The 57210-nt window shown below is 61.8% G+C and carries 53 protein-coding genes, 2 tRNA genes and 1 pseudogene (1 of these 56 only partly in view); 12 read left to right on the top strand and 44 right to left on the bottom strand.

Translation table 11 applies throughout. The features are described from left to right. The 3 genes from ACVWY0_RS17820 to ACVWY0_RS17810 all read right to left on the bottom strand — a co-directional run. Positions 1-8, bottom strand: the beginning of a protein-coding gene (locus ACVWY0_RS17820; protein ID WP_485837850.1) for an alpha/beta fold hydrolase. 787 nt of this gene lie to the left of the window's left edge; only the first 8 of its 795 coding nucleotides appear in the window; it begins with the start codon at positions 6-8; its stop codon lies off the left edge, out of view. 178 nt (positions 9-186) lie between these two features. Next, a complete protein-coding gene (locus ACVWY0_RS17815) occupies positions 187-996 on the bottom strand; it encodes an aminoglycoside 6-adenylyltransferase (RefSeq protein WP_485837849.1) in 810 nt (269 codons plus the stop codon). Positions 997-1331: 335 nt separating this feature from the next. After that, positions 1332-1871, bottom strand: coding sequence for a P-loop nucleotide/nucleoside kinase family protein (locus tag ACVWY0_RS17810; RefSeq protein ID WP_485837848.1), 540 nt, complete (start codon positions 1869-1871; stop codon positions 1332-1334). A gap of 823 nt (positions 1872-2694) precedes the next feature. On the opposite strand from ACVWY0_RS17810, the gene ACVWY0_RS17805 reads away from it, so the two are divergent. Continuing rightward, positions 2695-2850 (top strand): hypothetical protein, encoded by a 156-nt coding sequence (locus ACVWY0_RS17805; RefSeq protein ID WP_485837847.1) that lies wholly within the window; start codon positions 2695-2697, stop codon positions 2848-2850. A gap of 23 nt (positions 2851-2873) precedes the next feature. Here the strand turns inward: ACVWY0_RS17805 and ACVWY0_RS17800 are convergent, their stop codons facing one another. The 7 genes from ACVWY0_RS17800 to ACVWY0_RS17770 all read right to left on the bottom strand — a co-directional run bounded on the left by ACVWY0_RS17800 (position 2874) and on the right by ACVWY0_RS17770 (position 10647). Next, on the bottom strand, positions 2874-3137 hold the full coding sequence (locus ACVWY0_RS17800; RefSeq protein WP_485837846.1) for a hypothetical protein: 264 nt from the start codon (positions 3135-3137) through the stop codon (positions 2874-2876). Positions 3138-3292: 155 nt separating this feature from the next. After that, positions 3293-4036, bottom strand: coding sequence for a M48 family metallopeptidase (locus tag ACVWY0_RS17795; protein ID WP_485837862.1), 744 nt, complete (start codon positions 4034-4036; stop codon positions 3293-3295). Further along, complete coding sequence (locus ACVWY0_RS17790) at positions 4036-7179, bottom strand: type I restriction endonuclease subunit R (protein WP_485837845.1); 3144 nt, start codon at positions 7177-7179, stop codon at positions 4036-4038. Before ACVWY0_RS17790 ends, ACVWY0_RS17795 begins: the two co-directional genes overlap by 1 nt. Then, positions 7169-8374, bottom strand: coding sequence for a restriction endonuclease subunit S (locus ACVWY0_RS17785; RefSeq protein WP_485837844.1), 1206 nt, complete (start codon positions 8372-8374; stop codon positions 7169-7171). The genes ACVWY0_RS17790 and ACVWY0_RS17785 overlap by 11 nt, the downstream gene beginning before the upstream one ends. Next, on the bottom strand, positions 8371-8604 hold the full coding sequence (locus ACVWY0_RS17780; RefSeq protein ID WP_485837843.1) for a virulence RhuM family protein: 234 nt from the start codon (positions 8602-8604) through the stop codon (positions 8371-8373). The genes ACVWY0_RS17785 and ACVWY0_RS17780 overlap by 4 nt, the downstream gene beginning before the upstream one ends. Beyond that, entirely contained in the window at positions 8597-10150 is a 1554-nt protein-coding gene (locus tag ACVWY0_RS17775) for a type I restriction-modification system subunit M (protein ID WP_485837842.1), read from the bottom strand. The genes ACVWY0_RS17780 and ACVWY0_RS17775 overlap by 8 nt, the downstream gene beginning before the upstream one ends. Then, the gene (locus ACVWY0_RS17770; RefSeq protein ID WP_485837841.1) at positions 10147-10647 is read right to left on the bottom strand and encodes a restriction endonuclease subunit S domain-containing protein; all 501 of its coding nucleotides are present in this window, start codon (positions 10645-10647) and stop codon (positions 10147-10149) included. The genes ACVWY0_RS17775 and ACVWY0_RS17770 overlap by 4 nt, the downstream gene beginning before the upstream one ends. 1052 nt (positions 10648-11699) lie before the next feature. On the opposite strand from ACVWY0_RS17770, the gene ACVWY0_RS17765 reads away from it, so the two are divergent. Next, entirely contained in the window at positions 11700-11897 is a 198-nt protein-coding gene (locus tag ACVWY0_RS17765; RefSeq protein WP_485837840.1) for a hypothetical protein, read from the top strand. A 257-nt stretch (positions 11898-12154) separates the two neighbouring features. Here ACVWY0_RS17765 and ACVWY0_RS17760 read toward each other — a convergent pair whose 3' ends face one another. Next, on the bottom strand, positions 12155-12970 hold the full coding sequence (locus ACVWY0_RS17760) for a hypothetical protein (RefSeq protein ID WP_485837839.1): 816 nt from the start codon (positions 12968-12970) through the stop codon (positions 12155-12157). A 661-nt stretch (positions 12971-13631) separates the two neighbouring features. Between ACVWY0_RS17760 and ACVWY0_RS17755 the strand changes: the two genes are divergently transcribed. Next, positions 13632-14255: an SHOCT domain-containing protein gene (locus ACVWY0_RS17755; RefSeq protein WP_485837838.1), complete on the top strand. Its 624-nt coding sequence runs from the start codon at positions 13632-13634 to the stop codon at positions 14253-14255. Positions 14256-15384: 1129 nt separating this feature from the next. On the opposite strand, the pseudogene ACVWY0_RS17750 reads toward ACVWY0_RS17755, so the two are convergent. After that, positions 15385-16173: pseudogene (locus ACVWY0_RS17750) on the bottom strand (PDDEXK nuclease domain-containing protein); the annotation flags it as partial. 131 nt (positions 16174-16304) lie between these two features. Here ACVWY0_RS17750 and ACVWY0_RS17745 point away from each other — a divergent pair. Then, positions 16305-17168, top strand: a complete 864-nt coding sequence (locus tag ACVWY0_RS17745; protein ID WP_485837837.1) for a hypothetical protein — start codon at positions 16305-16307, stop codon at positions 17166-17168. A 413-nt stretch (positions 17169-17581) separates the two neighbouring features. On the opposite strand, the gene ACVWY0_RS17740 is transcribed toward ACVWY0_RS17745, so the two are convergent. The 3 genes from ACVWY0_RS17740 to ACVWY0_RS17730 all read right to left on the bottom strand — a co-directional run bounded on the left by ACVWY0_RS17740 (position 17582) and on the right by ACVWY0_RS17730 (position 19461). Next, entirely contained in the window at positions 17582-18163 is a 582-nt protein-coding gene (locus ACVWY0_RS17740) for a recombinase family protein (protein ID WP_485837836.1), read from the bottom strand. A gap of 226 nt (positions 18164-18389) precedes the next feature. Then, positions 18390-18809 (bottom strand): DUF2510 domain-containing protein, encoded by a 420-nt coding sequence (locus ACVWY0_RS17735; RefSeq protein WP_485837835.1) that lies wholly within the window; start codon positions 18807-18809, stop codon positions 18390-18392. Positions 18810-18879: 70 nt separating this feature from the next. After that, positions 18880-19461, bottom strand: coding sequence for a DUF6804 family protein (locus ACVWY0_RS17730; protein ID WP_485837834.1), 582 nt, complete (start codon positions 19459-19461; stop codon positions 18880-18882). A 188-nt stretch (positions 19462-19649) separates the two neighbouring features. On the opposite strand from ACVWY0_RS17730, the gene ACVWY0_RS17725 reads away from it, so the two are divergent. Continuing rightward, complete coding sequence (locus ACVWY0_RS17725; RefSeq protein ID WP_485837833.1) at positions 19650-20888, top strand: SIR2 family protein; 1239 nt, start codon at positions 19650-19652, stop codon at positions 20886-20888. 270 nt (positions 20889-21158) lie between these two features. Then, positions 21159-21812, top strand: a complete 654-nt coding sequence (locus ACVWY0_RS17720; RefSeq protein ID WP_485837832.1) for a hypothetical protein — start codon at positions 21159-21161, stop codon at positions 21810-21812. 126 nt (positions 21813-21938) lie between these two features. Here ACVWY0_RS17720 and ACVWY0_RS17715 read toward each other — a convergent pair whose 3' ends face one another. Further along, a complete protein-coding gene (locus ACVWY0_RS17715; protein WP_485837831.1) occupies positions 21939-22511 on the bottom strand; it encodes a hypothetical protein in 573 nt (190 codons plus the stop codon). Positions 22512-23402: 891 nt separating this feature from the next. On the opposite strand from ACVWY0_RS17715, the gene ACVWY0_RS17710 reads away from it, so the two are divergent. Both ACVWY0_RS17710 and ACVWY0_RS17705 read left to right on the top strand, forming a co-directional pair. Next, a complete protein-coding gene (locus tag ACVWY0_RS17710) occupies positions 23403-24038 on the top strand; it encodes a hypothetical protein (protein ID WP_485837830.1) in 636 nt (211 codons plus the stop codon). Further along, entirely contained in the window at positions 24039-24521 is a 483-nt protein-coding gene (locus ACVWY0_RS17705) for a recombinase family protein (RefSeq protein ID WP_485837829.1), read from the top strand. Between the two features lie 65 nt (positions 24522-24586). Here the strand turns inward: ACVWY0_RS17705 and ACVWY0_RS17700 are convergent, their stop codons facing one another. The 19 genes from ACVWY0_RS17700 to ACVWY0_RS17610 form a co-directional block, all read right to left on the bottom strand. Beyond that, a complete protein-coding gene (locus ACVWY0_RS17700; protein WP_485837828.1) occupies positions 24587-26539 on the bottom strand; it encodes a UvrD-helicase domain-containing protein in 1953 nt (650 codons plus the stop codon). Between the two features lie 41 nt (positions 26540-26580). Further along, positions 26581-28599, bottom strand: coding sequence for an ATP-dependent nuclease (locus ACVWY0_RS17695; protein WP_485837827.1), 2019 nt, complete (start codon positions 28597-28599; stop codon positions 26581-26583). 513 nt (positions 28600-29112) lie between these two features. Further along, complete coding sequence (locus ACVWY0_RS17690; protein ID WP_485837826.1) at positions 29113-29982, bottom strand: hypothetical protein; 870 nt, start codon at positions 29980-29982, stop codon at positions 29113-29115. Next, entirely contained in the window at positions 29979-30269 is a 291-nt protein-coding gene (locus ACVWY0_RS17685) for a hypothetical protein (protein WP_485837825.1), read from the bottom strand. Before ACVWY0_RS17685 ends, ACVWY0_RS17690 begins: the two co-directional genes overlap by 4 nt. After that, positions 30266-30664 carry a hypothetical protein gene (locus ACVWY0_RS17680; protein WP_485837824.1) on the bottom strand — a complete coding sequence of 133 codons (399 nt, stop codon included), beginning with the start codon at positions 30662-30664 and terminating at the stop codon, positions 30266-30268. Before ACVWY0_RS17680 ends, ACVWY0_RS17685 begins: the two co-directional genes overlap by 4 nt. A gap of 3 nt (positions 30665-30667) precedes the next feature. Beyond that, positions 30668-32500, bottom strand: coding sequence for a type IV secretory system conjugative DNA transfer family protein (locus ACVWY0_RS17675; RefSeq protein WP_485837823.1), 1833 nt, complete (start codon positions 32498-32500; stop codon positions 30668-30670). After that, positions 32497-34020: a conjugal transfer protein TraC gene (locus ACVWY0_RS17670; RefSeq protein WP_485837822.1), complete on the bottom strand. Its 1524-nt coding sequence runs from the start codon at positions 34018-34020 to the stop codon at positions 32497-32499. Before ACVWY0_RS17670 ends, ACVWY0_RS17675 begins: the two co-directional genes overlap by 4 nt. Further along, positions 34017-35666 (bottom strand): SCO6880 family protein, encoded by a 1650-nt coding sequence (locus ACVWY0_RS17665; protein ID WP_485837821.1) that lies wholly within the window; start codon positions 35664-35666, stop codon positions 34017-34019. Before ACVWY0_RS17665 ends, ACVWY0_RS17670 begins: the two co-directional genes overlap by 4 nt. A 40-nt stretch (positions 35667-35706) precedes the next feature. After that, complete coding sequence (locus tag ACVWY0_RS17660; RefSeq protein ID WP_160679651.1) at positions 35707-36774, bottom strand: hypothetical protein; 1068 nt, start codon at positions 36772-36774, stop codon at positions 35707-35709. Between the two features lie 4 nt (positions 36775-36778). Beyond that, positions 36779-37135 (bottom strand): hypothetical protein, encoded by a 357-nt coding sequence (locus ACVWY0_RS17655; protein WP_160669373.1) that lies wholly within the window; start codon positions 37133-37135, stop codon positions 36779-36781. Positions 37136-37153: 18 nt separating this feature from the next. Further along, positions 37154-37774 (bottom strand): hypothetical protein, encoded by a 621-nt coding sequence (locus ACVWY0_RS17650; protein ID WP_485837820.1) that lies wholly within the window; start codon positions 37772-37774, stop codon positions 37154-37156. Positions 37775-37943: 169 nt separating this feature from the next. Next, positions 37944-38609: a hypothetical protein gene (locus tag ACVWY0_RS17645; RefSeq protein WP_485837819.1), complete on the bottom strand. Its 666-nt coding sequence runs from the start codon at positions 38607-38609 to the stop codon at positions 37944-37946. A gap of 12 nt (positions 38610-38621) precedes the next feature. Beyond that, positions 38622-39773: a CHAP domain-containing protein gene (locus ACVWY0_RS17640; protein ID WP_485837818.1), complete on the bottom strand. Its 1152-nt coding sequence runs from the start codon at positions 39771-39773 to the stop codon at positions 38622-38624. Further along, complete coding sequence (locus ACVWY0_RS17635; RefSeq protein ID WP_485837817.1) at positions 39770-40141, bottom strand: hypothetical protein; 372 nt, start codon at positions 40139-40141, stop codon at positions 39770-39772. Before ACVWY0_RS17635 ends, ACVWY0_RS17640 begins: the two co-directional genes overlap by 4 nt. A 56-nt stretch (positions 40142-40197) precedes the next feature. Then, the gene (locus ACVWY0_RS17630; protein WP_485837816.1) at positions 40198-40995 is read right to left on the bottom strand and encodes an RNA polymerase sigma factor; all 798 of its coding nucleotides are present in this window, start codon (positions 40993-40995) and stop codon (positions 40198-40200) included. A gap of 32 nt (positions 40996-41027) precedes the next feature. Further along, entirely contained in the window at positions 41028-42242 is a 1215-nt protein-coding gene (locus ACVWY0_RS17625; protein ID WP_485837815.1) for a helix-turn-helix domain-containing protein, read from the bottom strand. Further along, entirely contained in the window at positions 42239-42607 is a 369-nt protein-coding gene (locus ACVWY0_RS17620; protein ID WP_485837814.1) for a hypothetical protein, read from the bottom strand. Before ACVWY0_RS17620 ends, ACVWY0_RS17625 begins: the two co-directional genes overlap by 4 nt. Next, a complete protein-coding gene (locus ACVWY0_RS17615) occupies positions 42604-43575 on the bottom strand; it encodes a DUF2637 domain-containing protein (protein WP_485837813.1) in 972 nt (323 codons plus the stop codon). Before ACVWY0_RS17615 ends, ACVWY0_RS17620 begins: the two co-directional genes overlap by 4 nt. 159 nt (positions 43576-43734) lie before the next feature. Further along, on the bottom strand, positions 43735-44622 hold the full coding sequence (locus ACVWY0_RS17610; protein WP_485837812.1) for a hypothetical protein: 888 nt from the start codon (positions 44620-44622) through the stop codon (positions 43735-43737). 153 nt (positions 44623-44775) lie between these two features. On the opposite strand from ACVWY0_RS17610, the gene ACVWY0_RS17605 reads away from it, so the two are divergent. Next, the gene (locus ACVWY0_RS17605) at positions 44776-45306 is read left to right on the top strand and encodes a helix-turn-helix domain-containing protein (RefSeq protein WP_485837861.1); all 531 of its coding nucleotides are present in this window, start codon (positions 44776-44778) and stop codon (positions 45304-45306) included. On the opposite strand, the gene ACVWY0_RS17600 is transcribed toward ACVWY0_RS17605, so the two are convergent. The 6 genes from ACVWY0_RS17600 to ACVWY0_RS17575 form a co-directional block, all read right to left on the bottom strand. Then, positions 45268-45340 (bottom strand) — tRNA-Asn (locus ACVWY0_RS17600). The two genes, ACVWY0_RS17605 and ACVWY0_RS17600, sit on opposite strands and share 39 nt — an antisense overlap. A 125-nt stretch (positions 45341-45465) precedes the next feature. Beyond that, positions 45466-45538 (bottom strand) — tRNA-Asn (locus tag ACVWY0_RS17595). 54 nt (positions 45539-45592) lie between these two features. Next, positions 45593-47533 (bottom strand): DNA primase, encoded by a 1941-nt coding sequence (dnaG, locus tag ACVWY0_RS17590; protein WP_485837811.1) that lies wholly within the window; start codon positions 47531-47533, stop codon positions 45593-45595. Positions 47534-47585: 52 nt separating this feature from the next. Further along, positions 47586-48884: a deoxyguanosinetriphosphate triphosphohydrolase gene (locus tag ACVWY0_RS17585; RefSeq protein WP_485837810.1), complete on the bottom strand. Its 1299-nt coding sequence runs from the start codon at positions 48882-48884 to the stop codon at positions 47586-47588. After that, positions 48868-50046, bottom strand: coding sequence for a tRNA dihydrouridine synthase DusB (dusB, locus tag ACVWY0_RS17580; protein ID WP_485837809.1), 1179 nt, complete (start codon positions 50044-50046; stop codon positions 48868-48870). Before dusB ends, ACVWY0_RS17585 begins: the two co-directional genes overlap by 17 nt. Before the next feature lie 75 nt (positions 50047-50121). Further along, the gene (locus tag ACVWY0_RS17575) at positions 50122-51585 is read right to left on the bottom strand and encodes a YibE/F family protein (protein WP_485837808.1); all 1464 of its coding nucleotides are present in this window, start codon (positions 51583-51585) and stop codon (positions 50122-50124) included. An 80-nt stretch (positions 51586-51665) separates the two neighbouring features. Here ACVWY0_RS17575 and ACVWY0_RS17570 point away from each other — a divergent pair, with 80 nt between their 5' ends. Together ACVWY0_RS17570 and ACVWY0_RS17565 are read left to right on the top strand one after the other, a co-directional pair. Further along, entirely contained in the window at positions 51666-52406 is a 741-nt protein-coding gene (locus ACVWY0_RS17570; protein WP_485837807.1) for an alpha/beta hydrolase, read from the top strand. Beyond that, a complete protein-coding gene (locus ACVWY0_RS17565) occupies positions 52403-53203 on the top strand; it encodes a DUF1295 domain-containing protein (protein ID WP_485837806.1) in 801 nt (266 codons plus the stop codon). Before ACVWY0_RS17570 ends, ACVWY0_RS17565 begins: the two co-directional genes overlap by 4 nt. Before the next feature lie 80 nt (positions 53204-53283). Here the strand turns inward: ACVWY0_RS17565 and ACVWY0_RS17560 are convergent, their stop codons facing one another. The 3 genes from ACVWY0_RS17560 to ACVWY0_RS17550 all read right to left on the bottom strand — a co-directional run bounded on the left by ACVWY0_RS17560 (position 53284) and on the right by ACVWY0_RS17550 (position 56842). Then, the gene (locus ACVWY0_RS17560; protein ID WP_485837805.1) at positions 53284-54312 is read right to left on the bottom strand and encodes a GNAT family N-acetyltransferase; all 1029 of its coding nucleotides are present in this window, start codon (positions 54310-54312) and stop codon (positions 53284-53286) included. 2 nt (positions 54313-54314) lie between these two features. Further along, entirely contained in the window at positions 54315-55700 is a 1386-nt protein-coding gene (locus tag ACVWY0_RS17555) for a glycine--tRNA ligase (RefSeq protein WP_056348229.1), read from the bottom strand. Positions 55701-55828: 128 nt separating this feature from the next. Continuing rightward, on the bottom strand, positions 55829-56842 hold the full coding sequence (locus ACVWY0_RS17550) for a DMT family transporter (protein ID WP_485837804.1): 1014 nt from the start codon (positions 56840-56842) through the stop codon (positions 55829-55831). A 33-nt stretch (positions 56843-56875) separates the two neighbouring features. Between ACVWY0_RS17550 and ACVWY0_RS17545 the strand changes: the two genes are divergently transcribed. Beyond that, a complete protein-coding gene (locus ACVWY0_RS17545) occupies positions 56876-57109 on the top strand; it encodes an RNA-binding S4 domain-containing protein (RefSeq protein WP_056348226.1) in 234 nt (77 codons plus the stop codon). The last annotated feature ends 101 nt before the right edge of the window (positions 57110-57210 follow it).

Raw genomic sequence — 57210 nt, 5'->3', positions numbered from 1 at the left:
GAGTCCATGTGCGCGTCCATCCCTTCACCGTAACGCCCCGCATACGGGTTCCCTGACCGCTCGGGTTTCGGTCTTGACCGAGGAACGCGGGGTATCGCGGACCGTCGACCCCCCTGTGGAGCGAGCCCAGGGCGGCATAGGTGCAGAAATATACGCTGCGCAGACAATGTCCCGCATGCCATCGTCCTAGCGGGCATCCGGATGCATTGCGAGGATGGCTTCGACCTCGCGGTGGACGCGGTCGTGGTTGAAGGACCGGAAACCAAGGCTGTCCGAGATACGCCTGCCAAGCCTGGCGAACAAGGCGATCGAAGCGCGCAGGGCGATGGCAGAGTCCGCAGCGTCGAAATGTCCCCAGCACTGTTCAAGCTCTTGCTGCACGTCGGCGTCCATCCATTGCCGCATGCGGGAGCCCAGGAAACGAACGTCGTAGTCGATACCGTGGCGCACGTGATGATCCCACTCGATGAAGGTCAGCAGTGATTCTTTCAGGTCTCTGTCTCGAATCTTGCTTGACCATGGTTCGTCTCTGACGATTGCCTTGGCGCACATCAGTGCGGCCGCGTACCCCCAGTTCAGGCGCTCCTCAAATGCCGCCTCGTCGGGCAACGACGTCTCCGCCGCTGCCAGGTGTAGTGAGCCGGAAAGACCGTCCTTGTCCACGAGGACGGTAAAAGGCCGCTCATAGCGGATGGTCTGCAGCGCGTCAGACCTGATGACGGTCAGGTCCAGCTTGCCGCCAATGTAGTACACCAAGCGGGCCGGATGCCAGCCAGGGATGGCCAAGCGTTCGACAACGAGCACGTCCCCGAGTTGATCCCACCAGGAATCATCTGCAAGGAGCGGCGCAGGGTCCGTGGCATAGATCTCGATATCGCGATCCGACAGCGGGTGCGTCTCATGTGCGGCGGCGGAACCAGTCATCACAAGCGCGCGCACGTTCTCGCTGCTCTGCGCCCATGCGGTCAGCGTCTCGATTGCCTTGTAGTAGTCCACGTCGCCAGCCTTCCACAGAGTACGGCGCCCAGCCGCGCCGGGCGCCCGTAAGCCGGTCCGGCTTCTGGGCTCGGTTCGTGCGGCAAACGGTCGTTCATTGGACGCTTCCCGTGACTTCAGCGCCCTCGGGTACGACGAATTTCCTCCAATGAAGTTGAACCCGGTGCCAGAGAGTGGCGGACCGAAAAAGCAATCGACTACCGAAACGCGCTTCCATGGCTCAGCCGAGCCACGACCGTGATCGACGCCCCATCTTGCGCCTAATAAGGTCTCGACTTCCATCGCGAACTCTGTAAATGGCATCTAGGGCGGGACTTATCGAGACCTCCAACGCACTATGAGATGAGTTGATGGACCGCAGCAAGTAACAACGGCGTGTCTTCCGTCAGCGACCTTATGGTGATGTGGGCTTCGTCGGGCTCGGGTGGCTCGAAGCTTTCTAAGTGCTTTGCCATAACTTCATCGATGACGTCATTGCGGTTCGCTAGTTCGCGGTTGTTCAGCAGACGCCTGCGTGTGATGTGCTCGGGGGTGTCTACGTAGACGAGTGCGAAGGCCGAGCTTGCGTCCGCTGCCAGGGAGCGCCAGTTATCGCGAAGGAAACGGGGCGAGCTTGTATCGTCCACCACGACGCGTCCGCCCCGTTCCAAGGCAGCGGAGACTCTACGGGTAGCTTCGTCATTGGTCCGGATCCATTCTTCGACGGGGATTCCTTGGCCGCCGAAGAGGCCGCGTTCCTCATTGATCGAATCCAGACTGACGATTTCCGCGTCAATCGAGACAGCAAGCTCCCGGGAGATTGTGGTCTTGCCGGAAAATGAACGGCCACACATCAAAACGAGGACTGCTCGTTTTCGCTTCGGGTCGATAATCATTGTCCGATTGTGCCAGTGAACGCACCCCTTACGTCAGCTGCGCCCTTGAGGTTTCCCTAAACGGACAATGGGACCACCGAGGTGAACTGCGAGTGCTCCGCTGCCGGGAAATGTGAGCTGCTAAAAGTCTCGGAGTTTGGCTGCTACCGCCCAATCAGGGCACGAACCGCCTGAGCCACACCTTTGGGGCTTCGTCCTCCTGTCGCCACCACATGTTCTTCGAGAGATAAAGCAGGCTTGGGCATCGGCTCTGGACTCATAGCACGGCTCAGCGGAAGTGGTCCGCCGGTGTCGTTGCCCGGTTTGCCAGCGGGCAACACGGCAGGGGGATCCGCGGCGCTGGGCGGCGTGCCAATTTGTATCTGATCCAGAAGACAAGACAAGACAAGACAAGTCGAGCGCTCGAGGGCTCCGGAGACCTCCAACAACAGCTTTGTGGTTACAGAACGTGTGTGCGGCCGTCATTGGCCCGATCGACATGCCCAGGGAGATCGTGGCAGGCCTTCCCATCGGAGGCAAGCTGCGTATCGTGGGCCGATCCGCACCACTGACCGCTACTGCCAGCAGGGCCTTGGCCCGCTGGTTGCGTCCGGCAGAGCCGGGCCATCCATGGCCGACAACGGTCAAAGGGACCACCCTCGACCGCTTCAACCGGGATGCATCCCCGGTAATGCTGACTCTCGTGGAACCGGTCGTCGTGGAAGTCGCCGCCGACACGGCATGGTCAGGCCTGTCGTTCAGGCACGCGCTCAGGTTCCAACGCGCTAGGCCCGAGCTGGATGCAGCGGAGGTAGAGATTCCGATCATTGGCTAAAATTCGGGCATGGAAGTTACCTTGACGGTTGAAGCCGACGACGGCTCTATAAGCCATCTCAGCGCAACAGCGGACAGCTATGAGGAAGCGCGCATAGCCGCCGAAGCGAAAATCCCGGAAGGCAGCCAGGCAATAGTCATTCGCTCCGCGCAGCAGGAAGGATGAATTGGATGGATCCAGCCGGAGCACTACCAGGGGCTCGGGCGAAAGTGCTTTAAGCAGTGAGCCAGTGCTTCCTGAAAACCGTCTACTTCGAACAATGTGGATCTGGCGTTGGCCCAGCGGGGGACCGATGCAACGTCAAAGATCCCGGGGGTATCCGTAGCATTAATGAGGCCGACTTGCGCGCCGTCGTTGCGGAAAACGAGCCATTCGCGCTCATCCTGGCGTTTTGCATACCCGGGGAAATTGGGGTTCGTTGACAATATGGACTCTTCTGAGTTTTCGTTCATGACTTCATGGTGATCCTGACCGGCCCAGCTCCCCGATTACAACACGCGGGGGCAACGGCGGCAGGCGCGGGCGTCAGGTGTCACCTTCCGAAGCCAGCTGTACAAGGACGCTCATGCTACAGTGCCACGGCCGTTCGGAGATGAGTGCTCGACCCCTATGCCATAACCTTTTCAAGCCGCTGCTTGCGCCCCTCCCAGTCAGGCATCACCAGACGCTGAAGTTCAAAGAACTGCCTCCCGTGGTTCGGGACCAGCAAGTGACACAGTTCGTGGGTGACCACGTAATCAATGCAATCCATTGGCGCGCGGATGAGATCCGGGTTCAACACGAGACTGCCGGCCGGTGATGTAGAGCCCCAACGAGTGGGCATACGTTGAAGCCTTAGCGATGTTGGTTGCACGGCGTGTGGATCCGGGAATCGCTGCCTATTCAGCTCCAAACGGCTGGGAAGTTGTACTTGTGCCCGCTTCCGGTACCACTCTTTGAGGTGCCTCTCAATGGTGCCGGTGTCGTGAAAGTCGACGCAACGCACTTCCAAAAACCCCCGAACCATCTTGACGCTTGGTGCGCACGACGCCGTGGGCGCACCCTTTCCCGCTTCAGGTGAGACAACCCGGATGCGGTACTGCCGGCCCAGGTAGAGGTGAGTCTCACCAGGGACGTAGATGCGCGGTGGTGTGTGTGGCCGAAACCCGGAGAAGGACGCCTGTTGCGCAAGGATCCATCGGGCTCGTTTCCGGACCCGGGCAGCGATGTCCTCCACAGCCGCGTTGCTTGGCGCAGTGACCCGAACCAACCCATCCGGCTCCACCGTTATCTCAAGCGTGGCGCGCTCCCGGCGCTCCAAGCGGTACTCAATAACCTGAGTTCCGTATTCAACCTGCCGCTGCTCCAACATCATTTCCTGAAGCGCGCCCTTGCTACCGTCAGGACTGCGTTTGTGAGGCTGTCCACCATGGGTTGTCTCATCTGGATGCCGCGACGTTCACCAAAGTCATAGAAAAAGTCATCAAGTTCCGTGGCGAGGGCATTCTGCTCATTTGGCTTGGTCCAAAAATTGACCACCATTCGGCGGCGAACCATGTCCACCGCTGTCTTTGCCGTGTCCGCTCTTTCGTCGTCGGGTACCTCCAGGAATTCTTGGATTGCCGACTCGAGAAAACTCTTGCCGAGCGCCCCGTAAATCGCGGCGGCATCGTCATCGTGCGTCACTGCGGTGGGAAGCGCCGCGCCGCGGTCACCGCTGGCCAGCTGTTCAGCTATTTCCCTGGCCCGGAGCAGGTACCTTTCACCGTCCCGACGACGGCGGTACTCGTCAATTGCCTGCTGCAGCAGCTCCGAGAACCGCGCGTAGAAGGCCGGGTCCTCGTCCATACGCTCGGTGATGGTCTTTCTGGTGGCGCTGACGATCCGGTCCGCCTTGGAGCCGGGAGTCGTGCCCTCTTCGTCCACAACGGCCTTCAGTGCAGCGGGATCGTTGATGTTAAGTTGTTCAATAATCGTCTCGGCTGGCAAGGCCGTCACATGATCATCGAGCAGGCGGCGAATGCGTGGTTCGTAGTCGCGAAGGTCAACTGTCTCCTGGTAGCGCATTTGCACCGACAGGCGGAGTTCGGCGAACTGGGAGTAGTCGCTCCGGTAGCGGTCAACATCGGCCTGGGCCATGACATCGAGTAGCTTGTCGCTCGACAGTGCCAAGTGAAGGGTCCGGCCGAAGGTCTTGAGCCGCTCATAGAATTCGTGCCGCAGCGGTTCATCAAACAGATACTGCTCCAACGCCTCCATGTCGTCTTTCCTGGCGATAGCGTTGAACAGATCCCATACGTGGCTCCACCGTCCCGGGAGCAGGCGAATCTGTTCGCGGATGTCCACTACAGCCCCTGCGATCTCCTCGGAATCAAAGTCACCGAGTGCACTGTAGGATGTGAGCGCCTCATCCAGCTCGCCGAGGAGGCCCTCGTAGTCCACCACGTAGCCGAACTGTTTCTCGGCTTTCTCATCGGAAAAAAGCCTGTTGACGCGGGCCACTGCCTGGAGCAAGGTATGTTCCCGCAGCGGTTTGCAGAGGTACAGGACGGTATTGCGGGGGGCATCGAAGCCGGTAAGTAGCTTGGACACCACAATGATGATCTCGGGCCCGCCTGAGCCCTTGAACTGTTTGATGAGTTGCTCGTTGTAGTTGGCCTCGGTGCCATAGCGGGCCATTTGCGATTTCCAGAAGCGTTGCACGCTTTCCCTGGATTCGGCATCCACTTCTTCGCGGTCTTCCGCTTCATCGGGCGGGGAGATGATCACCTCGCTGGTGACGTGGCGGATCTCGTCGAGTTCGTGCTTGAAGCGGATCGCCGCGGCCTTGTTGGGCGCCACCAACTGCGCCTTGAATCCACTGCCCTGCCAGCTTTGCCGGTAGTGCTCGGAGATGTCGAAGGCTTTGGCGCGGATGGCCTGGGCTGTCTTTCCGAGGACGTCGGCGCGGCTGAACTTCCGCTTGAGGTCGCGTTTTTGTTCGTCCGTCAGCCCGGCGCTAATTTTCTCGAACCAGGCGTCAATCACACCGGCGGTGATTTGCTGCTCCACCAGGCGACCCTCGTACAGGATGGGCACCACGGAGCGGTCCCGTACTGCTTCGTCAATGGTGTAGCTGTGGATGATACCGCCAAAGGTGTTCGCGGTGTTCCGCTCCCGTTTGAGAAGCGGCGTTCCAGTGAACCCCAAATAGCAGGCGTTTGGCAGCACGCGGCGCATCGCAACGTGAAACTGGCCGTAGCCGCCATAGCGGCCCGTCTGGCTGCGGTGACTTTCATCGACCAGGACAAAGATGTCGCGGGACTCGTCGCGACCTTCGCGGCTGGCCGCGCCGTCGAACTTGTTGATGAGAGTGGTGATCAGGGGTGCATGGCCACGCACCAGTTCGCCGAGATGTTTGCCGCTCTTTGCACGGACAGGGTCCAGCTCGCAGGCGAGGAAGGTGTCACGGATCTGTTTGTCCAGATCATCGCGATCCGTGACGATGATGATCCGCGGGTTGGTTACCCGGGGGTCCAGAGCCAGGGCTTTACCGAGCATCACCATGGTGAGTGATTTGCCCGATCCTTGAGTGTGCCAGATGACGCCGCCGTTGCGGCGTTCTTCCGGGCCGGCAGCCAGCACGCGTTCCACGGTTTTGCGCACGGCGAAGTATTGCTGGTGCCTGGCGATCTTGCGGACGCCGGCGTCGAATACGGTGAAGCGGCGGACAAGGTCCAGTAACCGTTCGGGGCGGCAGAGTGCGTAGAGAAGCCGGTCCTGTTCGCTAACGGTCCGCTCAGCTATGAGCGGCCGGATGTCTGCGTCGGTGTCCTCGGCGTCATGCCAGCTGGCCCAGAACTTCCGCGGCGTTCCAACCGTGGCATACGTCGCCTCCTGGCGGTTTGCTGAGATCAGCAGTTGGGCATAGTGGAACAGTTGCGGGATACGGTCGCTGTTTTGGTAATTGATCAGCTGGCTGCCGGCCTTTTTGAGTTGCTCCGTGGGCCGCTTGTTTTCGATGATGATAAACGGAATGCCGTTCACATAACCGACGACGTCGAGCCGCTGCGTGGCGCTGCTTCCGGTGCGTTCTACGCGCATTTCAGTTGTGACGTGGAAGACGTTGTTGGCAGGGGTATGCCAGTCTACGTAGCGGAGTGAATAGCTCTTGCTGTCGCCGCCCACGGTCTTGGTGATGGTGGTGCCGAGGATAAGGCGGTCGTAAACTTCCAGGCTGGCTGCCTGCGGTCCCTTGGCCTGTTCCAGCCCCGGACCGAGGCGACGCACGGCCTCTTCCGCGTCCGCTACGTCAAAGGGGTACTGGCGTTTCTTGTGAGTGAACTGGTTGATCTGGAGGATCTGAGCAGTGAGGATTCCGGTGAACAGCACATTGCTCCGCCTGCCGCCGCGTTCTTTTAATGCTTCGGCTGGCGTGAGCTGGGTGAACCCCAGCGCTTCCAGCAGCTGCACGGCCGGGGCCTGCGACTGGCTCAGTTCGGAAGCGTCGAAGGTTTCGTCAGCGTCAGTCATCATCTGGTCTCCCTGGCTCGATCTCAACAGCCACATTCACACGCAGCTGCCCTGTGAGTAGTTTCTGCATGAGTCCGCGTTTCTGTGTGCGGAGGAGCTCGGCCTTGCGCTGCAGCAGTTCGATCTTTCGAGCTCCCATGTTCAAGGCATCCGCGGCGCCATCCTGCGTAGCCCGATTCGGAACGGGAACCTTGACGCCGAAGAAGTCGTCAGCGTTGAGATTCAGCAGGCCGTTCCCTCGAACTCCAGATGTGATCCTTTGAGCTAACTGCCGGTTGAGTGCCCCTGAAGCGAAGAAATGCTCGTAGTAGTTGCTGTTCAGGTCCGCTCCCAGACGGAACGAGTAGTAGACATTCGGCACCAACGCAGAAACTGCCTTGAGTGCGTAGATGCACCCTTGCGGATAGGTAAGCGAGTTGCCCTTGTTGTACGCGAATTCGCCACGCCGAAGCAGCGTATAGTTTGCGAGGCTCGCCCCAGCCATATCCCTGCGATACTTGTCAGCCTGCGCCACAAACCCCGTCTTAGCCGAGATAGCCATGACAGTGTGCGATGACCCATCAGATTTCGTCGTGATGCGCGTCGACACCTCGCTCAATGGGACTTCGTGGCCGCAGGAAACGAAGAGTCGGCGACGCAGCGCGCCAAATGACTGGGTCTCGGCCCGAACCAACGTTTCTGCACGCTCTATCGCTTCATCCCAGGCGCGGAGAATTTCGGCGATCTTTCGCTGCTCCGGAAGGGGTGGGACAGGTACACAGACATCGCGAAGGGATCCGATTGAAATCTCACGCAGGGTGCTTCCCCTGCTGGCGGCCGAGATACTCCGCTTCACCTGGGGAGCTTGCAGTGCGTAATGGATGAATTGAGGATCATGGCGGCCCTTCGGCCGTACTCTCGCGACTCCACGCGAGATATTCGCGCCCTCGAGAGCGAGAGGAACGATCGCAGACGCGCCGATGTCGCCGCGCAGAGACAGGATCAGATCATCAGCTTGGAGTGAAGACCGTTGATATGCAGCAGCTATTTTCAACGCAGTCCGGTCCAGCGACCCCATTTCAAGGGGGCGGCCAATATCCCGGGTCTGAACGAAAGGAACACCGTCCACATCATGCTGTCCGGGCTGAACTATCCCGTAAACGATTGGGGCTGTAGAGATGGCCGACATTGGGATATACGGCCAATCAAGCGATGTCATTGTTCCTCATCTTCTTTGCGAGAAAGGCTCTCACTCCCGGCAAAGTCAGGCTGATCCACGGTGAAAGCCTCTACGTTCCGTTTGGCGTCCAACTCTGAGTCCCTGTCCTCGGCGAGCTGCGCCTGAGTCACCCAGGCGGAGCCATCCACTGCCGGCAGTTGCACGTGAGCAAGACCGTCTTCACTCGTGTAGCCCACAAGTTCGCCCGACGACCTGCCTTGTTCAGTCATCGAGGCCCAGCTCCTTCAGATAGCCGGTCATGCGGGCACGGACTTCCACCAGCTCGGCTTCAATCTGCTCGATTTCACGCTGTACGGCGGCCACGTCAATTTCCGTCTCGGCCTCGAAAGTGTCGATATAGCGAGGGATGTTGAGGTTGAAATCGTTCTCGCTGATTTCATCACGGGGCACGAGGCGTGAGTACCGCTCTGCCTCGGTTCGGGCGCGGTACGTCTCAACGATCCGCTCAATGTGTTCCTCGTCCAGCAGGCTCTGTGCCTTGGCCGGGGTAAAGTCCCGGCTGGCATCAACGAACAGGACGTCGTCGCGACCCTCGTTGGCTCCGCCCTTTTCGCGTGAACGGTCGAAGATCAGGATGGCTACGGGAATGCCGGTCGTGGTGAACAGATTCGCCGGCAACCCGACCACCGTGTCCAGCAGGTTCTCTTCGATCAGCGACTTTCTGATGCGCCCTTCGGAACCGCCGCGGAACAACACGCCATGCGGAACAATCACCGCAACCCGGCCCATCTGCCGTCGTGCTGATTCGATCATGTGCGAGATAAAGGCGTAGTCGCCCTTGCTCTTGGGCGGGACACCGCGCCAGAACCGGGCCCACCGGTCCGACTCTGCAAGCTCGGCGCCCCACTTGTCCAGGGAGAACGGCGGATTGGCCACCACCACGTCGAACTGTTTAAGCTGATCGCCCTCCAACAACTTAGGGTCATTCAGGGTATCGCCCCACTCGATATGCGCACTGTCATTGGCGTGCATAAACATATTCATGCGGGCCAGCGCCCACGTGGAGCCGTTGACCTCCTGGCCAAAAAGCTCATAGTTGTTGCTGCCCACCTGGGCAGCAGTCTGGATGAGTAGCGAGCCCGATCCACACGCTGGATCGTAGATGCTGCTTGCCTCCTGGGGCGCAGCAAGACGGGCCAACAGCTCAGACACCGACCGCGGTGTGTAGAATTCCCCCGCCTTCTTGCCAGCGTCCGAGGCGAACCGCGAGATCAGGTAGATGTAGGTTTCGCCGATGATGTCATCGCTCACCCTCGAAGGGCGGAGGTCCAGTTCTGGCTTGGCGAAGTCCTCCAGCAGGTTCCTCAGGCGCCGGTTGCGGTCCTTGGGCTGTCCCAGGTTCGCCTCCGAGTTGAAGTCAATGTTCCGGAAAACACCCGCCAGCTTTGCCCGGTTGTCCTCCTCGATTGCTTCCAGCGCAACGTTGATCAGCTCGCCGATGTTGTCGGCGTTCCGGTTGGCGTACAGGTGGTTGAACGTTGACGTCTTATGCAGCGGAAATCGCTCGCGCTTCAGCAGTGACTCCACCCGCTCAGGATTGCCCTCAAACTGCTTCTGGTATTTCTCCTCATGTTCAGTCCAGACGTCGGAGATGTACTTCACGAACAGCATCACCAGGATGTAGTCCTTGTACTGCGTGGCATCAACCACGCCACGGAAGGTGTCACAGGCGGCCCAAGCGGCATTGTTGATCTGGTCCTGGGTGACCTGGTCCTTTACCCCGTTTGAGAGGCGGGGGCTTTGCTGCTCGGTCATTTGCGGCCTGCTTTCATATGGGTCTGCCCCGAAAGGGCAGCGGCGATCAATTGGGCTTGTCGAAGCATGTGCTGACACTCCGCCAGGCGGTGCATTAGCTGCGCTTCGCGGGTGGCGAGGTGTGCGGCGTCGGCTATGAGACGCTGTTGCGCAAGCGGCGGCAGCTGCAGGGGGGCTGATTCAAGCGTCGCCTTAGACACCATCTGGATGCTCTGCCCCTGTGCGGCGCGCCGCAGATGCGTCTGCGCATCCGGCTGGTTTAGCCACCATGCGAGGAAATCCGGATCGTAAATGTCGGTGCTCGGCCGGATGATGAACAGTGGCAGGACAGCAACGGCCGGCTCCGGCAAATCGTCCGGGACGGCCCATGCGATCGTCGCATGGCCCCGCGAGCGAAGGAGGACATCGCCGCGGGAGACCAAATAGCGGGGATGCGGGGAGGGGATCCGGGCCATGCCGCGCACCTCCAGGTCGCTGCCAATAGAGAGGTCTGCCATCTGAATTGCCAACACCCCACCGGGGCTCGCCTCAAGGCGTTCTCGGACGGTTAGTCCAGAGCTGATCCGTGCCACGTCAGCCAGAAGCATAATTTCCCTTCAGTATTCTAACTACTGAACGAGTATACACTTTATTTTCTGTAGCTCGTCTACTGACAGATGTTAAAGTTTCCTCGTCCTATTCCATGAACAGATGAGAGCCTTCCAGCCTTGTCCCAGTTCCTTGACGAGGAGTTCTTCGACACCGGTTTCTGACAGCCCTGCATCAGGCCCATCTCAGTGCTGACGAGGGCAAGACTGGCGCGCAGCTGGAGGAAGGCGCCCGGCCCCAGCCGGGAGATGCGCGAGGAAATTGCAAGCGTGTAGATTTCCTACAACAGAAGACTGGGGGCGTTCTTTTTAACGAATGTGCACCACTCGCCGTAGCTCCGAGATGGCCGCGGCGACATTTGAACAGGTGATCTGCCGGGGCGGTGTCCCGGTGAAGGATCCCTCACCGGGCTCGGGTGGTCATCTCACAACAGCTAGCTGCGGGAAGCAGTGAGCAGCCTGATGGCGGCAAGCTCCAACTTCGCCAAGTCTGACTTGATCGCATTTATCTCTTGGTAGGCGGAAACCCGATCGTCCTCACTGCCCCTGCTACTGGAATGAAGGCTTCTCTGCACTAACGTCGTGCTTGCTTACTACTCCTCTGCACACCAAGGGAGGTAGCGGAGTGGATGCAGAATCTACACACGATCGTGAGCCCGGCACGTTGACCATGCCAGATGTTCTGTGGGATCAGACGAAGTCAATTTCGGCGGTGATCGCGCCTTTGGCAGCGCACCCGGTCGTCGGCATACCTACGACAACACCACCACTTGGCTTCAGGGCACGAACTGGACCATCCGGGGTGATTCGAAGGCACTCCCTGAGCTGCAGAAGAAGCTTGGGGTCGTCTCCTTCTCCTACGGCCTTCCCATCGCTAGTCCTTCCCGCCCCGATTCTCCGCCCGTCGGGGCTTGGCCTACGCATGATCCACGGTAAGTATGGCCTCCTGCCGAAAGATCATCATGGCCTCCAACACCGAACGAGGCAGGGTCAAGCTCCCGGACGGTTTCGACCCGTCCAAGCAGGACAAGGCGCTGGTCCGGAAGATCGCCGAGGTGCACGGTGACGGCTTCGAGATCGATTCGCTTGAGGAACCGGTACCGCACGCGACGCGAAGCTACCAGACCACCGTCTGCAAGCACGCGGTCGCGAAGGCCTAAGCCTCCGTCTCCTGATCCGTGGACCGTGGGGTGTATGCGGGCCAAGGAAGCTGACGTTTTGGACGTCGGCTGCCGCACACTTGCCGTCGCCATGGGGAAACACCACGTCACCGTTGCGAGGCTTCTGCCGGTCCTGGCCCAAGATCCCAATGAATAAGTACGGAAGGCAAGCTCAGGAAGCTTGGAAGTTGAAAGCTACTAAAAGAAACCGCCGGATACACCGTTTATGACATAGTCCTGTGCATCTGCACAGAGTCCTACTTGGAGGGAGCTGTTTTGTTTTGTTCCTGCGGAAGTATGAGGTCCGAAACCTGATTCGAGACATCAGCGGATGTCGTGGTCAACGAAAGGATAGTGAGAGTGTCGGCAGCAATTGCGGCCGGAGCGGAAACAAGCGTGAGCGCGATCGTGATCTTTGTGAGGAGGTCGAAGAGATTTCGACCAGCTGAGGTCTTCCCGACCAGCCCAGCCATTTCTGGATTCCGGATGAGTGATCCGATGACCCGGTCCCGTTCGTCGAGTAGAGCAGCGGCGCCGCGCACGCGCACCTTGTTGGAGGCTAAGAGGATGGATTCTGTGTGGTCAAAGATAACCGCTTTGACCTGCTCATCTAGGTCTTCATCTGCTGCAAGGATGTCCAGGATCGCCTGTGCCAGCTTCTGGACTTCGCTCAGTGTCTCCGCCTCTACCGGAGTCTCCCGTTTGAGGGATGAAAGAGAGTAGCTGCATCCTTCCAGACCCAAGAGGGTCGCATTGTTGTACTGAGCGCAGAACGCGTCAGTTCCGGTGTGCAGGCTCGAGAGGTGGGCCAAGGCGCCACGGGCTTCGGGGAGGGAACGAAGCAGATATTCTTTCGGCAAATGAGCGTCATAAGAGTCAAGCGCCAGTTCGATTTCATCGGGCAAAGCCACCAATGCGCCCAGACCCTCGTACAGATCCTTGCTCAGAACAGGCGGGACGCTCAGGTACTCCGCGCACGCGCTCAGAAGTTGCACCTGATTACTGCGTTGCTCGGTCATGTAGTTCAGAAATTCCCAAAGCCTGCCGGCGGGATTTGCCCAATGGTCGTCCACAAGCGCCCCTCACGTGAGTCTGTCCAGCAACCGAAAAAGGCAGCGGATCAGTGTCAAAGTTACCGTTCAACGATGACAACTGCCCGCAGGGGCGCTCCTAGGCCGGTTACTCCTGCCTACTCGGCCAGGTCTGGATCCCAGTCGTCTTTGTCCCGCTTGTCCAGCGTGTCGATCAGGAGCTACCCGACTTGTGCCCATACGAAGCCCGTAACCGGCAGCCATCTTGGACTCGGTAATGGGGGTTGTCGCTCCGCTTATTCATGGACCAAATTCTAGAGCCGACATTCGACTCCCTTGGCTGCTCCCTGCATAGTACGAGCGCAGATAGCGACCGTTTCTGATTATCACCCGGCAAGCCTCCCGACGTGAGTTTCCGAAGTTGTCTGCACGGAATGTCGGCACTCGTGCGGCAATTGCGAAGCTTTCCATGCCGCGGATACAGCCAAGCAGAGACACGGAAGCAACGCCGTGGGCATATGCTCTGCAGAGACCTTCACCGATCACAGGGGGACCGATGTTCAAGCCTCGCTTCATACTGACTGCATTAGGGCTGGTTGTTGCAGCCGTAGGTACCGCTTGTGGTTATCTGCTGCCAGTGGGGCTCTACTGCTCCGGCGCTTTCGCACCCCAGAAAGCGTCACTAGAAGAGGGAGCTAGAGGGGTGGTCACGGCCACCCTCACGGCCTGCCGTGCTAATGCGAAACAATACGCACCCATCTGGACGGCTGTCATCGTCGTCGGCCTAGCACTCTTCGCGATCGGCCTTGTGTGGTTGCTTGTCACCAGAAGAAGGGAAGCAATCTCCTACCGGAACCGCTCTGAGACTGCGGGGGCACCGGCCATGGCCGCACAGCGGCCAGACCGTGCCCGGCCAACCCCCATCTGGCCGCTGTTGCTGGGGCCCGCGATTATCGGTATCGGCATCTTCCTCGGGTACACAGTAAGCGTGGGACCGTACTGTGAAGGGGCCTTCACGCAGCAGACGTCAGCTGCCGGCGCCGACATCGCCAGCGCAATGAGCGGAAGGATGTCGAACTACTCCGACGAGTGCCGAGCAGTTGCCGGACAGCAATCGGTGATCTACTGGGGCATCATTGGTTTCGGCGGATCTGTCTTTGTCCTCGGCCTCGTGCTGCAAACAGTACTAGGGCGTCGCCAATCGACCGGTTCCAGACCAAGCACTACTGCCGATGAATTGGAGCAACTCGCACGGCTGCTTGAGCGTGGTGTCCTCACGCAGGATGAGTTCGCCCGGCAGAAGGAGAAGCTCCTCAGCCGAGGGTAACTAGGTCTATCAGCACGTTCCGGCCCAACGCACTTTTCGCGTCAATCACCCTCGGTGCGCTGGCTGGGAGTTCCAAGGCAAATAATGTTCGATTGCAGACTGGCATGGAAGCGGAACTAACACCCATCAGTGGGCGACGGTTTGCTGACCATGTGCCGTTCGAGGAGCCACTGAGGGGCAGCTCGACGGGGCATCCTCAGTTGCCGATTGCTGGACACGGGCCACTTCGCCACGGTGCCTTCTCAGCAAACGATCCTTTGCCGGGACGAGCCGCGGATGCCCTCGGGCTCCGACCGGTCCCCAGCATTGTGAATTGCAGCGATAAGTGGCGGTGTTTTCGCAGCGCTAAATGTCGCACCTGGCGCCCCGTTCGCCGATCCTCCACCGGGCGCCCCACCATCTACTCGGTGGATGATCTGCCGCGCCTTCCCACAGAGTCGGTCAAATGCCATGATCAATGCGAAAACAACAGTTTTAGGGGGCGGCAATGCGAAAGCGAGCTTTGGCGCCGGTGCTCGTTATGTTGCTGGCAGCCTGCGTTGCTCCCTCTGATCCAACGGATTACCCGCGTACTGCTTCTGCCGACGACCGATGGGGCGTGGGCGTAAGCTACCCTGTCTATTCGTCTCTAGCTGGGTGCGAAGACGAGCCCAGCGTGGAATTAGCTGTGCAAAGCGCGGACATGCCGTCCTCCAAACTTGGATTTCGGCTGAAGGCAGGAGCATCTGAAGCAGATGCCCTCCGCGTGGCAGACTGCGTGGCTGCGCTTTTGAGCAGAGGGGAACTCACGATCGTGTCCCCTGGGGTTTGAACAGTCACCGTGAACGCGGCCTCCCGCGCGTAGCCGGGTGCCCCATCTGGCGCTCAAGTGCCCGAATGAGGAACCCTTATCGTGCGTCCAGCTCGAACTTGCATGGGTTCAACAGCGATCATTGCTGACGCCTTGTGATGGCGGCTCTCGCTGGCATTGGACCGTGGAACCCCCGCACAGCCACTTCTGAAAGTCGACGCCAAACGCTCCTGAAACTCACCAACACAGCCAGGGCGTTATGCCAAGAACCCTTTCAACGAGTGGCCGTCAACACGCCAGTACGAACGAAGACTTTGGCATAACTTCTCGCTGCGCATAACCGGCCCATTCAGGCTGAAACTTGCCAGTCTTGAGCTCTACAACCACGTATCGGGACTGGTCAATGTTGAAAAATAGCATGTCGACATAGAAGTCGTCGCCGTCGACGTCGAAGTGCACCTGCCGGCCGACGAAGGAGAAGCCCGGACCGAGTTCGCGCAGCGTTTCGGTGATTCTGCTGGTCAGGGCGTTCTCCAGGTCGCGCTCAGCCACTTCGCCGGACAGGCCCAAGAACTCGAAGTTGTAGGGATCTTTGGCAACTTGCTGTGCGAGTTCCGAGTCTGGTCCAACAAGCCGTTGGACAAAGTTCGACGGTGCTGCGCCGGTGCGCTCCAGGGTTTTGTTCATGATCATGTTCAGCAGAACATTTCGGGACCAGCCATATTCGACGGCGGCAGTTGCGTACCAGGCTCGGTCATCTGGGCGGTCGAGCTTGTCCAGCAGCACGGTGATGTGGCCCCAGGGCAATTGTCCAACAGGCTGTTGGACAATTGGGTCGGGCCAGGCTGCGGCGAACCCGCGCATGTAGAAAAGATTTGAACGCGAAAGGCCTTTCATCTCGGGGAACTCCGCCCTGAGATCATCCGCTAGCCTTCCGATGACCCCGCTCCCCCAACTCTCGACCTCCTGACGTTCCAGGATCGTCCGGCCGATGGACCAGTACAGCTCGATGAGCTGGGTGTTGACTGTCCGCAGTGCCGTGTTACGCGCGGCCCGGACCCGATTCTTGAGCTCGCCGAGCAGGTCAGTGTAGTCGGCGGGGAGCGCAAGATCTCGGGTGGATGCCATGCCCTCGATCCTATCCAGCAGGTCAGACAGGTACATGCACCAACGTCCCTCAACTCGGTCGTCCCATTTCCTTAGTTCTCTCGGGGTCCGACGGGAGCCCGAGAGAACTATGGTTCTGGCACACTACGAGGATGTCAATCGAACCGGAACTCTCCTCGCCGGACTGGGAGAAACTTGGCTTCTGGATCCAAGAAGCACAGCGGCAGTCAGCAAATAAGCACTCCTACCCGTTAGATTCCAAAAGTCTCCTGGCCCTAGATCAACAAGGCATGCCCGAAGGTACTTCCGTTGCGGCAGTCGTCCGCTCGCTCCTGGACTCTGCCGTTGACGATCTAGCGTCAGCCTTCGCATTAGTCACTGAAGCGGGGCGCCCAAGCCCAGTCGGCGTTCCTACCCTCGTGCGAGGTTCGATAGAACTGGCCGGGGTGGGAATGTGGGTCCTGACTGGAACTGGGCGGTCTGGCCGCCAAGAACGAGGACTAAGAGTTGCACACGACTCACTGATCAATGCCAAGAAGTACTTCACACACATTTCACGGGACCCCACGGTGCCGGCAAAGGTGAAGGAAGAAGCGATTGACTCCGCAAGGAATTTCGAACAGCAAGCAAAAACTCTGTCTGCCAGTACGTCTTTTCTCGGGATAAAAAAATCCCTTGTAACGGCCTCCCTTAACCGTACGGACGCATTGCAGCAAGTCGATAAGGCCCGCGGGACCCTGTTCTTCTCGCGATGGCAGCTGTGTTCTGGGTTTGCACATGGCTTTTCCTGGGCTCCGCAGTTCTTCCACGATTTCTTGTACACACACACCATGGAAGGCGGCGGCGTCCTTACTGGCAGGACGATGGGACCGGAGAGAACTTTGGCTATTCTGCAGTGGGGGCAGCATGCGATTGAAGAGCTGCTGGGTTCATTCCATCAAGGGCGGATCCCTGCACCGCCTGGAGCGCGAATAACGATCTTTGCAACACCAGCTTCAAAACGTACCCATGAGTAGGCGTTTGGACCGATTGAGTGCCGTCCCGTTTCCTTGGAACCGGGACACAACCGATGGGGCACTCCTCCACTGCTCAGGATCCGCGGGATGCCGCGTAACCTGGCTGTCCCGTTTGTTATCCCACAAGTCCTGCAACAATGACCCGTCACATCTTCAACATTCGGTACGGTTCGGGCATGGACATTGGATATGCGAGGGTATCGACGGCGAGGCAGGATCTGACCCGGCAGCTGGACGCCCTGGCTGTCAGTTTCAGAAGTCGTCTGCACTGCATTCCGCGGAATTACGGGGCTTGTGCAGACGAGTGCTGACACGGAAATGTCAGAAGTCCCGTGCACGGAACCGCATTCCGCTCATTAGTCCTCTGCACCAAACATCACTTTTTAGAAGTTGCCCGCACCAACCTGCGGGAACTACCGCTTTGAAGCCACAACAGTGCCGGCGGCCGGGACCCACCGGTAGAGCGTCGGCACGGAGACGCCGAGACTGTTGGCCACTTCCCGGGGCGGGGTTCCCTGGTTGAGGAGTTTGCGGGCTGAGCGGATCTTGGCTTCCGTCATGATGCGTTTGCGGCCGCCTACTCGTCCCTGTTCCCGCGCGGCCCGGAGTCCGGCCTGGGTGCGTTCGACCATGAGCTCCCGTTCCATCTGGGCCAGGGATGCCATTACGTTGAAGAAGAAGCGCCCGGAGACCGTAGTGGTATCGATTGCATCGGTGATGCTGACGAAGCCTACGCCGCGGTCATTCAGACCGCCTGCGAAGGCCAGGAGGTCTTTCACGCTCCGGCCCAGGCGGTCCAGCTTCCACACCACCAGAGTGTCACCGTCGCGCAGGGTCTCCAGCGCCTGGTCGAGTCCGGGGCGTTGGGACGTGGTTCCGCTGATCGTGTCTTCGTAGATTTTGTCGCATCCGGCCTTCTTCAGGGCGCTGATCTGTAGGTCCAGGTTCTGGTCCCGGGTGGAGACCCGGGCGTAGCCGATGCGGTGGGTGGTCATGGAGTGTTCTCTTCTCAAAACTCAATCCGGGGCGTTGCTTCGACTGTACCGTTTCGAGAACTATTTGTGAGAACAACGGGCCCTGAGCCCGGCTTTTCGTCTGCACGGCGGTTTTCCGCAGAAAGACGCCCCTTCGCAGCCGCCCGCCACGAACACCACGATTCTCAAATCAACCTGTTCTTGAAATCCTTCGTTTTTGAGAGCCATGACTGGTCATTGCCTGACCTTACATTCGTCCCGTAGCTGCCCAAATTAGGGCCATGAGCGTGTAGATAACGCCCAGAACTAGTCCGACAATGGCAAAGACCTTATCTTTCCTAGAGGCTCCAGGCCGGCGGCGAACCAAAGCGGTCGTAGATACGACGATGGCGGCCACGCAGATGAGCGGCCCAAGAACAGGAAATCCAAACAAGAAGAACGCCGCAATTCCCAGACCAAAGGCCGTACCTGACGCCGCACTGACTCCACTTCCTGAAGAGCGTTGTGCGACCGCCAGATCGGCGGAACCGACACGACCTGGCATAGCAATTTCGGGGCCGGGTGTTGAAGCAGCCTGGACGTGTTCCGTCCAATGGCTTCCATCCCACCAACGAATTTGGTTGAGGTTCTCAGGGTTGGAATACCACCCTGCCGGAGGTTGGGTCATGGTGCGGCCTTCTGCTGAAGTTGATTTGGATCGCCTGATTAGAGTTACCACACTCCCTGCTGCAGCAGGGTTAAAAGGACCGCTTGTCATTGTGAGTCGCTGGACGGGAGGCTCGTAGTTTTCCTCCCGCCGTTGCGAAAAGGACTCCACCGATGACGTCGGGAACAACCCAGGACTCCCGGGTCATGCTTATGGGAATGAAGGGGTTGAATAGCAGTGCCATACCGGTGAAGGCGACGACCCAGACAGTTCGCTTCTGTCCGCTCGCGATCGTGCACATCCAGATGGCCATCGAGGTAACGGCCCACCGCAGCACTACATAAAACTCGTATGACGCCCCGAGAAAGCCCACCAAGAGGAAGAACGCGCCAATAACCGAAGGGATAACTGCCGGGTACACGGTGATCAGCGGGACATTATCCAACTGCTGCTCGCTGAAGCCTTTGGCGAAAGGATATCGCTCTCGCGTGTGAAGGTACGGGCTGAACTCCACTGGCTCCGACTGCGTGGAGGCCGACTGCGGGGGTACTGCGGCACTTTGTGCCTGCGTTGGAACATTCTGAACATGTTCCGTCCAATGGTTTCCGTCCCACCAGCGATTCTGGTTGAGCTTCTCAGGGTTGGCATACCACCCTGCTGGAGGCTGGGTCATTTCGCGACCTTCCGCTGGAGTTGATTTCATCGGGGCCTAATCAGAGTTACCACATTCACTCGTGAAGACGGACCCGAAAAATGACAGGAGGCTGGCCTTGGGTGTCCTACTTCCAAGGAGCTGGGACGAATTGGTCTTAGCGGCCGCGGTTACACCCTTAGCGCGCCAGCTCAGACTAGTTTGGAGAAATGTCCCCAACCACTCATCAAGAGGCTGGCACGGCACCGTTCGTGCTGCTCGGCGCAGGATTCTCTAAAGCCATTAACAGCCTCATGCCTACTCTCGCCGAGCTTCGCCCGCGCGTCTTGGATCGATTGGATGTGGATCCGTCCGAGCTAATTCCCTACGGGAACGATCTGGAACAGTGGCTCTCGTTTCTGTCTGTAGATCAGCCTTGGCTCACCGATATTGAGAACCTCTCCAACCGCGTGATGTTCATGCGAGCCAGCACCGCGGTCAGCGAATGTATTCGGGAAATCGAGCAAGAGGCCCTTGAGGCGCCCTTGCCTAGCTGGCTCAGTCGGTTGGTGGCGTCCTGGTGTGCTGATTCGGCGACGGTGGTGACATTCAACTACGACGTCTTGGTCGAACGAGCACTCACTGCAATGGGACTCGTTGCTGAATGGGCAGACGTTTACCGGGTTCCCCTTATATCCAGACAGTTAGGGGCATCTGCCGGGCTGAGCTATGGGGTGATGAATCCGCCTGGGCCCACCCTTGAACTCCTGAAGCTCCACGGTTCTACCAACTGGGGGTATGGAGGACTTCATGCACCAAGCAGCGACGTGATGTGCCTTCTGCGATCGGGCCAAGGCTGGTCGCCCGAAACGAAGGCGGATGACTCACCACGAAACAAGGGTATGTTCGACGACTTGCAGCCCATGATCGTCCCCCCGACCGGGACGAAGAACGCCTTCTACTCAAACGCCGGCCTTCGCGCCCAATGGCGCAATGCCGCCGCGTCGCTGGCCAGAGCGTCACATGTCACGATCATTGGTTATTCGTTTCCGGCAACAGACCTTGCCACCAGACAGTTTTTTTCGGGATCCCTTCCTAACGTTCCTATTACCGTCGTCGATAGATCACACCGAGCGGCAGACACAGTCGAAGAAATCTCCACTGGCCACACTTCCCTCAACCGCTTCACTGGCAACAACGCTGTCGAGGACTATGTAAATGCGCTCTGCGGTGATCTTGTCCGATGGGGCACTGATTACATTTCCGGGGCCAACGTTCCCTGGGTTGAAGTCAACGGTCAGAAACGACATAGGCGCTGCTCTGGGGAGGCGCAGGATGCGCAGACAGCAGCGGGAGCCCTTGCTGTTGAAGAAATTCCTACACTCGAACTCAATCGGGGCGATTTCAGCCGGGACTCTTCAAAGACCCACTGGGCACCCCAGCCGCTGGCTTACCGCCATAGGGTATGACCCTAGAGGCATCGCCAATGAACTCGAACGGCTTTGTGCACACGACTTCTGATACGCCGTGCAGACGACTTCTGAAACTGACATGTGAAGAGGGCCCAAGGGTAGCGTCGGGACGTCCGGTGGACGACCGGCTTACGGACGTCGCTCCCGAATCTCGCTCCCTCAGCGGGCCGCTCCTCGCGCAAGCGGTTTGAACGGCGGGCACTATGCAAGGGGACGAAACCTGAACGAAAGAAATTAATTCACACACGGGGAGCTAGGGTTGGCGGCATGGACCCCCAACTTGTGACGGCTATCCTTACGGGAAGCTTCACTCTTGCGGCTGGCGTAGTCGGCGCCGTTCTCGCAGGCGTTTTTGCACGACGTGGAGAAAATCGCCGCCACCAAGCCGAGGTCGACCGCCAGTGGCTAGCGGACAGACGAGCGGTATATGTGAAGTACTTGGCTTTGGCTGAGGTGATGCAGCGAGAAGTCGACGCTATAGCCGTCTTCTTGTCTTACGACGGAAAGAAGACGATCGAGGCAGAGGATGACCGATTCATATCCGAGGGGCTGACCGGTTACATCGCGACCTGGGAGGACGAGCTACAGCCGTCACTCGGGGAGCTTCAACTCGTCGCATCGAAGAAAGTGGCAGACCTGGCCGATCGAGTGTCAGGGGCCTTGATGGAAATGACGACCTTCCTCGAGCTTCGACGGGCATTCACCGCCTACTACCCGATGTGGTTCCAATCCCAAGATCTCATTCACGTCCTACGTAACGAAATGAGGTCTGATCTCGGGCTTGTAAGCCATGGGGACACAGCTCGACTTGATAAGGGTTGGCCATGGCTAGAATCTAGGCCTTCTTACGAGTCCTACATCCAAAACCACTCAAAACAGGGAGAGGGGAAAGGTGCACCTTTAACCGAAGGTCCGCAGTAAGGGAGCGCTCTTGGCGCCGTTCGACAGGTGCAGACGCCGTACCACACCAATCAGGTCGTAACTTCAACTGCAAGCTGCTTACCGGCGCGAAAAACTTGATCAACTCGAGGGTCAGTTGAGCCCAGCTCAAGGCGTGAGTGGTCCATCTGCAACGTAGTTGTCCAGGAACTTATGGCTTCGCAGGGATGCCTCGCTGAACAACTGACCGTCTTCGTCAGTTGAGGTGCCAAGGTCTTCACGAGCAGCACCAATGAACCAGTCAAGCTGTTTCAAATACTGGCGCTGTCCATCTGAGTTCCGGTTCTTAGAGTCTCGGGCGAGGGCCAACAAGGCATTGGTAACTTCTGCAGCACTCCGGCGAACTGGAACGGAAGCGGTCAAGCGAAGCCGCGTCCTTGCGACAAGCATGGAGGAGAGATCTTCGTCCATGATCGTGAATCTGGGGTCCAATGTCTTCAGGCGGACACCCTCAGCCATGGTGATGAAGTCCCCATAAATGCGTTGCTTCTGGTCACGCAGCCACTGCTCGTGCGCGAGATCGCGCTCCTGCTCATGTCGAGCTATTGCGGCTCGTGCTGCAGCAGCAGCAGCCTTCTTGGACTCTCTCTGCGAGAACCACCCAGTACCCAGCGTGCCAACGAGAGTGGCACCTACACCCCCAAGAAGACCTACCAACCAGGGAAGATACTCGGCACTCATCTGCCGAGTATCTATTGATGTGCATGCGCTGTCGACCCCCAATCATGGATCTCGAAAATAATTGAGAACCATCGTTTTCGACCATGCCGGCGAGTTCAATATTTAAGATACCCGCCCTGATCGCCTGAAAGCCCGTTAGAGGATCCTCAACGGGACACCTCTGCAGCGTCGCTAACAGGGGAAGCTGCGCTCGTTAGCCGGTGCCTCCGCCGGAGTTCGTCCCACGACGGAATCTGTACGCACGACTTCGTCGGTGCAATACTTCGTCGATGAACATCCTCGAGTGGTGGCCTCTCGTCGATGCGGAAACACGCGACTGGCTCATTGAGCACAACGGCCAGCCGCTGCCGCTGAATGTGGCCGACTGAAATCTTCTGCCGCGGCCCGCCGAGGGTTCCCCCTACGGACGGACTCTGGTCAATTTTCATCGATAAGCTGCTGGCCGGTGGTTACGTGCCTCGGCGAGGTCTTAGCGTACAATTTCGTCTTCTGAAGCGACCCCGTAGAGCACGAGACCCGCAAGACGCATGTCTGGTTCCGCTTCCGAGGGCCGCTGTGGTTGAATCTGTTTGCCAGACCGCGACAACAGGACATGAGGGCTTCAGCATAAAAGTTTTCAATACGCCGCCGGGCTGGCCCCGCATGCCCCAGGGATGGATGCCTCCGTCAGGATGGAGCCCCGACGCACAGTGGCCGAAACCGCCGCCCCTCTGGTCATTCTCAATTGAAAGCTCGTTGCGGATGAGGCCCATCCCACTGGACGAGGACATCAATCTCGGGCACCCCTCGGAAGTCACACGCGAAGATCTGGCCACGACTGCTCAAAGCGCGGCCGACTCAATTGCCTGGAGGATCGCCGGAATTGCAGCTGAGACGAAGACGGTCCCGACCGTGGCGAATCTCAAGTACACCGAAATGGCGCATAAGGCCATCGGCACCGCGCGGGACCGCGTGTTCAGTAGGCTCATCGACGACGCCCGCGATTGGGTGCACAGTCTTCCGTGGGGCTCGGCCGAGTGGCATGCGGCCATCGCGCAATCGAGGATGATCCTCGATTGCAGGGACGCCTTCGCCGGAACGGCGTCCCGACGGATTACGGATGTTCTGAACGCCTCCACTCAAACCGAGGAGACGACCATCTCCCGTGATTCGCCCGCTCCACAGCCGAATCCCGGACGATCAACACCCAAACCGCGACCGCAAAGCCCTCAAGCCGCTCAGACCCGTCAGCCGTCTCCGCCATCTGTTTGGGGAGGAGCCCAGGAAATGCTCACGAACTACAAACGGGCTGCACGGAAGCTGGCAACCTGGGCGTGGGTGCACGCGGCAATCTTCACGGTCGGCGTCTTCCTCACCATTGCCGGATACTCTTCAGCGTCGACGATCGGCGGCACCTACGTCGCCTTCACTGGCGCCATCCTCTGGGGTGTAATCGGATGCGCCAGAAACGCGTACCGGTATTTCAAAGTGAAGGCAGCCGCTGACGAGCTGGAGCGGGAATCTCGGAGGTCTGCCCCCAGTCGATGAGTGCGTGAGCAGAGCCGCGTGTCCCGCGCTCGGGCCCGCGAGGGGGATGTGATCGTGGTGCACACCTTGGACCGGTTGGGCCGCACGGTCCGGGATACCCTGAATCTGATCCACGACCTTGCTGACCGCGGCGTGGGGGTGCGGAACCTGGCGGATCCGATCCGGGTTGATTCTGCCAATCCGGAGGATCCCATGTCGCAGCTGGCAGTAGTGATGCTCGCGCTCTTCGGCCAAATGGAACGAACCTACGCGATCGAACGCGCAGCCCACGCGCGTGCCGTTGCTGCCGGCAAGGGCAAAAGAATCGGCCGGCCCAGCGTGGTTGAGCCAACGAAACTTGCCTACGCCGCACACCTTCGTGACCAGGGGCTCTCAATCTCGGAGATTGTCCAGGCCACCGGCATCACCCGCTCCAGCCTCTACCGCCACCTGCCGCCCCGGCCACCGGAGACGCTGACGGCCGAGAACCAGCAGAACGCCTAAGAAAACGGCTCCCAGCGTCCGTGGTGGTTGGTGCAGGCGACTTTTAGCGGGTCAACCCAGTTCGCTCATATCCGTTCCACCGCCCATCCGACGGCAGCGAGTTGCTCGGTGTCAGCCGCTGTACTAAACGAACGCTCAGGTACGGCGATACACGCAACATGGGTCGGCCGACTCAATGCCACGTACGCCCAGCGCATGAACGTTGCAGTTTTGTCCGGTATCGGCGAAGTAGTCGAGTACTTGCCCTGCCGGATCAGCCATGGCACTAGGTGGGCCACATGGTGCTCGTAGTAGAAAGTCTCCAGCAAGAGCGTGGCAGCATGGGTTTCGCCCTTGACCGAATGTATGGAACCAAGCTGAATATCCAGCATGTTGCGTTTATCCTCATCCCGGTATCGGTAAGTATTCAACGCACCGTCAGTGCTGGGTAACAGACTTCCTGTAACACTGTTGAGTTCATGGGGCTGCCATGTCAGATACGACTCCGCCAGTTGGCTGACAGGGTCGGTGCCAAGCCCACCGGATATCGCTAAGAAGGCGGGAACCCAAGAATTCCAGGTTTCCTGGCTATCGAATGTGCCGCCCGACAAGACAAAGGCGACAACGGCCTGATACTGGTGGAGTGCTTCTGGATGGCCACCCAGAAGCTGTGTCAGGTACAGGTGTTGCCTTCTATTGGTTCCGACCACCTGCTGTGATGACATGATATTGGCAAGCCGTGACAAGCCGTTGGCAATGACATTGACTGCTTGATGGCTCGCTGCAGATGTCTTCAATTCGGCGCCCGCTAGGACGAAATATTCTGTGAGCCGACGCGGCCGGTAAGATTTTTTCGTGGCGTTGGTCTGATAATCGCCCCAGTAGTGGGAGACGGATTTGGGGAAGTGGCGGTGTCCCGGACCAATCTCGGGGTATGAGCGGTTAACCCCTCCGACCGCACAGACTTTTGCCCCAGCGATTCTTTCAGGAGGCAGAACCGAAACGACGTGCTTTCCGAAGGCATCCAGAACTCCCGACGGATCATCGTCAGGGAATACAAAAATCTTGTGGGCGCCCTGATGGATCTTGCGTTGTGGCTTGGCCACGCCACGGAGACCGTCCGGTAGGACTGGCGACACCGCGAGCCCGTTCACCAGTTTTGCAATCGAATCATCAAATCTGTAGCTGTTATCAAGACTCAATGTCTGAACACCGGATGCCGGAAAGCCCAGTCCAACCTGGCCTTCAACGCCCCCGTATATGGCCTGGTTAAGGTCGCCCACACGCTGGACAATACTGGTCCCTCCACCGCCCTGGAACACTTCCTGAATGACCTGGTTTTGTTCTTGAGACGTGTCCTGCATTTCGTCGACTAGAACCACTGGGAATCTGGTTCTCAGTGCACCAGTGACCGACGGTGCAGATTGGGCAAAGAGGTATCCGAGCGTGAGAATTTCGTCGTGGCAAAAAAAGCCTGCTCTGGCAGCGGTGCTGAGCGCCTTCGTGGCAAGCTGATGCATTCTTGAGTTTGGTCCCGCACCAATATCTTGGCCCGACAGGGGGTTGTCCAAGTCGAGTGAAGATATTCTGAGGGCTGCAATAGACCGCTTGGTCCGATTCAGCCAGGATTCCAGAGTTCTTGCATCACCTGGAGGCAGTGCCTGCCACCGCATGGTGCCGGTCGCCTCATCATCGATTGTTGTAACCCGGTGCCCAGCAGAGAGCAGGAAGGGTGTGGTTAAAAACCGGTTGGTAAACCCATGGATGGTATCGATGTAGTTTGGATACCGCAGTAGGGCAGCTCCGACTTCCGTGCCGCCAAGCCTGTCCGAGATTTCGTCTTTGGCGACGTTTGTATGGCTGAGAACGCAAACCCCGGCGGTTGGCGTGTTCCAGTTCTTACCCAGAATGCCGAGCTTGGCCACTAGCAAGGTGGTCTTGCCGCTGCCGGGGCACGCCGTGACGTCGACGGATGACAAAGACCGAAGGAACTCACGTCTGCCGTCAACGATGTTCTCCAGACCCATGAGATCAGACACCCATGCGATATCTTCGTCAGTGACCCCCCGAACCGGCGGCATCACGGCGCGGCTACCTTCTCAGCCGTTTTTACCTCTACGGGCAAAGGAGCGGTCACATACGCCAGGGCCTTCCGCACATAGGCGGGGAGGACTCGCTTCAGATCCTCGGGCGTGGTCTTCCCTGAATGCACGGCTTCCGTGAGCAACTCGGCCATATATTGGGCTGCTATCGCTTTGGACGCTTTGTTGCTGCCACTGCCGAACAGCGAATATATCCGAGAGCAAACCTGATCCTGATCCTCACCGGAGGCCTCCATCCGGATGTATTCGTCCCGGGCAGCCTGCTTGACAGTTTCAGGATCAGCCCGTTCCTGATTCAGTTTTTCGTCGGAGATGGCCAGACGCGCAGCCATTAGAACCACCTGGGCCAAACCGGCATGGGCCAAAGCATATTCAAAAGTCCACTCATCCGCGACGAACGTTCGGATGTTTTGACCATCTCCTGATTTCAAGTTCTCTTTGTGGGAGACCAGACTCTCACCCTGAAAGTCGCTCTTTATTTTCCACCGGCGTGATGTGCTGGCCCATTTTGGGTCCTCCGGTCCGGTAACCAGACCAAGGATGTCAGGCGCACAGTCGGGCATTACATCCATGTCCGCGAGACAAGCGACAGGGATTCTGAGTTGCGGTGAAGCCTTGTCACGGCGCTGGAAAATTTTGGCGTATCTGCGGAGGCCAGTGCTGGCGACATTAACAACCGAGACGCCGTGCTTGGTCAGATCCAGTCCTATTAGCTTGGCAATCGTTGGGAGGAGGATCGCTTCGGCGTGTCCCTCCACAATAAGGAGTCCCTGGGCAAAGAACAGGTTGGCTTTGGTGGTGTCGAGGAACCTTGCTAGGAAGCGGTAATCAGAAGGCTCCAACAGGGTTTCTGTAGGAGCGAGAGAAAATGCTCTATTCCCGTGCATCAGAACGATATTCTCCAAGGGCACTTTTGATGCCAGATTCGGGCTGTGGGTTGTCACGATAGTTTGGACAGGGCGGATTGCAGGATCATCGGTCGACTGTTTCGAGACCTTCTCCAGAAACTCCATCAAACGCAGCTGACGCTGCGGATGAAGGTGCGCCTCTGGTTCCTCTACGAGTAGCAACGGCAGACCTTCGTCTTCTTTTCCTAGGAGCAGCAACTCGCACGCCATGAAGAGCAGGTTGTTTGAACCTAGCCCATAGGGGCCTCGGCCGCCGGCGCCGTCTTCGTCCCTAAGTACCAGCTCCAGACGCTCTAGGATCTGACGCAGTCGTGAGCTCTCGCTGCCGCCTTGCGAAAAATTGATTTGGCCGTTCATCCCGGACCCGACCAGCGTCAGTTCAGTCAGAAAGTCTGCATTCACTGACGTCTGTGCGGCGTTAATTCCTGAATGTTTGTTAACAAGATGACGAAGATAGTCCGTCATCCCGGCCAAGTTGAGAGCGCCGGCTTTCTCTGGCGTTTCGGGCGGAGACGTGGGGTCAAACTTCTCCCCTGCTGATATCTCTGGGAAGCTGCCAAGGATCTGGGATAGGCGGGAACCGCGACCCGGGGACATCTCTCTTGCGGCGTCTCGGAGTGGGCGAAGATAGGCAGCAGCCAGTAGCTGTCGCGCACCGGGATCCAATGTGGGCCCTTCCCCCGAAGTGCCGCTGGTAATGGAAACGTCAACCCAACGCCGATTTCCTGGAGATTCACTTAGCCGGCGCGCCCGCCAGTTGACATACATCACGCTTGCGCCGGATTCAAATGTCAGGTATTCGGCGAACGAGCCCCGCTCAGCTGTCGACAGACCGGTTAACTGGCACCGGATGCTGATATAGGTGGCTTCATGACCAGTGGAATCGACATGGAAGTCTTCGGGGACAACTTTGAGGTATTCAGCATCCCGGGTGTGAAGGGCGTATCGGATGGCATCGATGATCGATGTTTTCCCTGAATCGTTCTCCCCTACGAGTGCGGTGACACCCATTCCAAAGGGCACGAGACAGGCCTTGGCTCCAGAACCAAACTGACGAAAGTTCTCTATACGTATTTCCGACAAGTACATTTCCGGTGTCTTCCCCCCAGTAAGAATTTCTTCAACCCAATTATCGTATGGACTATCCCCCAATCCGATGCGGGAGCGGGTCTGCGCCGATCACTTGCCCTGATAGGGAAAACGTCGGCGTTCTATTTGCTATTGGTTCGTGAACAGCTGTCGGAATATGGATTACGTTCCGTCCGCCTGAAGTTGGCCTCGGCGACCCGTCAGCTAGCTCTGGGACCCCATCCAGTGCCGTGCATCAAGTTCCCCCATGCGCCGGTACAGTGCCGCCAGGGAGATGCCGAGGTCCAGACCGCATGGGTGGCCGTCTGGCCCGCGTCGATCAGGGGGCGCAACATCATGATCGAGCGCACCAGGGCAGGACTCGCGGCGGCAGCGGCGAACACCCGCCGCTGTGGAAGGCCCCGCAAAATCGACGATCCGGCTGCCGCCCGGGCGAGGGACTCAAAGACAAAGGAATCAGTGCCGGCGACATCGGCAAGATGCTGGGAGCCTCCCGGGCAACGGTCGGCTATGTCACTTAGGGTCTGCGGTGTCAGGTCCGGTCTCTGCTTCGGGGTCCGTGTGGCGTGTCCAGCCGTCTTCCCCGCCGGGCCCGGTGGTGTGTTCCCAATACGATTCAGCGGCAGCGCCCTGGGCCGTGTATCGTAGCTGCACGCTGTCCGCTGCCGCCCCGGAGAGAAGCGTTGTGCCGGTGATCTGGTCGGCCTCCACTGCGGCGGCAGGGCCAACAAGAATTTCGCGGCCGGTGATGACTTCCCCGCCACGTGCAACGGCCACGGGCCTCCAGCGCCGGTTGATCCTTTCGCGCGGTACTTCCACTGTTGCGGTCAGACCGTCGCGGATCCGCGCCCACCGGTCCTGGTTGTAGGTGAAAGCCAGGTCAGCTGGATCGTCCTGGTGTCCGGTGATGTGGCATTGCCTTTTATCGACCATGGCGGCGAGCCGGACGATCATCGCCTGGACGTGCGGGTGCCACGTTGTCATCGCGCCAAGGCCCGGCATTCCCTCCTCCCAGATCTTGTATTCCGCGCACATCCCGGCGTAGAGCTCCGCGACGATGTCGGAATGTTCAAACCAGCACTCGGTGATCTGGGAGGTATTCAGCTGGTACTCGCGGACGAACCAGTCCACCCATTGCCGCAAGGCAGTCCACGCAGCAGGTTTGTGTTCGGCACTGATCTCGCGCCAGCGGATCCCCATCCATTCCGGCGGGCCTGCGCCGAGTTCCGCTTCAATCTCCGGGTCCAGAAATGCGGGCAGCCCGCCTCCCCCGCCCCCCGCTGGAGTGCCGGCCTCTTGCGTCCAGGTGTCCGGGGCGTCTTCGTCGGCGTTGAACGGCTCGACGGTCCAGTCGGTTGCTGACGGTTCGGTGCTCGTACTCATGGCTCCTCTTTCCGCGGTTCGGGCAGCAGTGCGTTGCTGAATCGGTAGAAGATCGCGTCGAGGGCGTCGGCGGCCGCGTGCGTGCCGGGCCTGCCGTTGGAGCGCATCCATTTGTGCACGGCGACGTGGCACATCGGGCAGAGCTCGACACTGACTCCTTCGGCTCCGTTGCAGCCGGCGAGTTCGTAGTGGTCGCGGTCAACGACGTGGCTTTCGATACGGTTGCTTTGTTGTGCACAGAGCCAGCAGGTCCCCAGGGTGCCGGTGGTGGTGCGGGGATCGGTCATGGTGTCCTTTGGTGATGTTTACGGGTCAGGATCCGGGTGACGACGGCGGTCGCGCGCCGGCGGTTCCAGCCCCAGTAATCGCCTCGTCGTTCATCAAGGATCCTGTGTAAGTCCTGGTGGTGTTCCCTGCAATACGGCAGCAGATCGGTGTCCGGCTCTTCGGCCCGGTAGCTGCCGTCGTCGTTGATGTAGACGCCGTCATAGCTGGTGTGGTGCAGATCCAGCGTCCCCGCCACGGCCAGGGTTGTGCCGCAGACCTGGCAGGCCGGTTCGGCCCCGGCGGCGCGGCAGTCCCTGAACCATCGCGTGCGGCGCCACGCCCAGGCACCGGAACGCAGGTATCCGGTGTAGACGCGGCGCCGGGCCCCGGACTTCCGGGCCAGAGAGAAACCCATGGCCTATCCGGGGACTTCTTCGCTGATGCGCTCTTGCGTTCCTGCGGCCGTGGAGTCGGTCAGTTCAACCAGCAGTGAGCTGCTGAACTTCCTGATGCCGGCCTTGATCTGCGGGGCGTCGGGCCGGTCGACCCAGCGCGTCATTTTCAGCAGGAAAGGCCTGCCGTTGCGCCCGACGAACAGGCCATAGCCGAACGGCAGCCGGCGCAGCTCCGAGACGGTCATGACGTCCTTCTCCCGCTTGGAGGTGCTGGAGGAATACCCGTCGGAGGTGTGCGTGACAGAGCCTTCCTCCACAGCCCTGGTGCCGAGGAGCTTGACGAACGATTCTAGGTCTTTTTCGTTGCCCGAACCGCCGAGCTGTATTTTCACCGTCGCCGAGTCGAACACGGCCTGCGCTTCTTCCGCTCCCCAGCCGCCGCGGGCCTGCGCGAGGGACTGCAGGACCACCAGCGGGCTGATCCCCAAACCGCCGCCGTCCGACATCAGCGTCACGAGCCCTGGCCAGGAGCTGGACATGTTCGCGATCTCGTCCAGCACCAGCGACAGCGGCGGATCGAGCCGGTTTCCCGGCAGCCGGATGGCCATTTCACGGGCGGTTTCGGTGATTTCGTCCATCATCGCAATCAGGAACGGCGCCATGGCCCCGCCGCCGGACTTCGTCCCGATCAGGTACAGCGTCCCGCGGTCCCTGATGAATTTCGCCGGAACCAGTTCCTCCGCCGGGCCGGCCGGTTTCAGGGTTTCACGCACGAGCGGCACGGCAAGGCCGGCCAGTGCCCCTTCGACGCCGAACCAGCGGCTGCCGAGCATCTTCGGGTCCCCGTCAAGGATGGACTTCAGCGACTGGCCCCAGCCGAATGCGGCGTCCGGGTGTTCGAGCAGGATCTTCTGCGCGGTCCGCGCGGTCGTCGGAGCGGTCCCCCACAGGTACAGCTCGTCAACGCTGTGCCCGCCGAGGGCTGCGGCGTGCAGGAGGGACTGGAGAATGGAGATCGCAGCGCCGGCCCATTCCTGGTTGGACCCGGACTTCCCCAACCCGGAGGAGCCGATCAGCGACGAGGCCCGGCGGGCAGCGACCTCTGGCCGCTCACACCCGGTGATCGGTGACCACTTCAGCGACGACTTCGCACCTGTCAAACCCTGCGGGTCAAACAACGTGCACGGCCCGCCCTCGGAGCGCAGCTCACGGGTGGCCGCGTAGTTATCCGCCCTGGTCGAGGTGGTGATGCACGACCCCGGGGCGTCCAGGATTGCCGAGATCAGCAGGTGGAACCCCTTACCTGACCGGGGCGGGCCGACCAGAACGATCGATTCCTCACAGGAGACGAGCACGGCCTGGGAGAGGACGTGCCCGATCCGGATGGATGCGTCCTCCACTGACGGCCGCGCCAGCGTGGGGCGGATGCTTTTGGCGCGTTCGAGGATTTTCTTCTCCCCGACCGTGTTCTTAATTTCCTTGATCCTGGCCAGCCCGTCACGGCCCATGACGTCCCTGACGAAGTACTCATCCGAGAGTTTCCAGTCGTGCACCAGCTTCCAGACGCCGACGCCGACGCCGACGCCGACGGCCAGAACGACGAGCAGGACCATCCACACCAGGACTGCCCCGCTCTCCGGTCCGCAGCCGGCTGCCGTGACCCCGTAGACGGAAGCGTCGGCAGGATTGGACGGGTTCAGGAATCCGAGCGGCTGGAGGATCGAAGGCAGGGTGGTGAAGGATCCGCAGCGGAAGAACGCGGCGATCTGCCCCGGCAGGTACAGCCCATAGAGCACCAGTGCGATCAGGCCAAGAGCAAGGACCGCCATCTGGGTCCCTTTATCCATCGCTTTCATGCCGCTGCCTCCCCGCCCCTGTTGGAGCGCATTTTGCCGTCGGTATCGAATACCGGCACTTCGGCGGTGGTGCGCTGGTTTTTCACGCTCACCGTCCGGTAGGGGCCGACCTTCCAGAGCCCTGTCCCCTGGGCGGAACGGTTCACGTCCTCCCGCTCGGCCCGGGTCAGGCCCAGCTCCCGCTCGGTCACCGCAAGGTTGGCTGTTTCCTGCCGGTAAATGACTTTCACCGTGGTATCGCCCAGCAGGGACCGGGCCATCGCCGCCATTTTCGATCCGGCATCCCCGGCAATGTCCAGGTCCCCGAGCTTGTGGATGATCAGGACATTGAAGATGTTGTAGTCACGGGCGAGTTTCCACGCCTCCATCATCCGTGTCAGGGATGCCTCGTCGCTGACCGAGTCCCAGCCCTCTTCGTAGACGCAGAGCCGTTGGCCCGAGTCGGAGTTGGTGACCATGGATTCAGCCCATGACCCGGTGCAGGCGTAGGCGATTTTCCGTGCCTCCTTCGATGCGCCGACCAGGGCCTTGGTGTTGACCGTGATGATCGGCAGGTCAGGGTCGAAGTTCGCTGTCGTTTCGCCGTCGAACATGCCCTTCAGATCACCCTGGGTGCAGCGGGAAAAAGCGTGCAGAAGCCGTTCGGCGGCTTCGGCAACGGAGCGTGAACCATCGGTGGAAACGCTCATCTGCCGCAGGTGCTCAATGAAGCCCGGCAACGTCGGCACACCGGGCGCAGCCGACTCCACCGTGAGATCCAGTGCCATTGACAGGGCTGTGTGTTCGGCGCCCTGCACGGCACGGTCCAGCAGGATTTCACCAATGGTCTGGAGCAGATTCAACCGCCTGGCACGCACCATCGCCGCCCAGCGCAGATCCGTCATCGGCTCCCCGTCCGGCGTCACCGAGGGCCGGATGCCCTCATCGAGCGGGTTGACCCGGTCCGGCTGGCCCGGGCCGACCTTGATGGTGTGGCCGCCCAGGAACTGCGCGACAACATCCCATTCGCCCTTACGGTCCGCGAGGATCAGCGCCTTGCGTCCCAGCATCACCAGGCGGCAGACCACGGACTTCGCGCACGTGGACTTTCCGGAACCCACAGCGCCCATCAGGATCATCGACATGCCGGTGATGACCTTCGCCTCGTACAGCTCCCACGGGTCAAACACGAACGCCCCGCCGCCGTAAACGTCCTCGCCGATGTAGGCGCCCTTGTGTCCCAGGTTCGCGCCGGCCAGGAACGGGTACGCCGTCGCAAAGGAAAACGCCGTCTCGCTGAACGGGCGCTGGCGGAGCCGGAAACCGCCGCGCAGATTGTTGATGCGCTGCTTCCCGCCGGTAGGGAATGCCTGCTGCGGAAAGCCGTCATCCCCGCCAGCCGTCTCAACCGACGCAGCCGCGACGGCACGGGCCCTGGTCAGGCGTTGCTGCGCCCTTGCCTGACGGGAACCGTTGGAGATATCCAGCAGGACCGGGACCAGCCCGGACAGCCGGTTCGATTTTCCTCCGATGTGCTTCACAGCAGTCCCCTGCCCAGCGGCATGGCCGAGGCGACGAAGCCTTCGGCCTGTTGCCCGTATAGGCACCGGAGCTCCACCTGTGCGGCCGCGGCCGCGTTGCGCAGTTTGGTGTTGTTCACTTCCAGTTCCGTCGCGTCCGATGCCGAGAGCGTGACGTAGCCGCCGATCTTCAAGGCCCCGAAGCCGTCGGTGAGCTGCATTTCCCGGAACTCAAGGTCGGTTCCTTCCAGCCGTTGCGCCCGGGAAACCGGCCGGCCCAGCCGGTGCTGAATATCGAGCCCGGAATCGTGATCGGCGAGGGAGGTGGTGATGTCCTTCATGGCCTTACTGACCGGGTATGGCTTGGCGATGAGGGTCACGGAGTGCCGGAAGTCACCGGCGAACACCAGTTTGGACATGAACCCGAGGCTGGCCTTCTTCCGTGGCCACTCCGAAACCCACCAGGTGCGGTGAATGCCCGTGTCCGTCTGGAGCGTGGACCACTCCGGCAGCATGACCATCGGCCCGGCAGAGGCCGGTGCGACACCGGCAAACGCTCCGGTCCGCTCCGATATCTCCACCGCGGAGGCAGGGTCGGTTGCGCGCCGGATGCAGGCTGAGAGTTCCCGGGCGTTCATCCAGAACCGCACCATCGTCCCTGTCGGCGTCAGCGACTCCGTCACCGAGGAAATGGTGCCCGCCGCGAGGCTCATGAACCCGGCGAGCCCGCCGCCGTGGGCCGTGATCGATTTCTCCAGTTTCTTCCGGCTCAACACGACCACAACCCAGCCTTCGTGGTGCATGATGCCGCGCCCGTTGGATACCAGGTCCTCATAGGCGTGGGACGCGAACGAGTTGATGTTCGCGCCCGAGAGCGGCACCAGTTCCCCGTCCCGGACCACCCGGGGAGCCTGCGCGCCCTTGGTTTTGTAGTAGTCCCGGATCTTCGCCCCGGACACCACCGACGTCTGATCGGTCAGCTGCAGGTACTCGACGCCTTCCTGGGTGGAGAGCGCGGTCAAAACGGACGAGAAAGCCTCGGTACGGTTGATCTGCTCGTCTTCAGACTCCAGCGCGAAAGCGTTCATGGATTCGACCTGGGCGGCAAGGATCCCGTACTTGTTCACCGGGTCATAGACGAACGCTTCCCCGCCGGGCAGCTCATAGCAGAGCAGCTCGTTCAGCTCCCCCGGCAACATGAACCGCTCCGGTGTTCCCGGCACGATCTGGCCCTTCTTGCCGATCGTTGACCGGTAGGCCGGAGGCTCCCCATCCGGTTCCGGGGCTGCATGGAGTGCACCGTGGGTGTGTACCGGCGCGGGGGCAAGATCCAACGGTGTTTCGGTCCGGGTCGCTCGCAGGTACTTCCCCTGGCCCGTGCCCTTGCTCCACCGTCCGCCGACCCACCGGAGCCCCCATTGCAGCGTGGAGGTCCCGTGGAACCTCGTGCAGCACACCGGCCCGGTGATCAGCAGCATGGTCCCGCCGATCAGCCAGCCGAGCGGGAAGCCAAACACCAGGACCGTGACCACGATGGCCACCATCGCGATACCGAAGGTGATGAGCTGGTGCATTTCCAGCCCGAGCACGACTCCCCTCTTGGTTTCGCGCCCGAACCGCACATCGTGCCAGCCGAGCTCCTCTTCCATTACTACGCCTGCGCTCATCAGCGAAGCACCTCTCCCCGAAAATCGTTGGTTGTATTCATTACCTGCCGCGCCCGATCCGGGCCGGCATCCGCGCGATCCTGGAACTCATTTGCCGTGTGCTGCGCAATGCACTGCCGCCGTGGCGTTCGAAGCGGCGCCCGGCGGCGGACCCGATCCCGGAGCCGCCGCCGATGATCCCGTCCCCTGCCCCGCCGGTCAGAAACGCCATGAACTTCATCGTCAGCACGGGCATGACAGCGGCCATGAGCAGGCACAGGATCCCGGCCAGAAACTGGAACGTCGTGTTCGACGTCGCCGAGATCACGAACCCCATCTTCAGCACCAGTGCAGACAATGGTTTGGCTATCAGCAACGCCAGAGCCGTCGTGCCGAAGCCCTTGAAAATGCCCTTCGCTGCTTCCAGCGGCTGGCTCATCGCCGCGATCGGCAGCAACGAGGCCAGCACGATCAAACCCAGCATCCGGAACACCATGAACGCCGCCAGCAAAAGCGCAATGATCCAGATCACGAAGATCAGGATGACCGGGACGAGAATCGCTCCCGGGTTGTTCTGGTCTTTCGCCAGAGCCCACTGCTGGTAGTTCTCATCCAGCACCACGGACTTTGCGGCCGGATCCCAGGAGAGGCCGAACAACGCCAGCACCGTGGTGGTGACCGCGTCCTCGCCGTCGTTGTTCCCGGCAGCCAGGATGTACACGGAGATGTTGTCCATCACCTGGATCAGGGTGAACATGATCCCGGCCAGAATGTAGGTCGCCGGGATCGCGAACACCGCTGTGGCGCCGGCCCGGATCAGGCCGACAGTGGAAGAGCGGAAGAGACTGACAACAACCTGCGCGGCAACAAGAATGACCATCACCGGGGCCATGACCTGCACCAAAAGCGTCAACATGCCGGGATACACCACCGTGGTGACCTGGCCACCGACATGGGTGTTGACCGTCCCGCCGATCACAGAGACCCACCAGTTCGAGTTCATGTCCGTCGAACTGAAAGCGCCCTTGATCACATCGAAAACGCTCGCCGCGAACCCCTGGATCCCGCCGTCGAAAAACTTCTGGATATCCTCTGCCGGCCCCATCGGTGCCAGCGCCGCGAACCTCACCGGATCAGCCCAGCCCCAGCAAAGCACCGGCGGCCGCGGCGACCGGTGCCGGCGCCAGGGAATTCGTTGTAGCCCAGAACACCAGCCCGCTGACGGAGCCGATCACCGCGGCGCCCAGTAAACCCCAGACCAGGATCATGAAGCCCGTGGACTGCGCACCGGACATCGAACCCAGCTTCCCGGCCACCAGCAGAACAACACCGATAATCAGCACGATCACCAGCAAAACGATGCACGTCACCATCACACCACCGGCAATATCACGCAGCACCGGCAACCACGGAGCCGTGTTATTGGCAGTGACCTTCGGATCAATCCCCTCCGCCGGAACGGAGACCAACAACTCAGTCAAAACACTCATCAGATACATACCCTTCAATCAGTTTTTGCACTCGGATGTGTTGCGGGGAGCTACCTCGATTTGCGATCCCCCGGCATAGACCTCAACCTTCGAACACGGATCGGCTACGTGGTTCTCAGAGGTGCACTGGGGTCCCTTTGGCAGCCAGATGACGCTGCCCGTGTTCTTGTACTTTTCGCTGTCTTCATCGGAGAGCAACGACTTCATCGCTCCGGCAATGTCATCTTGGTTGAACAGGCCCGCCCCTAGTTCAACCCTGCTTGCGCACGTCGATTTGGCCGGCTTTTTGGTGATCTCGACGGTTGGCTGCTGTGCCCCGGCAGGCATGAGGTTGAACTTCCCGAGACCGGAGCCCCAGAAGATCAGGCCGCCGACGGATCCGATGATCGCGGCACCGAGGAAGACACGGCCGGACCACATCAATGACTTGGCCTGGGCGTTGGAAAGAGCCGTCATCTTGCCGATCACGAACAAGGTCACTGACACGATCGCGGAGATGACGACCAGCACGATACAGCCGGTCAGGAACTGTCCCGCGAAATCCCGGAGCCCCGCCAGATAATCCGGTGACTGGTCGGGGCTCACCGGTTCCGGTGCCAGCGGAAGCTGGCTGAACCCGGTGGCGATGCCTTCAAACATTGGTTTCCCTTCCGCCGGCAAACTGTTGTGCTGCCGGCATGTCTATGGAAGGTTCATTGCCCTGTCCCGCAGCCGTGTGTCAGAGCACAAGAGAAGACGGCCCCTGCACCGGCGGCTAAATGCGCCAGGTGCAGAGACCGTCCGTGGAGGATGGGGTGTGAAGCGGGTCTCAGCGTTTGAGCTGCAGCGGCCTGATCATGTCTCCCAGCCACGGTGCGCCCGGTTCGAGGCGGTTCAGGTGTACCCGGTAGTCGCCGTCGTTTGTCGGGACGCTCGCCCATACGAAGTACGGGTTGGACCGGTCCTCATCCAGCCGCGGCTGGCCGGTAACCGAGGTGGCCGTGAAGTACTTCAGATCAGCGCGGGACCATGCCTGCTGTGCCCGGGGGGTCAGCAACGGTTTGATCCGTGCCTGCCACTGGGATGAGGTCAGGGTGGTGGCGGTGAACGAACGCATCACATCATCGGCCGCGACCAGCGCGGCACGTTCGGCATCAGCGTTCCATGCCGGCTGGGCCGTCTCGACACCCTGCCCCTGCATCGGCGGGGCCGGATTGCCGGTAAACGGCGGCGATACAGACGCAGACGCCGACCCGTTGCCCGGCGCCGGTTCCCCGGTGGTCCCCGTTACCGTTCCGGTGGGCTGCGCGGCAGTTTCCGGAGGTGAGGTGACGTCCACGACCGGCCCGCCCCCGCAGCCGGTCAGGAACACCAGCGCCAGGGCTGCGCCGAGCACGGCAGCTGGCATTGCCCAACGGTCGGGCTTCCGGGCGGCTGTGGTTTCGTTCGTCATCATGGTCATGTCCGTTCCGTGTTCATCCGGCTGGGGGTTCATCAGGCTTGGGGTTCAGCCGGCTTTGGGCAGGTGCAGGAAATTATCCGGTGCACTGTTGGCCCGTTTGATCGTGTAGTACTTGTGATCGTCCGGCGGGAACCCGAAGTTATAGCCTTCCTCGATGAAGGACCCGTCCTTGAGGACTTCCTTCACAATGGCAACGTGCCCGTAGCCTGCGGAGGAGGCATTCGCGTTCGCGGGCCCGTACCAGACCACGGCACCGACAGTGGGTGTCTTATCCACCGGCCAGCCCTTGTTCTCCCATGCGGCCCTGTAGTCACGCGCATCACCCAGGACGCCGCCGTCCGGACGGAAGTTGCCGTTCATGATCTTCCACGGCGCTTTCGTCACACCGAACTGCTGATTCAGCCGCCACATCACAAAGTCCACACACTCACCGTGGAAGGCGTTGAACTCCGATTGGGACCCCGCCGGGCAGCCCGCGTAGCCGCCATTGGCGTTCAGGATGCAGTGCGGCAGGTCCTTGAAGGGGTAATCATCATTCCCGCTGGAAGTGCCGGTCGCAAGATCACAGTCCCCCGAACCCTTATCGTCGCCGGCGGTGACAGCGTCCGTGCCGTCCTTGGCCGCGAACTCGTTCGCGAACTGCCTGATCCGCGTCACATACTGGGCGGTTTCACCGTTGTCCGGGATCCCGCCGACAGCGGTCACCCCACCCCAGCCCGCGTTGTAGCCGGCCAGGGCCAGATCCACCGGGTCCCCGGCGAACCCCGAGGCCTTCGCCTGCTTCAGCAGCTCCCCCATGAACCGGCCCTGGGCGCTGATACCGGCCTGCGGGTCGGACGGGTCTTTTCCCTGCCCGTAGCTCGCCCATGTGCCCGGCATGAACTGGGCGATGCCGCGGGCCCCGGCATGGGAGACGGCCTTGGGGTTGAAGTTGCTTTCCTGCCGCAGCTGCCCGGCAAGGATCGGCGCCGGGATACCCGAGGCCTTCGCGGCTTCCCTGATCGCCTCGACGTACTCCGCAGGGACCTTACCGGCGGCCAGGCCGGCCCCGGGCAGAGGTGCCACGCACGAGGACGGGTCCGTCGAGGCGCCAGCCCTCCCGCCGGACACCGCGCCGAGGACGACAGCGACCAGCAGCGACGCCGCGAACAGGATCGTGATGAAGAACGCGCCCCCGGCCCGGCTAAGCATCTTCATCGGTTGCCGCCCAACACCACAACGCACCACGTCAAAATGACGGCGATCACCGCGATACCCAGCACGGCCCGTGTCAGGGCACTGCGTGAAAACCACGCCGCGGCCCTGCCCCTGACCGTTGTCCGGTCAAAGCCCGTGGCACCATCCTGCGGCGCCGCGGCGTCCACCGTGTCCTGCATGGCCCCGAGGATCCTCTGACGCGCCGCACGCCGGGCCAGACGCTTCTGTTCACGCTTGCCCGGCTGCTGGGCGGACATCATCTCCTCCAACTGCGCACGCTGGGCGGACATCATCTCCTCCAGCTGCGCACGCTGCCCGGGACTGAATCCGTCCTCCTGCCGTCCGGTGCCGTCCATGTTGAAAGTCATGCTCTCCCCGTTGCCTGTTGCCGGTGTTGTCACTGGTGGTTCGCTTCCGGACCCGCTCAAGCTGTCTCAACACCTTCCAGGACGGTCCGGGCGACCTGCAGGAGCCAGTGCGCCTCGACGACGTACTGCCGGCAGGTGTTCAGCGAGTACCCGGTCACCTCTGCCATCGATGCGGCAGTGACCTTCCCGAACCCGCCGGCACGGACCACCGCGACGGACAACGCACGCGCCCACGAACCGTCCTCGTTGCCCTCCGCCGGCAGACACCCCAGCAGCGTCCCGACGGTCACGGGGTCCCCGGCGGACCGGGCTGCCACGGCCTTGCGGACGACGTGGGCGCACCGGACGACTTCCCGGCGGGAGTCCCGGAGCGCCTCCTGCGAGATGCCCAGCGCCGCAGAGGCTTTCGGAACGCTGCCCTGGTAGACCATCCATAACGCCGCGACCCGGCGGAACGACTCCGGATTAGCCACCAGCTTCTCCGTCAAAGCCAGGATCTGCCGGGACTCCGCACTGGCCGCCAACCGCTCGACAACCTCTTGGGCGAAGTCATCCTCCACGAGATTCAACGCCGGGTCAGGCCCGTCGGATTCACCCTCCAGCCGGCCCTGCAGCCGGCCTTTGGCCCCGGCCCGTTTCGCGTGGTCATAGGCCCGGCGCTTGGCGATCGTCAGCACCCAGCCCTGCACATGCCCCAGCTCCGGATCAAACGAACCAGAGGCCTTCAACGCCGACTCCGCCGTGTCCGCCACGACGTCGTCCACATCCTGCCCCAGCCCGAAACCGGCCAGAATGTTCCACACGGCGCCCCGCGTCTTCGGATGCATGACAGCCTCCGCGATTCGCGTCTCCATGCCAGTGATCCCCCTGCCCTGACCAGCCGACATCAGACCTGAACACCGCCGGAGACCGTGCGTGGACGCTCAAGAACCCGCGGCCCGCTGCGCTTCGCGGCCCTCTCGGCCCGCCACGCCGCCAGCTCATCCCCGCTCATCGGTGCCGGCTCCAAAGCCGTCGCGGCGACAAGGTTTTCCGTCCGGCACGCCGGGCAATGATCCGCCGCGTACTGGCCATGATCCGGTTTCGGACACGGGGTATCGCCCGGTCCCAGCAAGGCCCTGGACCGCGTCACCACGGCGAACCCGGCAGCAGCCGTTGCGCCGCCGGCAGCGGGCGCCGCTGGTCCGGAACCGGCCGGTGCTGGTGCGAACCGGTCCGGGTCGTTGAGAACGCACTTGACGATGAACGCCGACGGATTTGAAACCTTCGCCGTCGCCCTGGACAGCGCCTCATCGATGACCCAGACCAGCTTCTCGGACCGGCACGGGCCAAGGACCGGCTCCAGCCGGTGCTTGAGCCCGGCCAAGTCCACTCCCCGATGCTTCGCAGGCTCATCATCAATCACCGTCACCGGAACGACCTCAGCGGCAGGTGCCGTTTCGCGCCCGGACTGATGATGATGACTTAAGTCATCATGAGGTTCCTTAAAGGAGGCGTTTACACAATTTGCACTTAGGTCCGACGTATTTTGCACTTTGGTGGAGCCTAAGTGCAGATTCTGCACTACTGGTTTTCCGGGGTTTTTGCCCTGCCCCGTGGGCCTAAGTGCAGATTCTGCACTACTGGTTTCTTGCGGAACTTGCCCACTGGTTTCCTCCAAGGAAGGCTCACCTGCAGGCCCCTCATCGGGCCTAAGTGCAGATTCTGCACTACTGGTTTCTTGCGGAACTTGCTCGGTCAGGTTCGCTAACGCTTCCTTGCGGAATCGCTCGGCTTGAGCCTTGCGTTCCTTTGTGGACACCGCACCCCGCCACACCGGCGACGCATGCTTCCTGTTCTCCAGAAGCAGGAAGAACAGGTTCGCCGCCCTCGAGCCGTCCTGGTGGTGGTTCCGCTCGCACACCACCAACCCCAGCTCGACCAGTTCCTTGATAGCGGCCACCAGGGAGCGTTGAGACAAGCACGTCTTGTGGGCCAGATACTCGTACGAGGGGAAGAGATAGCCGTCGTCGTCGGCCGCATCAGCCATGGTCACCAACACGAACTTGGCTCCCTGCCGAAGCTCCTTACTGAATGCCCATGTCAGGGCTTTCGAACTCACAGGATGCCTCCGATCTCTGCTCGTCTGCGGGCACGGTCTGCGTTGACCTCATCAAGAAATTCTTGGGGCACCGCCCTTTCGTGGGCGGTGTTCCCCAGCTGCAGGCACAATGCCCGGTCGTGTCCGGCCTCCGCCACGGCGGCGCTGTCCGGCAAGGACGTGCTTTTCACCAGGCCCTTCACCATCAGCTCGGCCAGAGCGGCCTGGACCCTCCCCTGCGGCTCACCAGTCAAATGTGAGAGATACCCGTGGCTGAAGACGACAAGTCCGGCATCGTCTGCGTCATGTGCAAGCCTCAGAAGAACATTCCACGTCTCCGCGGATACCTCCTTCTCAAACGCCCATGCCATAGCTTTTGTGCTCACGCGTTGGTACCTTCCTTCAACACTGCACCGGCAAACAGGGCAGGCTGGGTGGCTTTCAAATCGTTGAGGCGGGTCCGCCCGGTCCGTTCAGAGACGTTCAGGAATTTCGCGGCGGCCTTGCCCGTCGGCTGGGTGCCGGCGCTCAGCTGGGCGCCCACCCATTGCTCCAGATCCATAGCCTTCGGCTTCCGCCCGACAACACTCAGAGAAGGCCGGGGTGAAACATTAAGGGCAGGAACAGGGGCAACATGGGACGTCAGCCCATCGCTGGAGGTTTCCGCCGGTACTGCGGGAACTGATTCCGTGGACGGCGCAGTGGCGGCACCAACAGGAACAGGCACGGCAGGCTCATCCTGTGTGACGGGCAGGGACGCCCGTACGGCCTCACCAGCTGTGCTTTCGGCGGCAAGCCATGTAGCCGGCACATGGGCGACCTCAGCCTCGGGCAGAGGCTCACCACCGCTACCAGGGCCATCCGGTGCAGTGCCGACAGACCCTACGGTCAGTTTGGCGGCAGGCTCCCCTGCGTCCGGCCTGCCGATCACCAAACGGCCCAGCTGCTCTGTAGCTGCAAACACGGCCAGCGGAGCCAGTGAAGCAATCGCCGCACCAATGATCTGCTGACCGAAGTCCGGGTGCGGGATCGACAACGCGTGGGCCGCATTGGCCACCATGGAAAACACCGTGAACCCGCCCAAGGAAATCCAGGACGCCCACGTCCGCTCCCCACGGTGCCGGTGGATCAACACCGCCAGCGTGTAGGCAAGGATTGCAACGTCGATGAACACAGGGACAGCCCAGCGCAGCCAGACCGGCAATCCGGCCCACGCCGCGACCTCATGCAGGCCAGTAAAGGAGACCATGAACGAGGCCACAGCCAGGAACCCGACGAGGCAAACGGTCAGCCACAGAGTGGCCATGGAATCCGGATTGATCCGGTCAGTCTTACGATCTATCCCGGGCGTCATGACGCAATCCCCTTAGCCAAATATTCCGTCTCAAGGAGCGGGAACTTACTTGTCAGCTCAACCACTGCCTGTACACTGAATCCGTTGATGAAGATCTTCTGTTTCGTAGATGTTTGTTTGGAAACAGCCCCTGGGAGTCCAATCCGGGGCTGTTTCCATTTAAGGCCGGCGCTTCCGGGAATGCAGCGCATCCAGGAACCTCCCCAACTCATCCACCGCATCCGTGACCACGGCAGTCAACGCCACCGCATCATCGACATCGCCGGAGAGAACCTTGACGTCGATGGCGGTCAGCACATGGGAGAGCGCCAGTACGCCGCGTGAGGCGTCGGCAGCAAGTTCCGTCAATGTCTCCGCATCCGCGTCATCGTCGACAGTCAACGCCGTGGGATCCAGAGTGATTTCCCCTGCCAGCTTGATGACCATTGGCAGTGGTGAATCCAAAGATCCGGTCAACCGACGAGCGGCAGCTTTGCGCTCACGTGCCGGCTTCGACGTAAACACGGACGGCGACAACGCCGCGATCCCCATCTCCGACGGCGACATATTCAACAACGCATCACTCAACGGAACATCCTCAAACAACGTCAGCGCAGGGCGTTGAGGACGCGGAGGTGCCGTTTGGCGATAGGTTTTTCCGTCAGTACCGATCACTCGTGGCAACTCGCTTTCATTTTCAGGTGTCCCATTTGGGACGCCTGAAAATGTTGGCGCCGCCTCGCTTAGTTCGCGTTCGACCGTCCCGCGTCCCATCCCGGTCCCTGAGCTGATCGCACGAATGCTCATCCCCGCTTCACGCATGGACATGATCACGTTCTGACGCTCTTCGCGAGGAGGTTGGAGTGCCAGATTTCCGAACTCACCTTGGCAGTACGCATCCCAGGAGCTATAGCCCATCGGCGACCACGCTCTGCCGCGGTATGCCGCAATGATCAATGTGTACGAATGCTCAAGAGCAACCCTGATCTGCCGGGTCAGCTCCCGCGCATCAGACGCTTCCAGAACACCTTCCTCGGTGTCCTCGACAATCTCAACAGACGCACTCACGCTGATTCCACCCTCGAGCCAGGATCTTCGTCGAGTCCAGCGAGGAGAATCGCAACCGGGACTCTTAGGTAGGCGCCTAGACGAACCAGCTCCGAAACCTTGAACTCAGCCCTTCCACTCATCCGCGAAGAAAAGGCTGTCTGAGAGAGCCCGATGGCATTAGCGGCCCGTGACTGCGTCACGTCATGTCGGCCAAGCTCTGCCGCAATGTTTGATCTCAACACTTTTCTAGAGTCCATACGTGAAATATATTCGCACAGCGAATATTTTGCAACAGGATTCTTTCGTGTGGCGAATATTTTTCGCGTGTTGCTGGATTTACTGGCTCCGGGCGCATACATTAGAGGCATGACAACGACTCCACATACAGCACGATCGACCGCCGCGGTCAACAACGAGGTCGGTGCTGAAGTCCGCGCGTGGATGGGGCGTCTCGGTTTCCGTCAGAAGCACCTGGCCGAGGTGTTGGATGTCAGCCAGACTGCCATCTCCCAGCGGTTGAACGGCAAGGTCACGTTCGGCATCGATGAACTGCAAATAATCTCAACGTGGTTTGGCATTACACTCGGGGATTTGCTCGGTTCCGGTGTCTTGAATGCGAAAAATCCCCGCCCTCACGTGGAGGGCGGGGATTCCGGTGCTGAGCTCCTCCTGCTGGACTTGAACCAGCAACCCTTCGATTAACAGTCGAATGCTCTGCCAATTGAGCTAAGGAGGAATGAAGCAGGTATGACATTAGCAAAGGTTTCCCGGGAATGGGAAATCGGCGGCGGCGCACCACGAAATACCCTCCCCGGGTATAAAAAAATCCCCGTTCCGGAGACCCGGAACGGGGATTGTGCGCTCCTCCTGCTGGACTTGAACCAGCAACCCTTCGATTAACAGTCGAATGCTCTGCCAATTGAGCTAAGGAGGAATGAAGCGGGTACCAGCCTAGCAAAGTCCCCGCAGGGAGTGAAATCGGCGCGTTTCAGGCGTCCGAGCGCAGTGCCCGGCGTTCCATTTCGAGCATCATCAGTTCCCTGTTGAGCCGCTGGAAATCCTCCGGGTTCGCGGCCGGATCCAGCCGTTGCAGCTGGCCCATCTTGTCCGCCTTGACCCGCGTGATCTGGAGCTCGAACAGCCGGGACAGAATGTCCTTGCAGTACTTCTGGACGGCTTCAGCGGTGCTCGCGGGAAGCGGCACCACAGCAAGCTCGGACACCAGCGGCCGGAGGGGTTCCGGGACTTCGTGCATCACTTGTTCCACCCAGCGCAGGGGCTCACCGATAAGTCCGGGACCCGAGGCGCGCATGGCGTCGTGCACGGCCTGGAACGCCGGCGTGACGAACCGTGCGGCCGCGAAGCGCTCCCAGATGCCGCCGCCCAGAAGGGCGGACTCCTGCAGCGCCACTTCCAGCGCCTGCCGCTCCATGGAGGCCACGGGGTCGCGGGGGTCGGGCCGCTGGTAGGAAGGGACAGCGCCCGACGTCGGCCCGGCAGCCACGCCGGGTCCGCCCGCTTGGGCGGAACCCGCCGCGGCGGACGGCATCTGACCCGGGGCGCCGGCGGGCGTCCCCGGTGCAGCCGGCCCGCCCGGGGCGGCACGCTTCATGGCGACGCCCACAGCCCGGCTGACGTCTTCAACCGAGATGCCGAGCCAGCCGGCCAGTTCCCGGGCGTATGCGGGCCTGATGCCTGCGTCGCGGATCTGGGCCACCACCGGAGCCGATTCGCGCAGCGCGGCCACCCTGCCCTCCACCGTGTCCAGGTTGTGGCGCCTGAGCGTGGCCTTGATGGCAAACTCGAACAGCGGCCGGCGCGTAGCGATCAGGTCCCGCACGGCGGCGTCCCCCCTGCTTTGGCGGAGGTCGCAGGGGTCGGCGCCGGTGGGCTCCACCGCCACATAGGTCTGGGCGGTAAAGCGCTGGTCTTCCTCGAAGGCGCGCAGTGCCGCCTTCTGCCCGGCGGCGTCACCGTCGAAAGTGAAGATGACCTCTCCCCCGGTGCCGTCGTCGGACAGCAAACGGCGGGCGATCTTAATGTGCTCGGTGCCGAATGCCGTGCCGCAGGTGGCCACCGCCGTCGGAATTCCCGCCAGGTGGCAGGCCATCACGTCGGTGTATCCCTCCACCACCACGAGCTGGCGGTCTTTGGCGATGCTGCGCTTGGCGAGGTCGATCCCGTAGAGCACCTGGGACTTCTTGTAGAGCGTGGTTTCGGGAGTGTTGAGGTATTTGGGGCCCTGGTCGTCCTCATACAGCTTGCGGGCGCCGAAGCCGATTGTGTCGCCGGCGATGTCGCGGATGGGCCAGATGAGCCTGCCACGGAACCGGTCATAAATACCCCGGTTGCCTTCGGAGAACATCCCCGTCAGCTTCAGCTCCTGGTCCGTGAAGCCACGGCCGCGCAGGTGCTTCAGCAGCGCATCCCAGCCCTGCGGTGCGTAGCCCACGCCGAACTGCTCCGAGGCGGCGCGGTCAAAGCCGCGGCCGAACAGGAAATTCCGGCCTTCGGCGGCTCCTGGCGTCAGCAGTTGGGCGCGGAAGAACTCATCGGCGATTTTGTGGGCATCCAGGAGGCGCTGGCGCTTGCCCACTTCCTCACGGTTGGGGCCGGTGCCGCCGTCTTCGTAGCGCAGTTCGTACCCGATGCGGGCAGCCAGCTTTTCCACGGCCTCATGGAATGAGGTGTGGTCCTGTTTCTGCACAAAGGCGATGACGTCCCCGTCTTCGCCACACCCGAAGCAGTGGTACCTGCCCACCTGGGGGCGCACGGTGAATGACGGTGACCGCTCGTCGTGGAAGGGGCACAGGCCCTTGTAGGTTCCCAGCCCGGCACCCTTGAGCGTGACGTAGCCGTCAACCACTTCCTTGATGTCCGTGCGCTGGCGTACTTCGTCTATGTCTTCGCGTTTGATCAGGCCAGCCACAGAGCCATCCTAGTCCCGGGGTCCGACAGCGAACGCGTCGCTATGGCGTTAGTCACCACAACGACGGCAGGCTCCCCACGAGCCGTTCGTACATAGCCAGCGCCGAGCCGTCTGTCAGCGACGCCACCTGGTCGATGACCACCCTGAGCCGTGCGCCGTCGTCGGGCGCGTCCCGCCAGTCAGCCGCGAACATCGGCTCCAGGTGGCGGTCCCCCGTGGCGTTCAGGGCGGTGACCAGCGCGTGCAGCACCTCGCGCTGGCGCTCGTAGATGGGCTGGCGGTGTTCGGTGGTCATCACAAACGTCGTGGCCAGGCCCTTCATGACCGCGATCTCCATAACCGTCTCGTCCGGGACCATCAGTTCAGCGCTGTACCGCGTGAGGTTTTCCGGGCCGTAGACAGCACGCGTGGTCTCCAGGGCGCTCTGGCAGAACCGGCCGATCAGCTGGCTGGTCATGTTCTTCAGTGCGGCCATGGATTTGCGGCTGCCGTCGGCCTCGCGGACCCACACGTCGGTGGCTTCCAACCGGGCCAGGGCAGCGTCGATCGCGGCGGGGTCGTTGTGCGGAAGGTACCACTGCTTGGCGTAGCCCACCACGCGGGCCCGGTGGTCCGGGTTGTCCATCCAGCGCAGCTGGAAGTGCCCGGCCACGATCGCGTCCTCGACGTCGTGCACGGAATAGGAAATGTCGTCGGCCAGGTCCATAACCTGGGCTTCCAGGCAGGAGCGGCGTTCCGGCGCACCCTCCCTGATCCAGTTGAAGATGGGCAGATCGTCCTCGTAGGCGCCGAACTTACTGGTGCGCTGGCCGTGGATCACCGGCGCGTTCAGCGCGGACCAGGGGTATTTCGCCGCCGCGTCCAGGCTGGCCCTCGTGAGGTTCAGGCCGGCCGGGCGCCCGTCGGTAGTCAGGACCTTGGGCTCCAGCCGGGTGAGGAGCCGGAGGGTCTGGGCGTTGCCTTCGAAACCGCCGATGGCATGTGCCACCTCGTTCAGGGCCGACTCACCGTTGTGTCCGAACGGCGGGTGCCCCAGGTCATGGCTCAGGCAGGCGGTGTCCACCACATCCGGGTCGCAGCCCAGGGCGCGGCCCAGTTCCCGGCCCACCTGGGCCACTTCGAGGCTGTGGGTCAGGCGGGTGCGGACGAAGTCATCCGTATCCGGCGCCACCACCTGCGTTTTCGCGCCGAGGCGGCGCAGGGCCGAAGAGTGCAGCACCCGGGCGCGGTCCCGCTCAAAATCGGAGCGGTAGTTGTTTTTTGGCGGTTCCTCCACCCAGCGGGCGGAATCATGGGCCTCGTAGCCCGGCAGGGCCTGTGCCGTGGTGCGCGTTTCAGCCACCGGAAACATCCAGTTCCGCGGCGGAGATGTCCTGGGACTGCGCCGCGTTCAGGGCACGGGATTCCAGCCAGTCCTTGGGCAGCGCCGGCTTTTTGGGCGATCCTGCCCTGCCGCGCGGGCCCTCGGCATCCACGCCGGGGTACGGCGAGTCAAGGTCCAGCTGGTCCAGGGTCTCGCGCAGCACCTCCAGGCTGGTCACCATGGCCAGTTTGGTCCGTAATTCGCTGCCCACCACATAACCCTTGAAGTACCAGGCCATGTGCTTGCGGATCTCCCGCAGGGCCTTGCCCTCATCACCGAAGGTTTCCACCATCAGCCCGGCATGCCGGTAGACGCTCTCGGCCACCTTGTGCAGGTCCGGCTTGTGGCGGACGTCGCTTCCCTCGAAGGCCGCCATGAGGTCACCGAACAGCCACGGGCGTCCCTGGCAGCCGCGGCCCACCACCACGCCGTCCACGCCGGTTTCCCGGACCATGCGGACGGCGTCCTCCGCGGACCAGATATCGCCGTTGCCCAGGACAGGGATGTCCGGCAGGGCTTCGCGCAGGCGGGCAATCGCGGTCCAGTCCGCCTGGCCGGAATAGAACTGCGCCGCGGTGCGGCCGTGAAGCGCGACGGCGGCCACCCCGGCATCGCGGGCGATCCGGCCGGCGTCGAGGTACGTCAGGTGGTCATCGTCGATGCCCTTGCGCATCTTGATGGTGAGCGGGACATTGCCCTTGGACGCTTCCTTTACCGCGGTCTGGACGATCGAGGTGAAGAGATCGGTCTTCCAGGGCAGGGCGGACCCGCCGCCGCGCCGGGTCACTTTGGGAACGGGGCAGCCGAAGTTCAGGTCGATGTGGTCCGCGCGGTCCTCTTCGACCAGCATGCGCACTGCCTGGCCCACCGTAACCGGGTCCACGCCGTACAGCTGGACGGAGCGGACTTTTTCGTCGTCGTCGTGCGAGATGATGCGCAGCGATTCGGGGGTGCGTTCCACGAGAGCGCGCGAGGTGACCATCTCCGCCACGTACAGGCCGCCGCCGTATTCACGGCACAAGCGACGAAAGGCGGAGTTGGTGATGCCTGCCATCGGAGCCAGGATCACGGGGGTGTCCACCGTGATGGGGCCCAGCTTCAGGGGCGGGAGTTCCAGCTTGGGGGCGGGAGGCGTTGCGGTAACAGTCACCTGTCCATTGTCGCAAAGGCGGGCAAATCGGTGGGCCGAGGCCTTTCTGGTCCCGTGGCTTCGTTCAGCTGCCGTTCAGCCGAGGTCTGTCCGGCGCCCCCTCCGGGTGGTGGCGGGATCGGCGGAATCTTCCGTGGACTGCCGCGACCGCCTCTCGAAGGCGGCTGCTGCGAGCGCACCGGTATCGCCGACGTCGTCAGCGTTGATGGAGGCGGCGCCCGAGGTGCCATAGGGGCGGCGGTCTTCGTCCGGGACGCCAATGGCGGACTGACCCGCCGTCCTGACGCCGGTGGCCTTAACCACCAGCACGGCGATAAGGGTGGTTACCGGGATGGCGAGGACCAGACCGATGGAGCCGACGAGCGTGCGGATGACTTCTTCGGACAGCTCGGCGCTGGTCAGGGTGTCCCCCAGCGGCCGGTCATACAGCATCACAATGATCAGGATGGGCAGGGCCGCGCCGGCGTAGGCGAACGCGATGGTGTAGACCGTGGAGGCAATGTGGTCCCGGCCGATCCGCATGGCGGAGGTGAAGAGCTTGCGGGCGCTGGTGCCGGGGGCCAACTCGTAGAGTTCCCAGACGGCGGACGATTGAGTGATGGTGACGTCGTTCAGGACACCAAGCCCCGAGATGATCAGGCCGCACAGGATCACCCCGGAAATGGAGATGTTGGCCGAGGTATTGATCAGGGTGGTGGCGTCATGGCTGCCCACTCCGGCGAGGTTGGCGGCGTCGGTGGCCCAGGCCGCCAGCAGCGCTGTGATGGCCAGGCCGAACATGGTGCCCAGCAGCGCTGTGGACGTCCGCGCGGAGAAGCCGTGGGCAAAATACAGGACCCCGATCATGATCACCGTTGACCCCACCAGCGCCAGCAGCAAGGGAGGTTTTCCCTCCACCAGCCCGGGCAGCATAAAGCCGGCAAGGACGAAATACGCGCCCACCAGGCCCAGCAGTGCCCGGAGTCCGCGCCAGCGCGCCACCGCGATGACCACCAGCGCATAGAGGAGGGCCAGGATCACGATGGGCAAGGTCCGGACGAAGTCAACGAAGATGTACGCCGGGGACCCCTGCGACGCCGCGGCGCCCTGTGCGTTGGAAAGGTTCAGGTACCTGATCTGGTCCCCCGGTTTTACGCCGTGGGATTGTGCCACTTCCGGATTGATCACCACTTTGACGGGGCTGCCGCCCTGGTCCGGTTCCGTAAAGGCAAACATGCAGTCGGAGCCGGCGGGGGCGGGCTGGCCGCTGGTGTCTGAGGATTGGCCGGGGGCGGTGGAGCCCTGCATGCAGCTTTCTTCCACGACGCTCTGGATCTTGCCGGTATCGAACGTGACGCCGGGCGCCGCCGAATAGGGGCTGGCGAGGGAGATGCCGTCCTTGGACCCGGACGGCCACAGCATGGCCATTCCCGCCAGGGTCAGAAGGGTCAGCGGCACCAGCACGCCTGCCAGGATGCGGTTTGCCTTCCGGCGGGCAGCAATCGCCTGGGCCGTCGGCTCCGAATGATCTGTTGAAACGTGGGTGTGACCGGAGCCCATCAGCAGTTGAACCTCATACCTTGAACTCTACGTCCGGCGCCTTAAGGTTGGTAAATGGCAGGAACCGGGAGGGACCACGCGTGACGGACCGCAGGACTGAATTCCATACCAACGAACCTGCTGCGAGGCGGGAGGCGGCGCTCACTGTGCTGGCGGCCGCCGGGACAACGCGGGGCGTGGCACTGGTCCTGCACGGGGGCAAGGCACACAGCTTTGAGCCCGTGGAGGCCCGCCACCTGAGCCCGCTGCGCATGGTGACGTTCGCCCGTCACCTGCACCGTGCCGGGAAGGACCACGGGCTGGCGGTGTGGTCCCTGCGGAACAGCGTGCGTGGCTGGAACGGGCCGGACAGGTCCGCACTGCAGGATGCCCGCTGGGCCCTCCAGCAAATCAGTGCGCAGCACCCTGGGGTTCCCGTGTATCTGGTGGGGCACTCGATGGGCGGACTCACCGCCGTGAGTGCCGCCGACGATCCGCAGGTGGACGCCGTGGTGGCGCTGGCCCCGTGGCTCAGCCCGGAGACACCCGCCACCCCGCTCGCCGGACGCAAGGTCCTGATTGTCCACGGCACGGGAGACCATATGACCAGCCCGTCCCAGTCCTTGGCGTTTGCGCGCCGAGCCACCGGGACAGCAGCCTCCATGCAGTATGTTTCGCTGCGCGGTTCTGGGCATTTTATGGTGCGCCGCGGCCGGCTGTGGCACACGTTGGCCACCGGTTTTGTGATGAAGGCTTTCGCCGTGCGCACCGGATTCACGCACCAGGCCTCGAGCAAGCTGGCTGAGCTGGTGCCCGGGTCCGCCGCTGAGGTGGCCCTGTGAGCCCTTTTCCCTGGCCGGCGTTCGCCGCGTCGTTGCCCTGGACAGCACTGGCAGTCCTGGCGGTCCTGGCGCTGACGTTTGGCGTGGCCGTCCGGCAGGGCCGGCACTCGGTGATGGACATCGCGTGGGGCCCCGGCTTCGTTGCGGTGGCCGTGGTGTCCTGGTTCCTGTCGGCCGGATCGGGCGATGACACCCGCCGCGCCTTGTTGCTTCTGCTGACGGCGGTCTGGGGGTTGCGGCTGGGCGGCCATATTGGCTGGCGGGCGCGCGACGGACATGAAGACCCGCGCTACAAGGCCCTGCTGGACCCGGCGCCCGGATCCTGGAACGCGTTTGCGCTCCGCCGTGTCTACCTGCCGCAGGGCCTGGTCATGTTTTTTGTGTCCCTGACGCTGCAAGTGGGGATGTTCGCCACCGGGCCTGTGGGGTGGGTGGCCGTGCTCGGCGTCCTGCTGTGGGTGACGGGGTTTGTGTTCGAGACCGTGGGCGACTGGCAGCTGGCCCGGTTCAAGAAGGATCCATCCCGCCGCGGCACGGTGCTGGATACCGGTTTGTGGCGGTACACCCGGCATCCCAACTATTTTGGCGATGCGGCTATCTGGACGGGGCTGTTCCTGATCGCCGCGGACTCCTGGCCGGGCATGCTGACCATCCTGTCACCAGCCCTGATGGTGTGGACGCTCGCCGGGAAGACCGGGAAGCCCCTGACTGAAAAGGCGATGTCGGGCCGGCCCGGTTACCGGGAATATGTTGAGGGGACCAGCGGCTTCATCCCGTGGCCGCCCAAACGCCGGTGACCTCCCCCAACTAGGTAGCGCTAACTGTCGTTATGAGCCCTCATAACGACAGTTAGCGCTACCTGGTTGGGATGAGGGGGTCAGTCCGAGACGATCAGCGTTTCGGCGCCGGCCTGGCGCGCTTTGCCGGCTTCCAGCAGAGGCTCGACGGCGGCACGCAGCGCTGCCATCGAATCGTCCAGTTCCAGCATGACCGGGTGCTGGTACGCGAGGAGCGAGAGCAGGTCACGGACGGCGGCTGCGGCGTCGTCCGCTTCCAGCGCGGGCTCGTGGCCCACAAACACATCCGTGGCCTTCGCGCCCTGCGCCGACGCATCGGCCGTCGGGTCCTGGGCTGCCTCCGCATAGCTCACCGCAAAGGCCCGGATCCGGCCCTTCTTGCTGGGGGAAACCCCGGCGCCAAAGGCCGATTCCGGCTCGGCGCGCAGCACCAGCGCACCGTGGGCGCCGGTGAGATCATCCAGGAACAGCTTCTGCACCTGCCCCACCGACAGCACGCCCGGCGAATCCCAGCCGTGGATCGACGTGTAATACCGCCCCACGACGTCAGTGAGCTCAACCGAGCCGGTAGCGAGGTCCATCACGACGTCGGAACCGGCGTTTTCGTCGTTGGCCGGCCCGCCGCCGTCGTTCTTCGCAGGGAACACCGGCAGCTTCAAGGCGCCCGGCTCCACCACCACGAGCCGGGAACGCTGGATGGGCGCGAGCCCGAACGCCTCGGCGAACGCGGCCCCCGGACTGCCCGGCTGCACCTTCGCGCGCAGCCTGGTAACGCCCGACGGCGCCTGCTCGGCTTCGCGGCGCAGCATGGTCAGGAGCGTGGCACCGATGCCGGCGCGGCGGTGATCGCGGGCCACCTCGATGTACGTCCACAGCCGCTCCGGGTGCAGCGAGGCTTCGTAGACCACGCCCGCCGCCACCGGAATGCCAACGCCGTCAATGACGTCCTCGGCCACGATGCAGCGGCGCCACGGGGTGCCGTCCGTGCCGGCCGAGGAGACGGCCAGGGCGCCGCGGAACTGCCGGGCCTGTTCGGTCTCCGGGCCGCCCCAGATTTCCAGCAGCGTCAGGTCATCGCCCTCATACCATTCACGGTATTCGATGGCCATTCTCAGGCGCCTATCAGGCGGGCGGCCAGGTAGCCTTCCACCTTGTCCAGCGAGACGCGTTCCTGGCTCATGGTGTCGCGTTCACGGATGGTCACGGCCTGGTCCTCGAGGGTGTCGAAGTCCACGGTGATGCAGAACGGGGTGCCGATCTCATCCTGGCGGCGGTAGCGGCGGCCGATCGCGCCGGCGTCGTCGAAGTCGATGTTCCAGTTCTTGCGCAGCTGCGCGCCCAGGTCCTTGGCCTTCGGCGAGAGGTCCTCGTTGCGGCTCAGCGGCAGCACCGCAGCCTTGACGGGTGCCAGTCGCGGGTCAAGGCGCAGGACGGTACGGACGTCGACGCCGCCCTTGGCGTTGGGTGCCTCGTCCTCGGTGTACGCGTCCACCAGGAACGCCATGAAGGAGCGTGTGAGGCCCGCGGCCGGCTCGATCACGTACGGGGTGTACCGCTCGTTGGTGGCCTGGTTGAAGTAGCTCAGGTCCTGGCCGGAGGCCTTGGAGTGCGTGGAGAGGTCGAAGTCGGTGCGGTTGGCGATACCTTCGAGCTCGCCCCATTCGGAGCCCTGGAAGCCGAAGCGGTATTCGATGTCCGTGGTGCCCTTGGAGTAGTGGCTGAGCTTGTCCAGCGGGTGCTCGAAGAAGCGCAGGTTCTCTTCCCGGATGCCCAGGCCGGTGTACCAGGACATGCGCTCCTTCATCCAGTACTGGTGCCACTCTTCGTCCGTGCCGGGCTCGACGAAGAACTCCATTTCCATCTGCTCGAACTCACGGGTGCGGAAGATGAAGTTGCCCGGTGTGATCTCGTTGCGGAAGGACTTGCCGATCTGGCCGATGCCGAAGGGCGGCTTCTTGCGGGAGGTGGTCAGGACGTTGCTGAAGTTCACGAATATTCCCTGGGCCGTCTCCGGGCGCAGGTAGTGCATGCCTTCGTCGCTGGCCACCGGGCCGAGGAAGGTCTTGAGCAGGCCGGAGAACTCCTGGGGTTCGGTCCATTCGCCGCGCGTGCCGCAGTTGACGCAGGCAATGTCCTTCAGGCCGTTCTCGGCGGGGCGGCCCTTCTTTTCCTCGTACTCTTCCTCGAGGTGGTCGGCACGGTAGCGCTTGTGGCAGGAGAGGCACTCCACGAGCGGGTCCGAGAAGACATCAACGTGGCCGGAGGCTTCCCATACCTGGCGGGGCAGGATGACGGAGGAATCCAGGCCCACCACGTCCTCGCGGCCGCGGACCATGGACTGCCACCACTGGCGCTTGATGTTTTCCTTCAGCTCGGCGCCGAGGGGTCCGTAGTCCCAGGCAGAGCGCGAGCCTCCGTAGATTTCACCGGCCTGGAACACAAAACCCCTTCGCTTGGAAAGGGAAATGACCTGGTCGAGTACGGATTTTGCTGCCATGGTGGACTCCAATTTCTACAGGGCCGCTGGGTGCGGTCCGCGGGTATCTGGCCCCGCTGCACGTGGGTGCATCACCGCTGGGTGCGGGCGGGGCGGGCGAAGGAACAAGTTGCAGAGAACTGCGTGTCCTAGCCTACCGGCCGCTGCCTCCGGAAGGCGCCCCGCGGCCACGGCAGTGTGGCCAGGATGATGGCGGCCAGCGTCAGCAGTGTGCCCAGCACGGTGGCCGGGGCCACGACGCTCCCGGGGGCCGGCACCACGAGGTCCAGCCCCAGGGAGCCAAGGAGCTGTCCGGCGATCATGCCGAGCCCGGTCACCAGCACGCCCAGGCTGCGGACCAGCAGCGCACCCAGGCCGATGAACACACAGCCCATGGGCCCGCCCAGGTAGTACCACCACTCGGCCGGCAACGGATTGCCCGGCCCAAAAACAGCCACCTTGACGGCCAATGCAATCCACAGGAACACCGAGCCGGCCATGAAGTTCACCAGCGTGGCGGCGACGGGCGAACCGTAGTGGACCGTAGCCGTCCCGTTCATGGCCTGCTGGAAGCTCATCAGGAACCCGGCCAGGACAGGGAGGATCAACGGCAGAATCAAGGTTTCCAGCCCGCCGGCTCCGTCCGCAGGAGCGCCCGGGGAGCCCGGCGAGCCGGCCAGCCGCGGCGAAACCGCCCACGCCACGGCGGCGACCGTCAGCACGCAGCCGATGATCCGCATGGGAGTCACGGCCCTCTTGCCGGCCGGTCCGATGCCCAGCCGGTCCACCAGCAGCCCGCTCAGGGTCTGCCCCGTCACCGCGGCGACGGTAAACAGTGCCACGCCCAGGATGCCCACGGTGAAGGACTGCGCGAAGACAAATAGGGCACCGATGCCGCCGGCCAGCACGTACACGGGCGGGAAAGCCCGGGTCCGGACCGCCGGCAGGATCCTGGCGAGGCCGGCGCGGCCGCTGGGTAGGATCAGGGAGATCAGGATCATCACCACCAGGCCGGTGCTGAAACCCACCACGGCCGCGGCGATTCCGTCGTTGAGCCGGACGCCGAGGGCCCCGTTGATCCGGCCCTGGACGGGAATGGCCAGTCCCGCGCCGACGGCCAGCGGGAGCCCCGCGAAGCGCGGCAGCCGTGGGGTGTGGGTCATCGGATTCACCTTACGTCAGGCATTATTACTTGTATGAGCAACCAGGACATTCAAGAGATCCCCATCCGCGACAGCATGATCCGCCTTGGCCAGCTCCTGAAGCTCGCCAGCCTGGTGGAGGACGGTGTGGAAGCCGCTGAGCTGATCAAGAACGGACTCGTCAAGGTCAACGGCGAGATCGACGACCGCCGCGGACGCCAGCTGCACAACGGCGACACCGTCACCGTCAACGGGCAGACCGTGCAGGTCGTGGCTCCCGAAGCCTGATTTAGCAGCAATGCAGTTTACTTAGCACGGGTGTGTTAATGTTTCGGCATGGCGCGTAGTGGATGGGTGACCCCGGAGGGTCCGGAGCGGTTGAGTGACCA

The sequence above is a fragment of the Arthrobacter sp. UYNi723 genome, assembly GCF_054057635.1.
The sequence above is the reverse complement of the archived record's forward strand: the minus strand, read 5'-3'. Positions and strand labels throughout refer to the sequence as shown.

Coding starts and splice junctions, on each gene's coding strand:
- ACVWY0_RS17810 (WP_485837848.1), bottom strand. CDS start 1,871: ATGATTATCGACCCGAAGCGAAAACGAGCAGTCCTCGTTTTGATGTGT.
- ACVWY0_RS17805 (WP_485837847.1), top strand. CDS start 2,695: ATGGAAGTTACCTTGACGGTTGAAGCCGACGACGGCTCTATAAGCCAT.
- ACVWY0_RS17800 (WP_485837846.1), bottom strand. CDS start 3,137: ATGAACGAAAACTCAGAAGAGTCCATATTGTCAACGAACCCCAATTTC.
- ACVWY0_RS17795 (WP_485837862.1), bottom strand. CDS start 4,036: ATGTTGGAGCAGCGGCAGGTTGAATACGGAACTCAGGTTATTGAGTAC.
- ACVWY0_RS17790 (WP_485837845.1), bottom strand. CDS start 7,179: ATGATGACTGACGCTGACGAAACCTTCGACGCTTCCGAACTGAGCCAG.
- ACVWY0_RS17785 (WP_485837844.1), bottom strand. CDS start 8,374: ATGACATCGCTTGATTGGCCGTATATCCCAATGTCGGCCATCTCTACA.
- ACVWY0_RS17780 (WP_485837843.1), bottom strand. CDS start 8,604: ATGACTGAACAAGGCAGGTCGTCGGGCGAACTTGTGGGCTACACGAGT.
- ACVWY0_RS17775 (WP_485837842.1), bottom strand. CDS start 10,150: ATGACCGAGCAGCAAAGCCCCCGCCTCTCAAACGGGGTAAAGGACCAG.
- ACVWY0_RS17770 (WP_485837841.1), bottom strand. CDS start 10,647: ATGGCAGACCTCTCTATTGGCAGCGACCTGGAGGTGCGCGGCATGGCC.
- ACVWY0_RS17765 (WP_485837840.1), top strand. CDS start 11,700: ATGGCCTCCAACACCGAACGAGGCAGGGTCAAGCTCCCGGACGGTTTC.
- ACVWY0_RS17745 (WP_485837837.1), top strand. CDS start 16,305: ATGTCAATCGAACCGGAACTCTCCTCGCCGGACTGGGAGAAACTTGGC.
- ACVWY0_RS17740 (WP_485837836.1), bottom strand. CDS start 18,163: ATGACCACCCACCGCATCGGCTACGCCCGGGTCTCCACCCGGGACCAG.
- ACVWY0_RS17735 (WP_485837835.1), bottom strand. CDS start 18,809: ATGACCCAACCTCCGGCAGGGTGGTATTCCAACCCTGAGAACCTCAAC.
- ACVWY0_RS17730 (WP_485837834.1), bottom strand. CDS start 19,461: ATGACCCAGCCTCCAGCAGGGTGGTATGCCAACCCTGAGAAGCTCAAC.
- ACVWY0_RS17725 (WP_485837833.1), top strand. CDS start 19,650: ATGTCCCCAACCACTCATCAAGAGGCTGGCACGGCACCGTTCGTGCTG.
- ACVWY0_RS17720 (WP_485837832.1), top strand. CDS start 21,159: ATGGACCCCCAACTTGTGACGGCTATCCTTACGGGAAGCTTCACTCTT.
- ACVWY0_RS17715 (WP_485837831.1), bottom strand. CDS start 22,511: ATGAGTGCCGAGTATCTTCCCTGGTTGGTAGGTCTTCTTGGGGGTGTA.
- ACVWY0_RS17695 (WP_485837827.1), bottom strand. CDS start 28,599: ATGTACTTGTCGGAAATACGTATAGAGAACTTTCGTCAGTTTGGTTCT.
- ACVWY0_RS17690 (WP_485837826.1), bottom strand. CDS start 29,982: ATGAGTACGAGCACCGAACCGTCAGCAACCGACTGGACCGTCGAGCCG.
- ACVWY0_RS17685 (WP_485837825.1), bottom strand. CDS start 30,269: ATGACCGATCCCCGCACCACCACCGGCACCCTGGGGACCTGCTGGCTC.
- ACVWY0_RS17680 (WP_485837824.1), bottom strand. CDS start 30,664: ATGGGTTTCTCTCTGGCCCGGAAGTCCGGGGCCCGGCGCCGCGTCTAC.
- ACVWY0_RS17675 (WP_485837823.1), bottom strand. CDS start 32,500: ATGAAAGCGATGGATAAAGGGACCCAGATGGCGGTCCTTGCTCTTGGC.
- ACVWY0_RS17665 (WP_485837821.1), bottom strand. CDS start 35,666: ATGAGCGCAGGCGTAGTAATGGAAGAGGAGCTCGGCTGGCACGATGTG.
- ACVWY0_RS17655 (WP_160669373.1), bottom strand. CDS start 37,135: ATGAGTGTTTTGACTGAGTTGTTGGTCTCCGTTCCGGCGGAGGGGATT.
- ACVWY0_RS17650 (WP_485837820.1), bottom strand. CDS start 37,774: ATGTTTGAAGGCATCGCCACCGGGTTCAGCCAGCTTCCGCTGGCACCG.
- ACVWY0_RS17645 (WP_485837819.1), bottom strand. CDS start 38,609: ATGAACCCCCAGCCGGATGAACACGGAACGGACATGACCATGATGACG.
- ACVWY0_RS17640 (WP_485837818.1), bottom strand. CDS start 39,773: ATGAAGATGCTTAGCCGGGCCGGGGGCGCGTTCTTCATCACGATCCTG.
- ACVWY0_RS17635 (WP_485837817.1), bottom strand. CDS start 40,141: ATGACTTTCAACATGGACGGCACCGGACGGCAGGAGGACGGATTCAGT.
- ACVWY0_RS17630 (WP_485837816.1), bottom strand. CDS start 40,995: ATGGAGACGCGAATCGCGGAGGCTGTCATGCATCCGAAGACGCGGGGC.
- ACVWY0_RS17615 (WP_485837813.1), bottom strand. CDS start 43,575: ATGACGCCCGGGATAGATCGTAAGACTGACCGGATCAATCCGGATTCC.
- ACVWY0_RS17605 (WP_485837861.1), top strand. CDS start 44,776: ATGGCATTAGCGGCCCGTGACTGCGTCACGTCATGTCGGCCAAGCTCT.
- ACVWY0_RS17585 (WP_485837810.1), bottom strand. CDS start 48,884: ATGTTTCCGGTGGCTGAAACGCGCACCACGGCACAGGCCCTGCCGGGC.
- ACVWY0_RS17575 (WP_485837808.1), bottom strand. CDS start 51,585: ATGGGCTCCGGTCACACCCACGTTTCAACAGATCATTCGGAGCCGACG.
- ACVWY0_RS17560 (WP_485837805.1), bottom strand. CDS start 54,312: ATGGCCATCGAATACCGTGAATGGTATGAGGGCGATGACCTGACGCTG.
- ACVWY0_RS17555 (WP_056348229.1), bottom strand. CDS start 55,700: ATGGCAGCAAAATCCGTACTCGACCAGGTCATTTCCCTTTCCAAGCGA.
- ACVWY0_RS17550 (WP_485837804.1), bottom strand. CDS start 56,842: ATGACCCACACCCCACGGCTGCCGCGCTTCGCGGGGCTCCCGCTGGCC.
- ACVWY0_RS17545 (WP_056348226.1), top strand. CDS start 56,876: ATGAGCAACCAGGACATTCAAGAGATCCCCATCCGCGACAGCATGATC.